This window comes from Hyalangium versicolor (genome assembly GCF_020103695.1).
GTDB lineage: Bacteria > Myxococcota > Myxococcia > Myxococcales > Myxococcaceae > Hyalangium > Hyalangium versicolor.
In genome coordinates this window covers 1-57,671 of sequence record NZ_JAHXBF010000005.1, presented here as the reverse complement: position 1 = coordinate 57,671, position 57,671 = coordinate 1, and the positions used below count along the sequence as shown (strand labels likewise).

43 protein-coding genes (1 of these 43 running past the window's edge) are annotated in these 57,671 nt (G+C 66.4%); 25 read left to right on the top strand and 18 right to left on the bottom strand.

Features of this window, described 5'->3' with window-relative positions:
* Positions 1-168, bottom strand: the 5' portion of a protein-coding gene (locus tag KY501_RS11860) for a M2 family metallopeptidase (RefSeq protein ID WP_224362987.1). It extends 1,692 nt beyond the left edge of the window; the window shows 168 of its 1,860 coding nt (coding positions 1-168); it begins with the start codon at positions 166-168; the stop codon falls past the left edge of the window.
* A 119-nt stretch (positions 169-287) separates the two neighbouring features.
* Here KY501_RS11860 and KY501_RS11855 point away from each other — a divergent pair, with 119 nt between their 5' ends.
* The 5 genes from KY501_RS11855 (at position 288) to KY501_RS11835 (ending at position 7,802) form a co-directional block, all read left to right on the top strand.
* Positions 288-818: a thioredoxin-like domain-containing protein gene (locus KY501_RS11855; RefSeq protein WP_224362986.1), complete on the top strand. Its 531-nt coding sequence runs from the start codon at positions 288-290 to the stop codon at positions 816-818.
* A gap of 169 nt (positions 819-987) precedes the next feature.
* The gene (locus KY501_RS11850) at positions 988-4,314 is read left to right on the top strand and encodes a hypothetical protein (RefSeq protein WP_224362985.1); all 3,327 of its coding nucleotides are present in this window, start codon (positions 988-990) and stop codon (positions 4,312-4,314) included.
* Between the two features lie 77 nt (positions 4,315-4,391).
* Positions 4,392-6,200: a vWA domain-containing protein gene (locus tag KY501_RS11845; protein WP_224362984.1), complete on the top strand. Its 1,809-nt coding sequence runs from the start codon at positions 4,392-4,394 to the stop codon at positions 6,198-6,200.
* A gap of 162 nt (positions 6,201-6,362) precedes the next feature.
* A complete protein-coding gene (locus KY501_RS11840) occupies positions 6,363-6,752 on the top strand; it encodes a hypothetical protein (protein ID WP_224362983.1) in 390 nt (129 codons plus the stop codon).
* Between the two features lie 21 nt (positions 6,753-6,773).
* The gene (locus tag KY501_RS11835; RefSeq protein ID WP_224362982.1) at positions 6,774-7,802 is read left to right on the top strand and encodes a methyltransferase; all 1,029 of its coding nucleotides are present in this window, start codon (positions 6,774-6,776) and stop codon (positions 7,800-7,802) included.
* 32 nt (positions 7,803-7,834) lie between these two features.
* Here the strand turns inward: KY501_RS11835 and KY501_RS11830 are convergent, their stop codons facing one another.
* On the bottom strand, positions 7,835-8,878 hold the full coding sequence (locus KY501_RS11830) for a hypothetical protein (RefSeq protein ID WP_224362981.1): 1,044 nt from the start codon (positions 8,876-8,878) through the stop codon (positions 7,835-7,837).
* Between the two features lie 97 nt (positions 8,879-8,975).
* Positions 8,976-9,743 (bottom strand): alpha/beta hydrolase, encoded by a 768-nt coding sequence (locus KY501_RS11825; protein ID WP_224362980.1) that lies wholly within the window; start codon positions 9,741-9,743, stop codon positions 8,976-8,978.
* Between the two features lie 202 nt (positions 9,744-9,945).
* Here KY501_RS11825 and KY501_RS11820 point away from each other — a divergent pair, with 202 nt between their 5' ends.
* Together KY501_RS11820 and KY501_RS11815 are read left to right on the top strand one after the other, a co-directional pair.
* Complete coding sequence (locus KY501_RS11820; RefSeq protein ID WP_224362979.1) at positions 9,946-10,959, top strand: serine/threonine protein kinase; 1,014 nt, start codon at positions 9,946-9,948, stop codon at positions 10,957-10,959.
* Between the two features lie 76 nt (positions 10,960-11,035).
* Positions 11,036-12,418 (top strand): hypothetical protein, encoded by a 1,383-nt coding sequence (locus tag KY501_RS11815; protein ID WP_224362978.1) that lies wholly within the window; start codon positions 11,036-11,038, stop codon positions 12,416-12,418.
* Positions 12,419-12,455: 37 nt separating this feature from the next.
* Here the strand turns inward: KY501_RS11815 and KY501_RS11810 are convergent, their stop codons facing one another.
* Both KY501_RS11810 and KY501_RS11805 read right to left on the bottom strand, forming a co-directional pair.
* A complete protein-coding gene (locus tag KY501_RS11810; protein ID WP_224362977.1) occupies positions 12,456-12,746 on the bottom strand; it encodes a PilZ domain-containing protein in 291 nt (96 codons plus the stop codon).
* 79 nt (positions 12,747-12,825) lie between these two features.
* A complete protein-coding gene (locus KY501_RS11805) occupies positions 12,826-13,866 on the bottom strand; it encodes a hypothetical protein (RefSeq protein ID WP_224362976.1) in 1,041 nt (346 codons plus the stop codon).
* A gap of 204 nt (positions 13,867-14,070) precedes the next feature.
* Here KY501_RS11805 and KY501_RS11800 point away from each other — a divergent pair, with 204 nt between their 5' ends.
* Entirely contained in the window at positions 14,071-14,301 is a 231-nt protein-coding gene (locus tag KY501_RS11800) for a hypothetical protein (RefSeq protein WP_071901230.1), read from the top strand.
* A 112-nt stretch (positions 14,302-14,413) separates the two neighbouring features.
* Here the strand turns inward: KY501_RS11800 and KY501_RS11795 are convergent, their stop codons facing one another.
* Positions 14,414-14,617, bottom strand: a complete 204-nt coding sequence (locus KY501_RS11795; protein ID WP_224362975.1) for a cold-shock protein — start codon at positions 14,615-14,617, stop codon at positions 14,414-14,416.
* Positions 14,618-14,827: 210 nt separating this feature from the next.
* Here KY501_RS11795 and KY501_RS11790 point away from each other — a divergent pair, with 210 nt between their 5' ends.
* On the top strand, positions 14,828-15,793 hold the full coding sequence (locus tag KY501_RS11790; RefSeq protein WP_224362974.1) for a fatty acid desaturase: 966 nt from the start codon (positions 14,828-14,830) through the stop codon (positions 15,791-15,793).
* Positions 15,794-15,941: 148 nt separating this feature from the next.
* On the top strand, positions 15,942-16,295 hold the full coding sequence (locus KY501_RS11785; protein ID WP_224362973.1) for a hypothetical protein: 354 nt from the start codon (positions 15,942-15,944) through the stop codon (positions 16,293-16,295).
* A 21-nt stretch (positions 16,296-16,316) separates the two neighbouring features.
* Here the strand turns inward: KY501_RS11785 and KY501_RS11780 are convergent, their stop codons facing one another.
* Together KY501_RS11780 and KY501_RS11775 are read right to left on the bottom strand one after the other, a co-directional pair.
* Positions 16,317-16,973 carry a hypothetical protein gene (locus KY501_RS11780; protein WP_224362972.1) on the bottom strand — a complete coding sequence of 219 codons (657 nt, stop codon included), beginning with the start codon at positions 16,971-16,973 and terminating at the stop codon, positions 16,317-16,319.
* Positions 16,974-17,005: 32 nt separating this feature from the next.
* The gene (locus KY501_RS11775; protein WP_224362971.1) at positions 17,006-20,134 is read right to left on the bottom strand and encodes a TonB-dependent receptor domain-containing protein; all 3,129 of its coding nucleotides are present in this window, start codon (positions 20,132-20,134) and stop codon (positions 17,006-17,008) included.
* A 118-nt stretch (positions 20,135-20,252) separates the two neighbouring features.
* Between KY501_RS11775 and KY501_RS11770 the strand changes: the two genes are divergently transcribed.
* From KY501_RS11770 to KY501_RS11710, 13 genes are all read left to right on the top strand, one after another.
* Positions 20,253-20,936: a hypothetical protein gene (locus tag KY501_RS11770; RefSeq protein ID WP_224362970.1), complete on the top strand. Its 684-nt coding sequence runs from the start codon at positions 20,253-20,255 to the stop codon at positions 20,934-20,936.
* 21 nt (positions 20,937-20,957) lie between these two features.
* The gene (gene pxpB, locus KY501_RS11765) at positions 20,958-21,623 is read left to right on the top strand and encodes a 5-oxoprolinase subunit PxpB (RefSeq protein WP_224362969.1); all 666 of its coding nucleotides are present in this window, start codon (positions 20,958-20,960) and stop codon (positions 21,621-21,623) included.
* Complete coding sequence (locus tag KY501_RS11760) at positions 21,620-22,555, top strand: 5-oxoprolinase subunit C family protein (protein WP_224362968.1); 936 nt, start codon at positions 21,620-21,622, stop codon at positions 22,553-22,555. The genes pxpB and KY501_RS11760 overlap by 4 nt, the downstream gene beginning before the upstream one ends.
* On the top strand, positions 22,552-23,244 hold the full coding sequence (locus KY501_RS11755) for a 5-oxoprolinase subunit PxpA (protein ID WP_224362967.1): 693 nt from the start codon (positions 22,552-22,554) through the stop codon (positions 23,242-23,244). The genes KY501_RS11760 and KY501_RS11755 overlap by 4 nt, the downstream gene beginning before the upstream one ends.
* Before the next feature lie 32 nt (positions 23,245-23,276).
* Positions 23,277-24,401, top strand: coding sequence for an NIF family HAD-type phosphatase (locus KY501_RS11750; RefSeq protein ID WP_224362966.1), 1,125 nt, complete (start codon positions 23,277-23,279; stop codon positions 24,399-24,401).
* 171 nt (positions 24,402-24,572) lie between these two features.
* Positions 24,573-25,169 (top strand): hypothetical protein, encoded by a 597-nt coding sequence (locus KY501_RS11745; RefSeq protein WP_224362965.1) that lies wholly within the window; start codon positions 24,573-24,575, stop codon positions 25,167-25,169.
* A 150-nt stretch (positions 25,170-25,319) separates the two neighbouring features.
* Complete coding sequence (locus tag KY501_RS11740; RefSeq protein WP_224362964.1) at positions 25,320-26,987, top strand: DUF1592 domain-containing protein; 1,668 nt, start codon at positions 25,320-25,322, stop codon at positions 26,985-26,987.
* Positions 26,984-28,336 (top strand): DUF1552 domain-containing protein, encoded by a 1,353-nt coding sequence (locus KY501_RS11735; protein ID WP_224362963.1) that lies wholly within the window; start codon positions 26,984-26,986, stop codon positions 28,334-28,336. Before KY501_RS11740 ends, KY501_RS11735 begins: the two co-directional genes overlap by 4 nt.
* A 115-nt stretch (positions 28,337-28,451) precedes the next feature.
* A complete protein-coding gene (locus KY501_RS11730; protein WP_224362962.1) occupies positions 28,452-29,978 on the top strand; it encodes a Ca2+-dependent phosphoinositide-specific phospholipase C in 1,527 nt (508 codons plus the stop codon).
* 67 nt (positions 29,979-30,045) lie between these two features.
* Positions 30,046-30,702, top strand: a complete 657-nt coding sequence (locus tag KY501_RS11725; RefSeq protein ID WP_224362961.1) for a hypothetical protein — start codon at positions 30,046-30,048, stop codon at positions 30,700-30,702.
* Positions 30,703-30,954: 252 nt separating this feature from the next.
* A complete protein-coding gene (locus KY501_RS11720) occupies positions 30,955-32,835 on the top strand; it encodes a CBM96 family carbohydrate-binding protein (RefSeq protein ID WP_224362960.1) in 1,881 nt (626 codons plus the stop codon).
* A gap of 98 nt (positions 32,836-32,933) precedes the next feature.
* Positions 32,934-34,436: a GH12 family glycosyl hydrolase domain-containing protein gene (locus KY501_RS11715; protein WP_224362959.1), complete on the top strand. Its 1,503-nt coding sequence runs from the start codon at positions 32,934-32,936 to the stop codon at positions 34,434-34,436.
* Between the two features lie 139 nt (positions 34,437-34,575).
* Entirely contained in the window at positions 34,576-35,019 is a 444-nt protein-coding gene (locus KY501_RS11710; RefSeq protein ID WP_255636385.1) for a tellurite resistance TerB family protein, read from the top strand.
* Positions 35,020-35,021: 2 nt separating this feature from the next.
* On the opposite strand, the gene KY501_RS11705 is transcribed toward KY501_RS11710, so the two are convergent.
* Positions 35,022-39,830 (bottom strand): glucosaminidase domain-containing protein, encoded by a 4,809-nt coding sequence (locus KY501_RS11705; RefSeq protein WP_224362957.1) that lies wholly within the window; start codon positions 39,828-39,830, stop codon positions 35,022-35,024.
* Between the two features lie 168 nt (positions 39,831-39,998).
* Entirely contained in the window at positions 39,999-40,640 is a 642-nt protein-coding gene (locus tag KY501_RS11700; protein ID WP_224362956.1) for a response regulator, read from the bottom strand.
* Positions 40,641-40,723: 83 nt separating this feature from the next.
* Between KY501_RS11700 and KY501_RS53895 the strand changes: the two genes are divergently transcribed.
* On the top strand, positions 40,724-41,863 hold the full coding sequence (locus KY501_RS53895; RefSeq protein ID WP_224362955.1) for a sensor histidine kinase: 1,140 nt from the start codon (positions 40,724-40,726) through the stop codon (positions 41,861-41,863).
* Between the two features lie 28 nt (positions 41,864-41,891).
* Here the strand turns inward: KY501_RS53895 and KY501_RS11690 are convergent, their stop codons facing one another.
* Both KY501_RS11690 and KY501_RS11685 read right to left on the bottom strand, forming a co-directional pair.
* A complete protein-coding gene (locus tag KY501_RS11690; RefSeq protein WP_224362954.1) occupies positions 41,892-42,713 on the bottom strand; it encodes a hypothetical protein in 822 nt (273 codons plus the stop codon).
* 557 nt (positions 42,714-43,270) lie between these two features.
* The gene (locus KY501_RS11685) at positions 43,271-44,092 is read right to left on the bottom strand and encodes a cupin-like domain-containing protein (RefSeq protein ID WP_224362953.1); all 822 of its coding nucleotides are present in this window, start codon (positions 44,090-44,092) and stop codon (positions 43,271-43,273) included.
* A gap of 275 nt (positions 44,093-44,367) precedes the next feature.
* Between KY501_RS11685 and KY501_RS11680 the strand changes: the two genes are divergently transcribed.
* On the top strand, positions 44,368-46,065 hold the full coding sequence (locus tag KY501_RS11680; RefSeq protein ID WP_224362952.1) for a WD40 repeat domain-containing protein: 1,698 nt from the start codon (positions 44,368-44,370) through the stop codon (positions 46,063-46,065).
* Between the two features lie 3 nt (positions 46,066-46,068).
* Here KY501_RS11680 and KY501_RS11675 read toward each other — a convergent pair whose 3' ends face one another.
* The 6 genes from KY501_RS11675 to KY501_RS11650 all read right to left on the bottom strand — a co-directional run bounded on the left by KY501_RS11675 (position 46,069) and on the right by KY501_RS11650 (position 57,549).
* The gene (locus KY501_RS11675) at positions 46,069-46,737 is read right to left on the bottom strand and encodes a DUF488 domain-containing protein (RefSeq protein ID WP_224362951.1); all 669 of its coding nucleotides are present in this window, start codon (positions 46,735-46,737) and stop codon (positions 46,069-46,071) included.
* A gap of 19 nt (positions 46,738-46,756) precedes the next feature.
* Positions 46,757-47,638, bottom strand: a complete 882-nt coding sequence (locus tag KY501_RS11670) for an NAD(P)-dependent oxidoreductase (RefSeq protein WP_224362950.1) — start codon at positions 47,636-47,638, stop codon at positions 46,757-46,759.
* Positions 47,639-47,673: 35 nt separating this feature from the next.
* Positions 47,674-48,666: a CHAT domain-containing protein gene (locus KY501_RS11665; RefSeq protein WP_224362949.1), complete on the bottom strand. Its 993-nt coding sequence runs from the start codon at positions 48,664-48,666 to the stop codon at positions 47,674-47,676.
* Positions 48,632-48,871 (bottom strand): hypothetical protein, encoded by a 240-nt coding sequence (locus KY501_RS11660; protein WP_224362948.1) that lies wholly within the window; start codon positions 48,869-48,871, stop codon positions 48,632-48,634. Before KY501_RS11660 ends, KY501_RS11665 begins: the two co-directional genes overlap by 35 nt.
* Positions 48,872-49,439: 568 nt before the next feature.
* On the bottom strand, positions 49,440-53,882 hold the full coding sequence (locus tag KY501_RS11655) for a M23 family metallopeptidase (RefSeq protein WP_224362947.1): 4,443 nt from the start codon (positions 53,880-53,882) through the stop codon (positions 49,440-49,442).
* A gap of 205 nt (positions 53,883-54,087) precedes the next feature.
* Positions 54,088-57,549, bottom strand: coding sequence for a hypothetical protein (locus KY501_RS11650; RefSeq protein ID WP_224362946.1), 3,462 nt, complete (start codon positions 57,547-57,549; stop codon positions 54,088-54,090).
* Positions 57,550-57,671 lie beyond the last annotated feature (122 nt).

The window sequence follows — 57,671 nt, the reverse complement described above, 5'->3', positions numbered from 1 at the left end:
GTCCGCGTTGACGCGATCCGCGAACTGCTTCGCATCCGCGGCAGTGGGCTTGCCCTTGCCCGCAGGGGTCGCGGCACCTGGAGCCTGAGCCGCCACAGGCAGGGCGGACAACAGCACGACCACGCAGGCCGCACGCAGGGGGGACAAGAGAGAAAGGGGTCGGATCATGGCGCGCGACCCTAGAGGAACCGCTTCTTGAAGGCACCCTGAAACGTTGTTCGGGAATGCTCATGGGGCATTGCCAAGCGATGGTTGACGACGCCTGAAGCCCGGCTATGAGGACGAAGATGCTTCGGCCCCTCTTCGCTCTCCTCCTCCCGCTCTTCCCACTCCTGGCGTGCTCCACCGAACCCGATGTTCCCAAGGAGTGTGAGCGCTTCACCTTCTCCGTGGCTCCCGAGGTCTCGGCCCCGCATGTCCTGTGCGAGAGCTCCGCCTGCGGCAACGGGTTGAACCCTCCGACCGCCGGACCTCACTGCGGCTACACCCTTGCCTGCCGGACCTATGACGCCGAGCAGCCCCCCTGCGTCTGGCTCCACAACCTCGAGCATGGCCATGCCGTCTTCCTCTATGACTGCCCCGAAGGCTGCCCCGAGGAGATCGCCAAACTCGAACAGGCCCGGGACGCGGCCCTCGTCGGTTCCAATGGCGTCCGCCGCGCCCTCGTCACCCCCGCCTCCGGCCTGCCGCAGCGCGTCGCCGCCATCCTCTGGCGCCGCGTGTATTTGACCGACAGCGCCGATCCCGACGCACTCCGCTGCCTGCTCCAATTCCAGGATCAGGACGCACCCGAACCCAGGCTCGACTGCGCTCCTTGAGCCAAGGTCCTGAAATCCCGGAATCTTTTGAACTTCTCTGGGCCCCCTGCTCTCTCAAATCCTGAGGTGTGGGGAACACACCTCACTGCAACCCTCAGTAAAGACGAAACATTTGGAGGCCTCCTTCCGATGATTCGTGGAATTCCCTTTTCCTGAGAGCGTGAAACGCATGGTGGCTCCGGTCCAAGGTGGCAGCACGAGTGGCAGTACATCGGGGGGCAGTGCGGCAGCGGACGCGGCAGCGGCGGCGGCGGAAGCAGCTCGGCGTGCGGAGGCAGCCCGGAAGGCAGCAGAGGCGGCTCGGAAGGCGGCGGAAGCAGCGGCGAAGGCAGCAGAGGCAGCGGCGAAGGCGGCCGCGGCTCAGAAGAAGGCAGCGGCGGAGGCCTCCAAGGCGGCCGCGAAGCCCGGTCAGTCTCCCGAGGAGTCCAAGAAGTCCTCCGAGGATTCCAAGACGGCCGAGAAGGCCGCGCAGCAGAGCGCCGCGCAGGCCTCCAAGGCGAAGGAGGCCTCCGAGGCCGCCACGAAGAAGCTCCAGTCTTCCGAGGAGAAGGTCGCTGTCACCGCCAAGCGCGCCGAGGAGGCCATGGTCCGGGCGAACAAGCTCTCCGGGCCGGACAAGGGCAAGCCCGCGCCGTTCTCCGAGAAGCAGATCAACGAGGTGAAGGCCAAGCCGGCCGAGATCGCCTCGGCCTTCGACGGCACCTCGCGCAAGAACGAGCTCCAGAAGCTCCTCGGCACCGAGGCTCCCACCACCCAGGCGGACACCCAGAAGAAGATCAACGCCGACAAGCAGTACGATCTGCTCTCCAGCAAGCCAGAGAACCGCGAGACGCTCGACAAGCTCGGCATCAAGAACGGCAATGATCTGTCGGCCCTGGGCGATCGGCTCGAGAACCAGGCGAAGACGGGCGACGCCCCCGACGCGAAGCTGGGCGAGGTGAAGGACAAGGAGGCGCTCGCGCGCGTCATCCAGTCCGCCGGAGAGACCCGCACCGACGAGGCCGCGAAGAAGACGCTCACCGATCCCGTCTTCGCCAAGGGCGTGGCCGAGGGTGTGAAGCCCCAGGAGGCCCAGGAGCTCTCCGAGGGCGCCAAGAAGCTGCAGCTCACCGAGCGCGAGGCCACCAACCTCGTCCGCTACCAGAACGGCCGCAACGCCCTGCGCACCCTGGCCAAGGAGCCGCCCGCCTCGGATGCGGAGAAGGCCTCGGCGGTGCTCTCCATCGCCCAGCAGGCCAGCAACATCTTCCCCCCCGAGACGCTCCAGCGCCGGCTCGGCGAAGTGGGCAACCGCGTCTTCAACCGCGAGCTGCCCGCCGCCAAGGCCCTCATCGACTCGTACGTGGCACTCGCCGATCCGAACGCCAGCGGCGAGAAGAAGGCCAAGGCCGCCCTCGGCCTCGCCAAGGCCGCCAAGGACTATCTGGGCGCCGGAGCCCTCAGCAAGCTTGGCCCCGAGCTGCGCAAGGCAGACGGTGCATTCCGCGCCGCGGGCGCCGGGCTCACCCTGTTCGATCCCAACACCAAGCCCGAGGACAAGGCCATCGCCGCCCTGCAGCTCGCCGGAGAGCTCCCGGGCGTCGGCCGCGATCTCAAGCAGCTCAAGGATCTGCTCACCGCCTCCAACGTCCCCAACCCCGACGCCATCATCCAGGGTGGCGCGGACCTCCAGGATCAGACGCTGCGCAACCTCCCGCCCGAGGTGCAGTCCCGCCTCAACCCGGGTCAGGTCGCGGACATCGCCGAGGCGGCGGACAAGGTCGATGCGAGCGAGCTCGGCAAGGCCATCCAGAACGTCTCCGATCCGGATGCGCTCGACCAGGTCCTCAAGCAGGTGAAGGACTCTCCGGACGGCAAGGCCGCCACCAAGTTCCTCCGGACAGCCGCCGCGCTCGATCCGAAGCTGGCCAACGAGGCCCTCAAGAACCCTGACATGGCCGAGAAGCTGTCCAAGCTGGGCCAGTCCGCCATCGGCGACCTCGAGGATCCCGTCAACCAACTGAGCGACGTGCTCAAGCAGGTGAAGACGCCCGAGGCGCTCGGCAACCTCACCGACAAGCTCGCCTCCCTGGATCCGCCGGGCGACGCCAACAAGCTCGGCAAGGTCCTCAAGGGCCTGGACAAGGACGAGCTCGACAAGGTCCTCAAGAACTCGGACACGCTCGACAACGTGGCCAAGATGGTCAAGGGCCTGGACGGAGATGACGCCGTCGATGCCCTGGCCAAGACCATGAAGAACATGGACGCCGACGCCGTGGGCTCGCTGTCCAAGCTCGGCTCCAAGGTTTCTCCGGACCTGCTCAACAAGACCATCAAGCTGCTCAAGCCCGTGCTCGAGAAGGTCGACAGCCGCCTCGTTGGAGAGGGCTTCAAGCTGCTCGACAAGCTCGTCGGCAAGATGGGCGTGGACCTCACCGCCGACGTCGCCGGCAAGGTCTTCAAGAACGTCGCGAAGATCATCCCCGCCGTGGGCGCCGTCCCCGGCCTCGTGGACGCCGTCAGCCTCGGCAAGGAGGCGGTGGAGCTGCGCGACAAGAACAAGGACCTCGGCTACCTGGCCATGGTCGGCTCCAAGCTCAACGCCGTGGACTCGGTGGCGGGGCTCGTGCTCGACGCCACCGGCGTGGGCGCGGCGGTGGACCTTGGCGTGGGCGCGGCCTTCGGCATCGCCGAGCTGGCACTCGACATCGGCCTGTCCTCCGAGAAGGCCAAGATGGAGCAGGCCCAGAAGGAGGGCAAGGAGTACGAGGCTCCGGACTGGGTGAAGGCCGTCAACCTCGTCGGCGCGGCCGCGCAGGGCCCGGCGGGCGCGGTGGACCTGGTGGCCTACTACGGCCCGAAGGAAGCCTTCGACCTGGCCAAGTGGGGCCTCGGGAAGGGCGGCGAGCTCGCCAAGAAGGGCCTCGAGCTCATCGAGAAGGCCGGCGGGCCGGTGGTGAAGTACGCCGGTGAGGCCGTCGAGGCGCTCAAGAACGCGGGCGAGGCCGGAGTCGAAGCGCTCGAGACGCTGGCCAAGGGCGGCTCCGAGTTCGCCAAGGAGGCCGCCGAGGCCGCGGGCAAGGCACTCGTGGACATGGCCAAGCTGCCGGGCGAGGCGGCGAAGAAGGCCGCCGAGGCCATTGGCCGCGCGGTGGACTCGGGCGCCCAGTGGGCCAAGGACGCCGCCACCCAGCTGCTCAAGGACGGCGTCGGCGTGATGAAGGACGTCGCCAAGGCCTGGGCCAACAACCTCACCGACGGCGCCAAGGCCGTGATCGACGGGCTGCACGGGCTCGGCGACGCGGGCGTGGCGGCGCTGAAGGAGCTCTCATCCGCGGGCGGCGCGGTGGCTGAGTACACCGTCGGCAGGCTGAAGGACCTGGCCCATGCCGGCGTGGACGCCGCCGAGGACGCGCTCAACGGCCTCAAGGACCTGGGAGGCAAGGTCGGCGACCTGGCGGGTGACGCGCTCGGTGGGCTGGGCGACCTCGCCAAGAAGGCCCTGCCCTTCATCTGACAGAAAATCTCGCGCGGCGTAGACCCAACGAAAGGCTCGCGCGTTCGAGTCGCATCTCTTCGAACGCGGAGCCTCCCATGTCCCGGTCCTCGCTGCGCCGTCTGTCCCGTTGGGGAAGTGCCTTCCTCGCCATGAGCTTCGTCCCCGGGTGCGCTTTTCAGAGCGCCCCGGCGGACGCTCCCATCCAGACTCAATCCACCCCGACCCGCTCCAAGTCTGAGTCCAAGCCCGAGGCCCTCGCGCAGAAGATGGCACCACCGGCCACCCCTGCCGCGGCAGCTGCACCCGCCCCAGCAGCCGAACCCGCCCAAGAAGTCACGATGAAAATGCCCGGGCCCACGACGGGCCAGCAGCCCATGGCTCCGCCTCCCCCATCCTCGGCGGTCGCCCTCGGCGCTGTCTCACCCGGGAAAGTCGCTCGGCGGACCGACAACCGGTACTCCGCGCCGAAGCCCGCGGATGCGTTGACTGGAGACCTCGAGGAACGGGACGACGATGCCAGTGAGCTGAACCATTCCGCAGGCGGAAACACGTTCGAGGCCCACGCGCCCAACCCCTTCACCACCACCCAAGAGGACGCGCTCTCCACCTTCGCCGTGGACGTGGACACCGCCTCGTACTCGCTGGCGCGACGCTACCTCACGCAGGGCAGCCTGCCTCCCTCCCAGTCCGTGCGCGTGGAGGAGTTCGTCAACTACTTCAAGTACCGCTACGCCCCGCCGGACAAGGGAGCCTTCACCGTGCACCTGGAGGGCGCGCCCTCCCCGTTCGGCGCCGGCCGCCACTTCCTGCGAGTGGGCGTGCAGGGCAAGGTCGTCTCTCGCTCGCAGCGCAAGCCCGCGCACCTGGTCTTCCTGGTGGACACCAGCGGCTCCATGCAGTCGCAGGACAAGCTGCCCCTGGCCAAGGAGGCCATGAAGATCGCCGTGAAGAACCTGAACGAGAACGACACGGTGGCCATCGTCACCTACGCGGGCTCCACCCAGGATGTGCTGGCGCCCACTCCCGCCACCGATCAGCAGCGCATCTTCTCGGCCATCGACTCGCTGCAGTCCGGAGGCGGCACGGCCATGGGATCGGGCATGGAGATGGCCTATCGCCACGCGGTGAAGAAGGCCTCGGGCAGCGTCGTCTCGCGCGTCATCGTCCTCACGGATGGAGACGCCAACATCGGCCCCCACCTCTCCGCGGACTCCATGCTGGAGGGCATCCGCAACCACGTGGCCGAGGGCGTCACGCTGTCCACCATCGGCTTCGGCATGGGCAACTACCGGGACGACTTGATGGAGAAGCTGGCCGACAAGGGCAACGGCAACTGCTTCTACGTGGACAGCTTCCAGGAGGCCCGGAAGGTCTTCGAGACGCAACTGACGGGCACGCTCGAGGTGATCGCCAAGGACGTGAAGATCCAGGTGGAGTTCAACCCGGCGGCCGTGAAGCGCTACCGGCTGGTGGGCTACGAGAACCGCGACGTGGCGGACCGGGACTTCCGCAATGACAAGGTGGACGCGGGAGAGATCGGCGCGGGCCACAACGTCACCGCGATCTATGAAGTCGAGCTGACCGGCGAGCAGCAGCCCCTGGCCACGGTTCGCATCCGCGCCAAGGCCCCCAACGGCACCGAGGCCTCCGAGCAGAGCTTCCCCTTTGAGCGGAGCATGCTGCGCTCCTCGACGGAGGCTGCCTCCTCGGACTTCCGCTTCGCACTGGCGGTGGCCTCCACGGCCGACATCCTGCGCCACAGCCCTTCGGCGCAGAACTGGAGCCTCGCCACGGCGCGCAAGCTCGCCGAGGGCGCCATCGAGGGCCAGACGGAGCGCACCGAGTTCGTGAAGCTCGTCACCCAGGCCCAGGCGCTGATGGGCGCCTCCGCCACCCGCCGGTAACCCTCCTCACGGACGGTGCGCGAGGACTTGCTCCTCGCGCCTGTCCTGGAAGCCCTGGGAACTGGGGATAGCCCTGGGGTGTCGTGGGGGACTCTTCCCGGAGCAGGCTCGGGCCTCGTATCTTGCGGGCCCGGCGGCGCTGAGCGCCGGAGAAGGCCCACCATGAAGATGCCACTGCATTACGAAAAGGCCCACGACATCTACGTGCTGACGTGCATCGACGTTCGCATCGACAGCGTCTCGGCACTCCAGGAGTGGGCCTCACTGCTCCGGGAAGCACTCAGCTCCGTGCCCCACAAGTTCTACCTCGCCATCGACATCCGGGACTTCCACCTCTCGGCCCACATGGCGCCCGCGTATGGCCCCATCGCCAAGGAAGTGACGGCTCGCTACACCCTGGCCACCGTCCGCTACGGCTCCACGGAGAACACGACGCGCGCCGCCATCCGCCTGCAGGCCAGCCTCAACCAGTACGCCTCCAACATCATGCCGGACAAGGAGACCGCGTTCACGGTGCTCAAGGAGCTCCGCGCGCTCGCCGGCAAGAGCTGAATCCCCCCTCAGGAGTAATTCATGGCCGACTCCCCCACCGGCGCTCCACCCGCGGATCCCGCTGTCCTCCGGAACATGATCTTCGGATTCTGGTCCCTGCGCGCCATCTATGTCGCCGCCGAACTCGGCGTCGCGGACCACCTCGCCTCCGGGCCCCGGGACAGCGAGGAGCTCGCCAAGGCCTGCCAGACCGACGCCTCCGCGCTGTACCGGGTGCTGCGTGCCCTGGCGAGCGTGGGGCTGCTCTCGGAGCCGGAGCCCCGTCACTTCGCGCTGACTCCGCTGGGACAGTTCCTGCGCAGCGATACTCCGGGCTCCATGCGCGCCCTGGCTCGGATGCTGGGCTCCCACTGGCACTGGCGCACCTTCGAGGGAATCCTCGAGAGCGTCCGCACTGGAGAGCCGGCCATGGCGAAGATGGTCGGTCAGCCGCTCTACACGTACCTCGGCCAGAACCCCGAGCAGGAGAAGATCTTCGATCACTCGATGACGAGCTTCTCCTCCGTGGAGAACGACGCCATCCGTGATGCCTGGGCCTTCCTCACCTCGGGGACGCTGGTGGACGTGGGCGGCGGGCGCGGGCACCTGTTGGCGACGCTCCTGAACGCCCACCCGGGCCTGCGCGGCATCCTCTTCGACCGGCCCTCCGTGGTGGCGAATGAGCAGGATGCCGTGAATGCTCATGGGCTCGATGCGCGCTGCGAACGCGTGGGGGGAGACTTCTTCGAGTCCGTTCCCTCGGGCGCCGATGCCTATCTGCTCAAGTACATCCTCCACAACTGGAACGATGAGCGCACCGGCGCCATCCTCCGAAACTGTCGCCGTGCCATGAAGCCTTCGGCCCGGCTACTGCTGGTGGAGCAGGTCGTGCAGCCCGGCAACTCGCCGGACCCGGCGAAGCTGTTGGACCTGGAGATGCTCGTGCTCGTGGGTGGCCGCGAACGCACCGAGGAGGAGTTCCGCGGGCTGCTGGCCGACAGCGGCTTCTCACTGGTGCGAGTGGTGCCCACCCGGCGGGCTCTCTCCATCGTGGAAGCCTCGCCGGTCTGAGCCCTGGCCGGAGCGTCCCTCCAAGGGGGGCGCTACGACGCCCCACCCTCGGGAGCTGCGGGAGCAGTGGGAGCCGCTTCCTTCTTGCCCTCGGGTACCTTGAAGCCCAGATACGTCCCGGAGCTGATCCCCATCAGCCCCAGCAGAGTGGCGCTGAACTCCGGCATCGAGAGGCTCCTGTAGACCGAGCTACAGAAGATGACACCGAGCACCAGCGTCCAGATGAAGAGCTGGAAACGGTGGAGGCTGAGGTTGCCAGTCTCATCCGTGAGCACATCGTTCAAGAAGCCCCTGGACTCCAGGGGCTTGCCGGCCTCAGGGGGCACAGCGCTGCTCCCCTGGACCGTCAATGGCTGCTTGTTCTTGTCGATCAGCGTCGACACCAGCGCTGTCCCCGTCCCGATGCCCAGCAGTCCCAACACCGAGTCCGTGATCGTGTCGAGCTCCCCGTTGATCAGCCAGATGAAGAGGTAGGCCGCGACCACGAGGAAGAGCCAGAAGGCCATCTGGAACAGCGCGAGGTTGTAGGGACGCTTATCGATGGTCACCGTCGGCGAGCCGCTGCGGATCAGCCCACCCTTCCGGCACAGCCGCAGGAACGCCAGCGCCCCGCCCACCAGCAGACCGATGAACAGGAACAGCATCGCACGAGGAACAATCTCGAGTTGGAAATCCATGACGCTCGTAGGCAGGGGGAACTGGTCCGTGGCCCCCACGCTGATGCTGACCGGGCGCACGTAGCGCGTCGGCCCCCCGAGCAGCCCGTGCCAGATATCGTCCGACTTCGGGGTGCGCTGCAACCGGTACCGCACGTGCCCGTTCACCGCATCACACGACAGCGGCTGCAACCCCTGGATGGCTATTCCGTCGATGAAGAGGATGATCCCGTTGCAGGTGTTGCTCGTCTCCTTCATCAGGGCATCGAAGTTCTGCACGTGCACCGAGAGCAGGTCACCCAGGCCGGCGATGCTCCAAGCGCCATCGAGATAGGAGTGTGCATAGTAGACGCGCGCTGGGCCTCCATCATCCGGGACCTTCGGCGCATCCGGTGGCTCGACTTGCGCCAGAGCCGACATGGAGACCAACCACCCTGCGAGCACACACCATGTTTTGCGCATTGCCCCCTCCGGCCGTCAGTGTAGACGACCGGAGAAGGGATGCGCAGGTTCCTCCTCAGCGCGCGGCGCGGCGGATCGCCTTCACCGTGTCCGAGACCTCCGTCACCATCGCATCGTGGCCCGAGTCGATCTCGTCATAGTCCCAGTGCCACGCCCGCGCCTTGGCCGCGAACGCCTTGAACGTCTCCCGAGAGAACCACTCCCCCGTGCAGCGGATATAGGCCTTGGGGATCTTCGACAGCGTGCTCCAGCTGAACACCAGCGGCTCCTCGAAGGTGGCCGTCGGCTGCGGACGCAGACGCGCGCCGACATAGGCAATGTCATCGTCCTCCGTCAGCCCGAAGTCCTCAGGCGGGAACGACGGCAGCATCGTCACTTCCGGGGGAGGCGCCGGGAAACCGATCATCCCGAAGAAGGACTGCCCCGGCTCAGGGATCACCGCGTCCAGGTACACCAACTTCTTGATGCGCGAGGGAATCGCCGCGGCCACTCCGGTGATCACCATTCCGGCGTAGCTGTGTCCCACCAGGATGACGTCGTGCAGATCCTCCATCTGGATCAGCGAGACGATGTCCTGCACATGGGTGGAGAGCCCCACGTCCGGCCGCGCCAGGTGCGCGCGCTCGCCCAACCCTGTCAGGGTCGGCGTGTACACCTGCGCATCACCTGCACGCAGCTTCTCCGCCACCTTCTGCCAGGACCAGCCCCCATGGAACGCACCATGGACCAGTACGTAGGTGGGTGTGTGATCGTTTCCAGCCTCGGCCCTACCCGAGGAAACCAGGACACACAGGGCCGCGATTACCGCCAAGCTGAAACGCATTTTCTCTCCTTTGCGAACTTTACTGATTTCCAGAATAATAATGGCAAGTGACGACGCAATTTTCCACCGCAGCGACAATTATTTGTAGGAACGCGCCACGGGGGGCGAGGTGGCAGAACAGGCGCAACGCTTCCGCCGGGACTCCATTCCGAGGTGCCGTCTCTCCACGGAACCTCATGACGCGCCCTAAGGAGCTAACACCTTGACGACGCATTCACCCAAGCGACAGCCCCTTCCCTTTGGGGATTACCTTTTGCTGGATCGCTTCGGCATTGGCGGGATGGCCGAGATCTGGCGCGCGAAGATGTTCGGAGCCGAGGGGCTCGGCCGGCTGGTGGCCTTGAAGCGGATCCTCCCCCACTTCGCGGATGACGAGGAGTTCATCTCGATGTTCCTCGACGAGGGGAGGATCGGGTTGCAGTTGCTCCACGCGAACGTGGCGCAGGCCTTCGAGCTGGGACAGATCGGCCCCTACCCCTTCCTGTCGCAGGAGTACGTGCCGGGCAAGTCGCTGGGAGAGCTGTTCGATCACTTCCGGCGGGCGGCCACGCCGATGCCGCTGCCCATGGCGTGCTACTGCATCTCGCGCATGTGCGCGGGGCTGGACTACGCGCATCGCAAGACGGACGGCCGGGGACGCGAGCTGAACATCGTCCACCGCGGGCTGTCGCTCGATGACGTGCTGATCTCGTTCGAGGGCGACGTGAAGGTGATCGACTTCGGCATCGCCAAGGCGGCCGGGCGGGTGACGCAGACGCAGCCCGGCATCCTCAAGGGGAAGATCGGGTACATGAGCCCGGAGCAGATTGACGGCTCGGTGCTGGATCGGCGCTCGGACGTGTTCGCCATCGGGGTGTGTCTCTACGAGCTGCTCACGGGCCAGCGCCCCTTCATGGGAGACAGCGATCTGGCGACCATGGAGCTGACGCGCAAGGCACAGGCGACGCCGCCGTCCTCGCACAACCCGTTCGTCCCCCGGCCGTTGGATCGGATCGTCCTGCAGGCGCTCGCGAAGGACGTGCGGGAGCGCTACGCGTACGCCAGCGAGCTGGAGGATCAACTCCAGGACTTCCTCATCCACCGGGACGCGAACTTCGATCGGGAAGATCTGAGGCAGTACATGCGGACCACCTTCTCGGAGGACATCCAGCGAGAGACCCAGCGGCAACGGGAGTACGCCCGGATCGAACCGCCCAAGGATTTCGACATCCACTGAACCGCTGGAGCAGGGGGGCTTCCGGGCACCGACGCGTTTTTGCGAGACTCCGCGCGTCCCTGCCCGGAGGGTTCCCATGCGCCAGCCTGCCCTGCTCTTCACGCTGCTCTGTCTGTCAGCAGCCGCCCACGCCGCCGATGACAAGGCGCTGTGGAAGGCCGTCTTCCAGCTTGAGGATCCGGAGCAGCAGAAGAGCGCGGCCACCCTCCTGCGCTCGAACGGGGCGGCGGGCTATGACGTGCTGGCGAAGGTGGCTCGCGCCGGAGGTGAACACCTGGCCCTGTCCGTCTCGGCGGTGCAGGTGGGGTGTCACATGTTCGGCGGGCGGATCTCCATGGCCGGCCGATTGGAAGGGTCGCAACTGCCGCTGAGCGCGGTGAAGCTGGCCACCGAGATGCTCCAGGAGGATCGAGCGCTGCGGGAATCGCTGCTCGGCTCGGAGGAGCCCTTCGATCGAGCGCTCGCGCTCATGGTGTCGTCCAGCGTGCCTGGAGCGCTGCCCGGGGCGCTGAAGCGGCTGGAAAACGAGAAGGAAGCGCGGGTCCTCTCCGTGGTGGAGCCCGCCTCACGCTGCGCGGCGTACCGAACGGGCGAGCGGGTGAACGAGGATGCGCAGCGGCTCGTCCGGCGCATGGAGGGGGCGACTCCGAATCCCCGGTGCGATCAGGCCGGATTCCAGGCGGATGCGCTCGTCGAGGGCCTGGCCAAGGGCACGTACCAGATCTCCGGCTGGGGGCGGAGCGGCGACGACTTCACAGTGACGATGAAGAGAGGCCCCGAGCAGAGCACGCACCTGGCGCCGGCGTGCGCGATCGCGCTGTATGACGCGTTGGCCAAGAAGGGGAAGTACGAGCCCGGGCTGGTGGTGCCCCTCACCCAGCAGCACCTGCTGCCCATGAGCACGCGGGATGCGGCGGCCCGGCGCGCGGTGAGGGATCTGCCGAAGTTCCCGGAGGCGAACCGGAACCGGCTGGCGGCGGATCTGGTCAATGCCGGCTACGCCGTGCCGGTCAAGGTGACCTACCAAGGCGGTGACATGTTCGCACAGGAGAACGAGTTGGAGGCCGCCGCGCGGCAAGGCAGTCCGCAGGCACTGGCCGACATCGATCGCTTCGTCTTCTGCCGGGGTACGTTCGGCGCTCACGGACTGGCGATGCTGGGGTACGTCAAGACGCCGGATGCGGCAGAGACGGCGTATCAGCTGGCGCAGCAGTGTCCCCGCGCGCTGGCGGCTGGAACTGCGGCGCTGCTGCGGCTGAAGGATCCCCGAGGGCTCCAGCTGTTGAACAAGGCGCTGGAGGACACGGCCTTCGCCGAGGACGATCTGTATCGCGCGGCCATCGAGGCCTATACGCCCGCCCTGGGGCGTGAGCTCCACAAGCTGGCGGACAGCAAGGACGGCTTCCGGGTGAAGGAGATGATCCAGGTCCTGAAGACCGCGGGAGTCATGAGGGACTGAGCGCCCCGAGAGCGCCCACCGCGAGCGGAAGGGTTGTCTACCCTTCGAGGAAGCCGCAGGCCTCGGGAGGAACCTGGGTGAAGCGCACGCCCATGCGGCTGGGAGCCTCGGGCTGGCTGGCCGGGAGCGCCCACACCACCTCTCCGCGGAAGGGCAGCTCGTTGCCGGACACCTCGACGGTGCCGTGGAGCTGCGAGCCGGGCATGAAGACGAAGGGCGCCTCGACGCTGAATCCACCCGGAGAGACATCCATGGTGTGCGCCGAGAGGCGATTTCCGAGCATCAGCGAGAGGCGGCGAGCGTTGCGGACGGAGCGGTTATCGAACATGCACACATGGTGATACAGGCCCGTAGCCGCGCAAGTTTCCCGCCCGAGCCCGCTCCGAGAATCACGCTGGCACCGTGAATCACGAGGCCCGGCGAATCGAGGGACGCGAGGAGTTCGTCAGCTCCAGCTGCTTGGCGCGGTAGAGCTTCTCCAGATCACTGCGCTCCTGCTCGGAGATGCGCCCCCCGGCCCGAGCCTCCTTGATGCTCATGCCCACCTTGCGCAGCGACCGGGCATCCCGAGCCCCGGCAATCCCGCGCGCCAGCGTGCTGGCCTCGCCCCAAGTCAGAGGCACCGGAGCTCCCTCGGCCTTGCTCGCCCCCACTTCGTACGAGAGGGCCTTCTCGCCCGCCATCAAGGGAGGAAGAGGCTCATGCCCCCCCGCCGCCTCCCCGCTGGGAGTCGAGACCGGAGCCGGCGCCCCGGACGTGCTCCCCAGGTCCTGCAGCATGAAGTCCTCGACGTCCTGGGTGAACATGTCCGAGCAGCGAGCCAGCGCGATCGCCCCGTCCACCTGGGCCCGCTTCTTCGCCATCTTCAGGATCGTGTTGTCCAGATCCGCGATGTCCTCGTTCTCCACCCGCCCCACCGACTGGCTGGTGATGCGCTCGTCTGTCGAGGCGTACTTCTCTCCGCAGCCGCCCTTCTTCTTGAAGCACACCCAGCCACCGCCGTACTCGCTCTTGCCCTGGATGATCGCGTCCTTGTTGCAGACGGGGCACTTGCGGTTCGCCACGCGCCACCGGAACCGGCTCTCGCGGCTGTTCGCCGAACCGTAGCCCTCCGCCAGCACCTTGCCCTGCTCCCGACTGATGATGCGGCAACGGAACGTGTACTTGAAGAAGCCGCTCTCGAAGTCCTCGTGGCAGAACTCCGGAACCAGGGTGAACTCGGGCGTGCAGCCGAACAGATCGATCAGCTTCTCGGCGCCCGGCTTGAGCAGCGTCGGCTTCTCCGATCCGGCGATGCGGCCATAGTCCGTGCCCTCGATCATGCACTGCTTCACGTACTGGGCCAGAACCTGATGCTGCTCGCGCTCCTCCTTCAGGAGCCCGGCAGTGAGCTGTGCGCGGCGGGGGGTAGGCACCGGCGTCTCGCTGCGAATCATCTCACCCTGCATGGCGACCTCCATCTCGATCGTCCTCAGGTCTAAATCAGGGGTCTGACGTTCCCCCCTCCGAGCGCCTCGTCGCCTACCCCAGGCAGGCAACCTGGCAGGCAGGGCCACCCCTCTCCCGAGGTAGGGGCTTCCCCTTGATTCCACTCGGTTTTTTCCCCCTTCCAGTGGTCCGGCTCCATGCCCCGGTGCTAGGGTGCCCGCGCCATGGCCAAGTCCCCCTGCCCCGTGTCGCTGTCGCAGTTCCTCGAGAAGGCCGAGCCCCTCAAGGTCATCATCAACGGCCAGGAGATGCTGGCCGAGGTCAAGTCGTTCTCCACCGGTTCCTTCGGCTGGTACATCAACGGAAAGACGACCGTCACCGTCGACGGCAAGCCCGTCTCCGTGCAGATCGGCATGAACATGACGGTCGTCGGCTCCAAGGAAGCCGCGCGCTAAGCCCCTCCGCCTGCCCCCGCAACACGAAGGGCCCACCCCTCACCCGTGGCGAGGAGCAGGCCCCCGTGTGTCCGAGCCGCATCGCGTGGCGAAGCGGCTCAGTTCCAGCAGCTCAGATCGCGCGGACGTTCTGCGCCTGCAGGCCCTTGGGGCCCCGGGCGACCTCGAACTCCACCCGCTGACCCTCGGAGAGGCTGCGGAAGCCGTCAGCCTGGATGGCAGTGTGGTGGCAGAACACATCCTCCCCGCCGCCGTCCTGCGTGATGAACCCGAAGCCCTTCGCATCGTTGAACCACTTCACAACACCAGTTGCCATTTTCGATTCCTTGCTCATCCGGGCACGGTGAGTGCGCCGGCATTCCAAGCTCGCGGTGCGAGCTACCCGCCCCCCTGACAGCTTCTGAGGAAAAAAGAAAGGGGGGGTGCCGGTTTGCACGCCAAACCTCACAGTGGCGCGCAGGGGGGGCGAGCATTCCCTGGGAAGATGCTGGCCACTCAACACTCGGGTGCGGTACACGGCCAGTCCATGCTCCGATACTCCGCTGACCTCCGGACGCTGCTGTGGTGCGCCGCCATGCCCGTGGTGGCCCTATCGATGTACGCCCGCCCCGAACTCATCCCCTGGTTGAGTCCGCTGGCTTGCTACCTCGCGCTGTCGGCGGGAGTCATCGCTCACAACCACAACCACTGCCCTACGTTCCGCAACCGGCAGATGAACAACGTGTTCGGCATGTGGCTGTCCATCTTCTACGGCTACCCGACGTTCGCGTGGATCCCCACGCACAACCTGAACCACCACAAGTACGTGAACAAGGCGGGGGACGCGACCATCACCTGGCGCCACACCAACAAGCACAACGCGCTGGTGGCCTTCACGTACTTCTTCGTCTCCTCGTATTACCAGAGCGATCCGATCAAGGCCTTCATCCGCAAGGCGCGCACCAACAACCCGGCGCTCTTCCGGCAGATCATCACCCAGTACATGGTGTGGGCCGGTACACACGTGCTGCTGCTGGCGCTGGCCATGGTGCTGCACGGGGCGCACGAGGGCGCGCGGGTGTGGATCTTCGCCTTCTTGATCCCGGCCGTGTTCGCGCTGTGGACGATCATGTTCTTCAACTACATCCAGCACGTGCACACCGATCCGTGGAGCGAGCACAACCACAGCCGCAGCTGGGTGGGCGCGGCCATCAACTTCTTCCTCTTCAACAACGCGCTGCACGCCGCGCACCATGAGATGCCGGGCGCGCACTGGAGCACCCTGCGCGAGGCCCACGCGAAGATCGAGGCCGAGATCCACCCGGACCTCAAGCCGCGCTACTTCTTCCCCTGGTGCTTCTCCAATTACGTGCTGGCGCCCTTCTTCCCCCGCTTCGGCACCCAGCAGATCGGCCGCGCCCCGTTCTCCCTTCCCACCGGTGAGACCGCGAACGTGCAGTTCGGCGACGAGCTGGAAGCAGTGGAGTCCGGCAATAACGCAGCGCGCGTGTGAGCCGCGCGCGCTGGAAGCACAACAATCCGGATCCACGGTACGCGACGTGATGGGTGAGGTTTCACCCATCGTGCGCCCGAAATGACGTCTCTGGGAGGATGCGGGGCGAGGGGAAACCTCTGCCCCTCTTCAGCCCAGGAGACTGCACATGATGGGAATGCTGCTCATCGGCGTGGCGTCATTCGGTCTGGCTACCGCGGAACCCAACCCCACTTCCGTCACGTGCACAGCCACGGCTCCGGGCGTCACGTTCACCATCGGCTCGGGGTTGATGTGCTTCCACTACGACACGACGTGTGACGGCACCGTGTCGAGCATCACCATCGACGCGACCTACAGCGGGCCGGCGCAGGGCTCCGGAAGCAAGACGTGCCTCGACGCCAGCTCGTGCTCCTACGTGCTCTGCACGCCCTACCGCCGGGGCACGTGGTCCTTCACCAACGCGACCACGTACTCCGGCGGGACGAGCTCGGCGACAAACACCGTCACCTACAACCCGTAACCCCGGGCCCGGTGCGGCCGCTCACTTGAGCGAGGGCGGCCGCCGGGCAGGGACGCAGCGCAACTGGCTGGGATCGCAGACCGTGGCGAAGTCCGGGTTGATGGTCCCCGCCGCCGCGCAGAGGGCGTTGCTCGGAGCGCCATCCTCGTCCGCGCAGTCGATGTCTCCGGGCCACATGCCCCAGACCTCATACTTCGCGGTGCACCCGTCCTCGGTGTACTCGAGCTCCGCCACCATCTGCGTGCCGGGGGCCTGAGGCGTCGCGAGGATCCGGACGCCGCTCCAGCGGTAGACGATGTCCTTCGAGGGCAGCCCCTGCTCAGCCACCGCGGGAGCGTGCTTCTCGGCGACGTCCAGGTCCGAGGCGGAGCAGAAGCCCTCCGAGTCGGACTCCTTGGCCAGCGCCCCGAGCGAGTACGCCACGCGCGCTGGATCGCGCTCGTCGAGCGCCACGAGCGTTTCGGGCTTGATGGACAGCTGCTCATCGCCCGAAGGCGTGGAGAACTTCAGGATGCCGAGCTGCTCGCCCGCCTTCAGGGGACAGCTGCTCGCCTCCAGGGGCCGGTAGGTGGCGGACCACACGAGGCTCTGCACGGGACAGCCGATGGCGGGCTGCTCCGTCTCACATGCGGAGAACATGGCGGTGGCCAGCACCAGGCCGAGGATTCGTCGAGTCATGGGGAGAGAGACCTTTCCTGGGAGCTGCGCGCCTAGAACGTCACCCGAGCACCGAAACGGAAGGAGCGCGGCGCCTGGTAGGCGGTGGGTTTGCCGAAGTTCTTGTTGATGGCCTCGCCGGAGATGGGATCGCCTGTCTCCGCGTCGATGACCTTGCCGGGCAGATCGGCCTTGGTGCCGCCGACGATGGGCAGCACCGGCGAGTACGTGTAGTTCTGATCGTACGCCGTGGCCGTCTGGAAGTTGAAGACGTTGAAGACGTCCATGCTGATCGAGGCGACGAGGTCCTTGGCCAGGGTGTAGTTGACGGCCAGGCGGCTGTCGAAGCGGTTCACCCAGGGCAGGCGGCCCGCGGAGCCACGCGGCAGGATGTAGGCCTGCCCGGCGCCGTAGTCCACGTGCGCGCCCAGGTAGCTGTACGGAGCGCCCGAGCTGCCCCGGTACGACAGGCCCAGGTTGAGGCTCAGGCCGGGCCGCAGGACGAACTCGCGGGCACCGAAGGCCTTGATCTGATGCGTGTGGTCCGCCGGCAACAGGCCGCTGCGGTTGGGCAGCAGCGAGACGAGATCGAAGTCCGAGTTGATGTTCGGATCGAGCTGGCCGGTGTCGCTGCGGAACAGGCCCTCGTAGTTGCCGTAGAGGCGGGACCACGTGTAGCTGACCTGCGCCAGCCAGAGATCCGCGAAGGTCCTCTGGAAGAAGAGCGTGACGCCGTCGTAGGTGCGCTGGGGCTTCACGAAGTCCTTGGCGAAGCCATAGCCCGGGTTGCCAACGAAGTACGTCTGCCCGTCATCGCGGCTCATGTCCTCGATGGCGACGTTGAGTGAGCGCCGGGTATAGGACAGGCCCACGCGCGAGTTGGAGAACACCTCGTATTCGCCGCCCACGACGAACTCGTCCGTGGACTGGGGACGGATGTCCGGGTCGACGATCGTGGTGCCCGCGCCCACGGTGCTCCAGAGGCGGTTGGGGTCCAGCGGATCCTGCGCGGGCTGGCGCGCGGTGTCGCTCTGGCAGATGCCCTGCTGCTGCGCCGGATCGCGCGGATCGCAGAGCGTGGAATCCTTCTGCGAGCGCACACCGGGCTCACCGGGGAACGAGCGGTCCACCATGTCCAGCGGCACGCTCTCGTAGTAGCGGGCGTAGCTGCCGTAGAGCTTCATCCGGCCAGCGCGCGAGGGATCGACGATGAGGCCCAGGCGCGGAGACCACTGGTTGGGCAGCACGAGCGCCGTCTTGCCACCGCCCACGAGCTGCTGGGTGTCGTAGCGCAGGCCCAGGTTGAGGGTGGCGGACTCGACGACGCTCCAGCTGTCCTGGATGAAGCCGCCGAACGCGTTGGACTTGGACTTGGGGCTCTGCGAGTCCTGGATGATCACCTGATCCGGGCCCACCAGGTAACCGTACTGGCGGTAGTCGTAGAAGTAGTCTCCCTCGTCGGACTCGATGAGCACGCTGCGGCCCGTCACCGCGCGGGTGTGGTTGTAGACCATCTGCTCCAGGTCGATGCCCGCCTTCAAGACGTGCTGGCCGGCCGCGTTCGCCAGGAAGGTGCCCACGGCCTTGGCCTGGTAGCGCTCCAGCGTGGACTCATCCAGCCGGCCCGGCCCGCCCGTCAGGTACGAGAGCACGGGGCACAGCGTGGGTGTCACCCCCGGATTCGGAGAGGTGCATACGGAGGGATCCGGCAGCGTCTCGAACTCGGCGATGGAGTGCTGGGACGGAGCGGTCCGCTGCCAGGTGACGTTGGAGATGCCCGCCAGTCCCTCCATGGAACCGCCCACCGTGCCGTCCGCGGCGCGGATCGACAGGTTCTGGTGGTGCCAGCCGAGGGTGGCGTTGAAGAGCAGGCGCTTGTCGAGGAAGGACGAGGACCACTTGACGCTGGTGTCCAGGCTGTTGGTGGAGCGCTCGGTGGCGATAGCGCCGTACTCACCATTGATACGCTCCACCTCGGGGGCGCCGGTGCGCTCGCTGATGGCGAAGCGGCCCGAGCCTCCCGATGAGGAGGGCGTGCCCGTCACCGTCACCGCGACGTTGTGGTCCTGGTTGAGCAGGTAGGTCAGCTTGGCGATGTACTGGAAGCTCTTCTGATCGGCGAAGTAGAGCTGCTGGGTGCCATCGATGCGCTGCGTCTGCGCGAAGCCGCGCTCGTCCGTCAGGGGCTTGCCGTCCGCGCCCAGCACCAGCGAGTTGAGGTTGCGCTCGAGCTGGTAGCGGGTGAACGACGGGGCGACGCCCACGTAGAACCAGAGCCTGTCCTGGAGGATGGGGCCGCCCAGCTCGGCGCCGATGTCTCCCAGGTTCCACAGCGAGGCCTGGCCGGAGACGGTGCCCGCCTCCTGGCGGATCTCGGTGGTGTTACCACTCAGCCCGCCCGGGGTGAGGTTGCCGAACACGGAGCCGTGGAACTCGTTGGAGCCGGACTTTGTCACCGCGTTGACGACGCCGCCGGTGGAGCGGCCGTACTCGGGCAGGTAGCCGCCGCTGATGACGTTGACCTCGCCGATGAACTCCACGCTCAGCGGGGTGCCGTTGATGCCGAAGCCCGGATCATTCACCGACACACCGTCGACGATGTACTGGTTCTCCGGAGACGTGGCGCCGCTCACGGAGACGCCATAGGTGTCCGCGCTGGCGCCGGGGGCCAGCTCCGCCAGGGACTCGAAGGAACGGGACGCTGCCCCCTTTCCCGTGGGCGCCACGACGGCGATGTTCTTCACGAAGGCCGAGCCCACGTTGACGCCCGTGGACGTGGAGCCGATGTCCACCGTGGGCGCCTGGCCGACGATCACCATCTCCTCGGACAGCGCGGCCTCGGGGATCAGCTCCACGTTGACGCGGACCGAGTAGTCCAACCGGACGGTGACGCCGTCGCGAGCGTAGGGCCGGAAGGCCTCCTTCTCGAAGCGCAGCGAGTAGACGCCTGCTGGGAGTTGGGGAATGCGATAGGCACCGGAGGCATCGGTGACGACGACCTGCTCACCCTGAAGGTTGGGTGAAGTGGCCGTTACCACCACATCCGCCACGGGCTTCTTCGTGGTGGTGTCGACCACGTTGCCAAGCAACACCGAGCTGCCCTGAGCAAGCGCCGGGGCACTCGTCAGGCACAGCGCCAGCACCAAAAGTCCAAGGTGCCGGAGGTTCCGTCTCTCTGTCATGGGGCATCTGGCCCGGGGGCTGCGCATTGCTGCGCCGGGCGCTCCTCGCGGGCCCCAAAGAGATGTCCACACGCGAACAGAAGCAAGCGTTCGTTTCGATCTGGGCTACTCTGGGGGTATGCAACCTCGCCCGCCGGGGCCCCCACGCATCCCGTCCCTGCCCTACCGCAAGCCTCAACTTGGACGGGATTACTGGATCCAGGAGCAGATGCTCCCCAATGCGATGGAGGTGAGGGAGCGGTGCCTGGCCAAGAAGCACTGGGATTTCGGCCTGCCCTACCGGAAGGAGACCTGGCCGGGGATGCGCGCCGCGGACGCGCTGCTGCCGGAGGAGCTGGAGCGCGTGGAGGCGTGGGTGAAGGAGAAGACCGGGGCCACGCGGCTCTGGGCCGAGCGCACCGCCGAGGGCACCATGCTCAACCACAACTGCGTGCAGCTCGTCGGTGAGAAGGACTCGGGCCCGAGGCCGCACACGGATTCGCTGCGCCTGTGCCGGTACGCGGCGGTGCTGTACCTGACGCCGGATGCGCCCCCGGAAGCGGGAACCTCCTTCTACCGGCTGCGGCTGCCCGGCGGAGGACTCAGCGGCAACCTCTGTCCTCCCCCGCACGCCAACCTGCGCGAGGCCCTGGGCATCACTGGCCTGCCGCTGCAGGCGTGGAGCGAGGATCTTTCCATTCCCAACGTGTTCAATCAGTTCCTGCTGTACCGAGCGGATCTGGTGCACTCGGCCACGCGCTACTTCGGTACCGAGCCCCAGACCCGGCGGATGACCGCGGTGTTCTTCTGGATGGCGGCCTGAGCATTGGAGTGGCTCCAGCCGATGGGCGACTCGGCCTTCGTGGTTCGCTTCGGGGAGAGCATCTCTCCGGAGTTGCATGCCCGTGTCGTCGGCGCGCTACGAGCCCTGGACGCGGCTCGGGAGAAGTGGGTGATGGACCTGGTGCCCGGCTACGCGAGCGTCATGGTCCTCTATGATGCGCTGCAGGTTGCTCCCGAGGAGGTCCGCAGGTGGCTGGAGGCCACGCTCCCGAGAGCACAGCCCGAACCTCCGAACCAGCGTCAGGTCGAGGTCCCCGTCTGGTATCACCCCTCGGTTGGACCTGACCTCGAGCCGCTGGCCCGAGAGAAAAAGCTTTCCGTGGAGGAGCTGATCGCGCTCCACACCGCGCCCGAGTACCTCGTTTATATGTTGGGCTTCCGACCTGGATTTCCGTTCCTCGGAGGACTGGACTCGAGGCTGTTCTCTCCACGACTGGCGACTCCACGGACCGCGGTTCCTGCGGGCTCGGTGGGCATCGGTGGCCAGCAGACAGGCATCTATCCCCAGCGAAGCCCCGGTGGCTGGAGGCTCCTCGGAAGAACTCCGCTGAAGCTCTTCTCACCCCAGGCAGATCCCCCCTTCGCCCTGGGCGTGGGAGACAGGCTGCGCTTCGTCCCCATCAACGAGGAGCGCTACCGAGCGTTGGGAGGCGAGGTTCCCGCGTGAGTCTCCGCGTCCGGAAGCCGGGGCTGTTCACCACGATCCAGGACCTCGGCCGGCCAGGGCTAGGACGATGGGGAGTGTCGCCCTGTGGCGCAATGGATCCGCTCGCGCTGACGCTGGCCAACCTCCTCGTCGGCAACCCCGCGGGCGCTCCAGCACTCGAGGTGACCGCGATGGGCCCGGAGCTGGTGTTCGAGAAAGACACGACCCTGGCCCTTACGGGAGCGCAGTTGGGCGCCACGCTGGATGGAGAACCCCTGGCCACGGATCAGGCGCACAGGGCCCAAGCCGGACAACAGCTTCGCTTTGGAGCCAGAGCCCGAGGAGCCAGAGCGTATCTGGCCGTGGCCGGTGGCTTCGGCCTGAGTGCCCAGTCCTTCCGCGACAGTGTAGCAACGGATGTCGAGGCAGGCCTCGGGGGACTCGGCGGCCGGCCCCTCAAAGCGGGCGATGTGCTCGAGTTGGAGCCGCAGCCCCCCTTCCAGGCCCGAGCCATCCACGATGTCTGGGAGCACGGATACCAGCCGCTGGACGTAGTGCGCTTCATCCCCGAGCAGGGCTCCCGTCTCCCCCCGGAGGCGCTGGAGCAATTCGTGGCGGCGCGGTTCCGGATCTCTCCGCGCTCGAACCGCGTGGGTTACCGGCTCGAAGGGCCTGCCCTGCCCACGGAAACGGGAGGGCTCCAGCTCTCGGAGCCAGTGGCGCCCGGCACCATCCAGGTCCCGCCGGACGGCCAGCCCATCGTGCTCATGGCGGATCGACAGACCACGGGAGGTTATCCCCGAGTCGGACACGTCATCCGCGCTGATGTGCCCAGGCTCGCGCAGCTCTGGCTCGGAGACAGCGTGAGCTTTCGTGCTGTCACGCTCGACGAAGCGAGACAGGCCTCGAGGGAGCTGCAAACGTGGCTCGAGAAGGAGGCTCGGCAGCCATGAAGTGTCTGCTCAACATCGATCTCGGAGAGCTCCCCGATGAGGACGAGCAGCTCTACGCGCTCGCCCATGTGGCCAACATCGCTTGCGGAGGCCATGCCGGGGATGACGCATCCATTCGCCAGGCGCTGGAGCGGTGCGCACGCCATGGCACTCGGGCCGGGGCCCACCCCTCCTATGTCGATCGCGAGGGCTTTGGCCGGCGAGCCCTGGATGTGACGCCCGAGGTGCTGCGTGCCCAGATCGTCGAGCAGTGCGCCCGGCTCGCGACCCAAGCCCAGGCCCTCGGTGTATCGCTGGAGTTCGCCAAGCCTCATGGAGCGCTCTACCACTCGGCGAACCGGGACGCAGCGCTGGCGCGAGCAGTGGTCTCTGCGGTGCGGGAGGTGCTCGGTCCTCAGGTCACCTTCGTGGGCCCAGGCTCAGGAGCGTTGAGAGACGCGGCTCGAGAGGCGGGGCTCATCTATGCCCGAGAGGGCTTTGCCGATCGAGGAACGCTGCCGGATGGCTCGCTCGTGCCTCGCGGGCAACCCGGTGCCGTCATCACCGATCCCCAGGTCGCCCGGGACAACGCGGTGCGGCTGGCCCGAGGCGGCACCATTGATACCCTCTGTGTTCACGGCGACACACCAGGAGCGTTGACCGTCGCTCGCGAGGTCCGCGCCGCACTCGACTCCCTGGACCGTTCCTGAACGGCCCTCTCTCATCCATCGGAGCTTCCTCTATGTTCCGCTTCTCCCTCCCCCTTCTGCTCGCCACATCGCTCCTCGGCTGCGCGGCAGCTCCCGCCACCCGGCCCTCCGAGCCCCCAGCCGTCACGGGTGCCGGCATCGCCTCTATGGCCGACCTCGATGCGCTGACGATCCCTCCCCTGCCGGCCTGGGTCGACAAGTACGCAGACACGAACCAGGGGGATCAGCGCTTCTTCAACATGAGCCGCGTGATGGAGCGCTTCAAGCTCGTCCGCGCCCAGGCCGTCGAGCTGCAGAACCACTACCGGGATCTGACCCGCGCCACCCCCGGCATCGATCCCGTCCAGGCCTTCAACACCGCCCTCGACCGCGTGCTCCACAACCAGTTCCAGAGCCGCCTCGATCTGGAGCGGATCGGCAAGGCGCGCTTCATCGTCGTCTTCGATCTCGATGAGACGCTCTGGGACCAGTACTACGCGCCCGAGACAGGCGCCACCTGCCACGATCTCGTCATCCGCGAGGGCAAACCTCCCGCCGGGCGCTACGTGAAGCTCACCCCGGGCTGGCAGCAGGCCTTCGAGCGCATCCAGGCGCTCGGCGGAGCCGTGGTCCTCTTCTCCGCCAACCTCGAAGAGCCCACCCTCGAGAACCTGGCACAGTGGAAGCTCGACGGCGTCCCGCTCACCGAGTCCCCGGCCATCGCGGGCATCCTGACCAACGAGCACCTCATCCTCCAGGACAAGTCCGAGGGCGTCACGGATCCACGCAAGGGCTCTCCCATCCGCGAACCCTCGAAGGATCTGCGCATCTTCGACGAGGAGCTGCGCCGCGTGATCATCGTCGACGACAACCCGACGCGCCTCTTCCAGATGCGCAACGCGCGCATCTTCAAGAAGTTCGAAGCGGACACCTACTGCGGCCTCGATCGCCTCATGCACGTCACCTTCGACAACGCCCTGCCCCAGGTCGTCCGCGAGATCGAAGACTCCGTCCAATACATGAATCGGTCCGAGACCGACTTCGCCACGGCGTTCCTGCCCTTCACCTCGCTGGGGCAGGTCACCCTGCGCTTCCTCATGGAGAGCGGGCGGCTCGATCGCGATCAGGCCATCGACTACGTGCGCCACAACCCCAAGAGCGTCGATCCCAGGTACTGAAGACGGAGCCCAACGTCGTCCACAATTCAAGCTCGTCGTAAACGTTGACCCTCCCGGTTGGAGATCCGACGCAACGCGCCCCTGGCCAGCGACGCAGGGCCCCTTCTGGGTGATACTGGCCGCGCCGCTGGAGACAAGTTTCACGGAGGATGCATGAAAGCGGAGGGTCGCATGAAGGCTTTCGTCCCGGTGCTCCTCGGGCTGTGCCTGCTGGGCGGCGCGGCTCGAGCTGCATCCGTCAAGCAGCGCAAGCCCTCGAGCAAAGAGCTGGCCGCCTTGAAGACGACCTTCGAGGGCAAGGAGCTCGTCGCCAAGAAGGCGCTGTATGTGTCGACCAAGAGCCTCGGCGCCTTCCTCTTCGCGCCGGTGCTGGACTTCACGTCGAGCCCCCCGCTCCAGCTCCACCTGGTCCAGGATCAGAAGATCTTCACCACGCTGCCTCCCTCGCCAGCGGACAAGAGCTGGCCGATCCTCCGGTTCGAGGGTGTCGTCTTCAAGGATCTGAACGACGACGGCTACGAGGACGTGGTGACGCTGACCCGATACATGCCCGTGTCGGGCCCCAAGGCGAACCAGGTCTTCACCCAGGCCGCGCTGTACATGGGCCGGGGCGGCAAGTCCTTCGAGCTCGCCAGCAGCGACGTGCTCTCCAAGCTCAACGACACCCCACCGCCCTCCATGGGCGAGGTGATGAAGCGCCTGAAGAAGGTCGACATGCAGAAGCTGGCGCCTCCGGCCAAGGTCAGCACCGGCCCGAAAAAACCCTGAGCCCCAAGGCTCACATTCCAGCCAGCTCCAAAGTCTCCAATCTCATTGCCTGAATTCATGTCTGGATTGAGGCTCTGAGAAAACTCCCTTCTCACTCCCCGTGCGACTCGTGCCAAGATTCTTGGAAACTGAGTCTCGGGAGGTGAGAACTTGCGTCGGACTCGCGCTGTCTCTCTTGGAAGGTGGAGCACCTGGGGCCTCCTGGCGGTGGTGCTCGCGGGATGCCAGGGGACGAACTCCCAACCCCCTGCAGAGGAGGACGACGGTGGGCGGGATGGCTCGGGCTCCCTGCCGGCGCATCTGCTCCGCCGGCTCAACCGGACGGAGTATGCGAACACGGTGAGAGAGCTGCTCGGCCCCGGAGCCACCACGGCCCAGGTGCTGCCAGCGGACGATCAGGTCGACGGCTACGACAACAATGCCCAGGTGTTGGGCATCAGTCCCCTGCTGCTCGAGAAGTACGCGCTGGCGGCGGAGGATCTGGTGACGTCGGCGCTGGCCCCTACCAACGCGGACGGGCGCGCTCGGCTGCTCACGTGTGACTTCTCGGGAGCCAACGAGACACCGTGCGCGAAGCAGATCCTCTCGCAGTTTGGACGCAAGGCCTGGCGGCGTCCGCTGTCCGCGGATGAGGTGTCTCGGCTGTTCACGCAGGTGCAGCAGAGCCGCTCGGCGGGCGACACCTTCGAGGTGGCGTTGGGCGTGGGGTTGCAGGCGATCCTCGCCTCGCCGCACTTCCTGTTCCGCGTGGAGGTGGATCCGGCGCTCTCTCTGCGGAAGACACATCCGCTCAACAGCTTCGAGCTGGCGACACGCATGTCCTATCTGTTGTGGAGCGGCCCGCCAGACGAGGCACTCCTCGCGGTGGCGGAGAACGACTCGCTGCAGGACGACGCGGAGTTGGAACGGCAGACGCGGCGGATGTTGGCGGATGCTCGCGCGAAGGCGCTGGTGGACAACTTCGCCAGCCAGTGGCTGCGCACGCGGCAGCTTGCCCAGGCCCAGCCCTCCTCCGCGCTGTTCCCCACCTATGAGAGTCGCCAGCTCGGACCGGCCATGGCCACGGAGACGGCGCTCGTGTTCTCCGAATTGCTGCAAGGGGATCGAAGCATCCTGGATCTGGTGGATGCGGACTTCACGTACGTGAACGCGGCGCTGGCCTCGCACTACGGCCTGACGGGCACCTTCGATGCGAGCCAGTTCACGCGCGTGACGCTGTCTCCCGAGAGCCACCGGCGCGGCATCCTCACCCACGGCAGCATCCTGGCGATGAACGCGACGCCCACGCGCAACTCGACGGTGAAGCGCGGCAAGTGGGTGCTGGGACGGCTGCTGTGCCAGGAGCCCCCTCCCCCGCCGGCGAACATTCCGCAGCTGCCCACTGGGCCCACAGCAACGGGCTCCCTGCGCTCGCGCATGGAGCAGCATGTGAGCGATCCCATGTGCTCCGGCTGCCACGGGAGCATGGATCCCATCGGCTTCGCGCTCGAGCATTACGACGCCATCGGCGCCTGGCGGGCGACGGACGGCTCATACGCCATCGACGCGCGCGGGACGCTGCCGGATGGCCGCTCGTTCGACGGAGCGCTCGAGCTGGCGAGCACGGTGAAGCAGGACCCGGCGCTGCCCGCGTGCGTGGTGCGCCAGGTCTTCACCTACGCGCTGGGCCGACAACCCGAGTACGCGGATGAGTCCACCCTGAAGGATCTCACCCAGTCCTTCCAGGAGCGGGGGTATCGAATGAGGGAGTTGCTGGTGAAGCTCGTGCTCAGTCCCCAGTTCCGGATGCGAACCGCGCAGCAGGAGGCCCAGCCATGAAGAAGTCCTGGGAGCTGTCTCGGCGAACCTTGTTGCGAGGAGCCGGCACGTTGATGGCGCTGCCGGTGCTGGAGGCGATGGCGCCATCGCTGGCACGGGCCCAGGCGGCGGGGATGGCCTCGCCCCGGCGGATGGCCTGCTTCTTCGTCCCCAACGGCATGTACCCCGGGGACTGGTACCCGACCACGAGCGGTGAGAACTACACCTTGAGCCCGCTGCTGTCCCCGCTGGCGGCCCTCAAGAACGACTTCCTGGTGCTCTCGGGCCTGGGGAACAAACCGAGCCATGCATCCCCGGTGGATGTCGGGCACGTGGCGTCCACGTCCACGTTCCTCACGGGTACCTCAGTGGCGGAGACGCCACTGCGCAACGGCATCTCGGTGGATCAAGTCGCGGCGAGCCAGCTCAAGCAGTACACGCGCTTCCCCTCGCTGGAGCTGGGAACGAAGAGCGGCACCTCGTATGTGCTGCACAACAACATCTCCTGGAGCGCGAACAACACGCCGATGCCCAAGGAGATCCGCCCGGATCTCCTCTTCGATCGGCTCTTCGAGGGGATGAACTCGAACCAGAGCGCCCAGGAGTTGGAATCCCGGCGGAGGAGGCGGCTGAGCGTCCTCGACGCCGTGAAGGACGACGCGAGCCGGCTGCAGTCGAAGCTCGGCAAGCAGGATCAGCTCCGGGTGGACGAGTACCTGACCGGCGTGCGCGAACTGGAGACGCGGATCGAGCAGACGCGGCCGGTGCAGTGCACCCCGGGCACGAAGCCGGCCCAACCGGCGGACGTGCGCCAGCAAGTGCGGTTGATGCTGGACATGATGGTGCTGGCGTTCCAGTGCGATCTGACGCGCGTAGCGACCTTCATGTACGGCGAGGCGGTGGACGACGCCAGCTACCCCTTCCTCTCGGTGCAGGACACCAACGGCAGCACGGTGGCGGTGAGCCAAGGCCACCACACGCTGAGCCATGACATCGCCGCGGGCAGCCTGAGCCAGCGGATGTACAGCGCCATCTGCAAGTGGGAGGTGGAGCAGTTCGCCTACCTGCTCTCGAAGATGAAGGCGGTGCAGGAGCCGGATGGCACGCTGCTGGACAACTCGGTGGTGCTGTTCGGCAGCGGGATCGGCGAGTCAAACCTGCATGACACCCTGAACCTGCCGGTGCTGCTGGCGGGCCGAGGCGGAGGAACGATCCGGCCGGGACGCCACGTCGTCTACAAGGACTACATGAGCTACTTCACTGCTGGAGTGCCGATCACAAAACTCTTCGTGTCCATGCTCGGCGCGGTGGGGGTGAACGTGACGAAGTTCGGCGAGGACGGAGACGGGCCGCTGCCGAACCTGAGCTGAGCCGCGCTGCGTCGAGGGGGGCTTTCTTTGAAAAAGGAACTTCCCGAAAGGGAAGCAATTCCTCAAAAGCGCTGATTCCTGCGAGAATCGAGAGCTTCTTCGCAGGAAGGCCCCCATGCAGCTTCGCGTCTCGATCCTGGTGGCGCAGTGCGCGCTGTTCGTGTCCGCCGTGGCGCAGGCCCAGCCTGTGTACAACGAGCTGCGGCAGAAGTCGTCCCACAACTCGTATCAGCGCGCGGAGGCCCTGCTGGATCAGCTGGTGTACCACCGCATCCGCTCGATCGAGCTGGACATCCACAACGGGAAGACAGGCTGGTCCAAGGTGGCGGGCGACTGGTTCGTGTACCACGAGGATGGGGACACGGAGACCACGTGCCATCGGCTGTCGGACTGCCTGGATGAGCTGCGCGCCTTCCACCTGGCCAACCCGCGCCACGAGGTGGTCACGGTCTGGGTCGATCTCAAGGATGCGTTCGAGACGGGCCGGCTGCCGCAGGACCTGGATGCGCTGATCACCGCCAAGCTGCCGGCCGCGTGGATCTTCAAGCCGTCGGAGGTGATGGCGCGGTGCGCGGGAGTCAGCAGCCTCCAGGCGGCGGTGACGGGTGCTTGCACCTGGCCTTCCTCCACGGAGCTGCAGGGCCGCTTCATCTTCGCCCTCACGGGTGGAGACGTTTCCTCCTCCACCAGCAAGCTCAATACATATGTCTCGAATGGCACCACGGCGACCAGCCGCATGGGCTTCGTCGCTCCGGATCTGACGAGCACCTCGGGCATTGGAACCCGGCAGTACGCCATCTTCTTCAACATGGAGAGCCCGTACGCCTCGCTCGCCACGAGCGTGCACCTGGCCAACTTCGTGGGGCGAGTGTGGGGAGTGAACGACTCGACGACGTGGAGCAACGTGGCGAAGCTGGACGTCAACCACATCGCCACGGACAAGGTGAGCTACCACGCGGATACCTGGGCGGTGACTCACAACAGCCTGGGGTGGCCCTTCCAGTGCCTGGATGGCTGGAACTGCGCGAGCAACCAGGAGCAGATGGATGTCATCGGCGCGGAGGTGAACTCGGGCGACCTGTGGAACAGCAGCGACAGCTTCCTCTTCGCCCACGAAACGAACAGCGCGGTGACAGCGACGTGGACGGCCTCGGTGTCCACGCCGAACAGCCACGTGGATGAGTGGGGCAAGGCCTGCCTCATGGCGCGCGCCGACACGGCGGCCAACGCGCGTTACTTCGCCATCTGCCGGGCGGCGGACAACCACAAGCTCCGCATCCAGTACCGCACGGCCACGGGCGGAGCCTCCTCGGCGGCCGAGGTGGACATCGTCCCGGCGGACACGGTGGACCAGGAGAGCCTCAGCTTCCTCCAGCTCACCGTGACGTACGACGGGACACAGACGTGTGCGTCCGGGTACGGCTCGCAGAACGGCACGACGTGGAAGCTCGCGGGCAGCAAGTGCATCTCCGGGCTGCTGGCCAGCCAGGGGCTGGCGGCCAGCTCTCACGGGAGCGGCAAGATGAAGCTGCTGTTCACCAACGTGAAGCGCGGCTCCACGCTCTACCGAGCCACCTCCTTCCCGAACAAGAACCTCATCGGCGGAGCGGCCTCCGGGCGTGTCTTCGACGGCTTCTTCTGAGCGGATTGAATAAACCGGGTGCTCCCTTCGTCGCGGGCCTGGAACTTCTCTGAAGTCAGGGCCGCTCATGCTCCTCACACTCCTTGGTGTCACCCTTCTCGCGTCCACCCCCAACATCCCGCCCTCCACCTGCCTGAATGCCAATAACAGGTCGGCGTGTGGGTACTCCTGCCGCTCCACCTTCGCCGACGTTCGCTGCGCGATGACCCCCTACGGGACGTGCAGTACCTTCGAGGGGCGGGTCGTCTGCTTCGATCCCCCGACGGCTGCCATCCACCATCCCCCGGATGAAGGCCTGCGCCCCGAGTGCAAGGGAGTGGCGGGCAGCACGGCCTGCGGCTTCAACTGCTTGATCGCGAAGGGAAAGGTCGCCTGCGCGCAGACACCTTACGGCGTGTGCCGGGAGCACTACGGCGAGCTGCGGTGCTGGGATCCTCCGGAGGGCATCATCCACGAGTACGGCGCGAACACCCCGAGGCCTCAATGCCTCACCTCAGGCACGGGGATCGCGTGTGGCTATGACTGCAAGTCGGACCGCTCGGAGGTGAAGTGCGCGACGACGCCGCGTGGCCGGTGCGAGATGCATGACAACGTGCTCGAGTGCTTCGATCCGCCCGCTCTCGCGCAGTGCGTGCACGGCCATACTCCGGATCCCGAGGAGATCCGCAAGCCGAAGAGCCAGCGAAAGAGCGAGCGCGACGAGTCCAGGAGGAGGACGGACTGACGCGCGGGAAAGACCGTGGACCGGGAACGGGAGCCAGCTTCCCAGCAAGTGCTCCTCCCCGGCCTGGCGCGCTCCAGGCCTTCTCAGGGCATGGAAGCGGATTTCCTCCCCTCCTCCGTGCCCAGCCTGCGGATATCCACCCGTGAACCGGCACCACGCCTGCAGGTAGCACGGATCACGGACGCCCCTCCCCGAGGGAGGGCGCGCCGATGACCGGATGGAGGTAGGGGCGTGTTCAGGTGGAAGCGGGGAATGAAGTGGGCGGTGTGCGCCGCGACGGTGGGCGTGCTGGCGGGCTGCGGCGGGGATTTCAGCGAGGGAGAGCGGGCGAGCAGCCTCCAAGAGGACGAACAAGGGCTCACGGAGACGCGAGTCTTCACTCCCATCGCTGACGCGCGAGTGGAAGGAGCGACTCCGGATGAAAACTACGGGAGCTCCAGCGTGCTCAAGGTGGACAGTTCGCCGCAGTACGCGACCTATCTGCGCTTCGAGCTGAGCGGGCTGAGCGGCACGGTGACGAGCGCGAAGCTGCGCCTCTACGCGACGGATGCGACCGTCAACGGACCTGCGGTCTCGACCACGAGTTCCTCGTGGCAGGAGAGCACCCTCACCTACTCGAACAAGCCCGCGCCGCAGACGCTCCTGTCGACGGCGGGCTCGGTGGCGGCGAACGCCTGGGTCGAGTGGGACGTGACGGCGGCCGTGCAGGGGAACGGCACGGTGAACCTCGCGGTGACACCCACGGGGACGGACGGCACGGTGTTCTACTCGCGCAACACCTCGGACACGACGATGCGGCCACAGCTCGTGGTGACGCTGAACACGAGCACACCGCCGCCCACGGGCAGTGAGTGGACGTTCTACGGCACGGCGCAGGGCGGTCCCCAGACGGTCTACGGCGTGAGCGCCGATGCAGGAGGCAACATCTGGGTAGCGGGCGGAGAGGAAGGGCTATTCGTCCTCCAGAAGGGCCAGAGCACGTTCCGCCGCTTCACGATGGCGGACGGCCTGAGGCCCTACGGCTACATGCTGGATGGGAGCGCACCCTCGGGAGTGAAGTACCTGAAGGTGATCTCGGTCGCGGGAGGCCCCGCGGGAGTCGCCTTCGTCGGCTACGAGGGCAAGAAGCCAGCGGCGGGCATGCCGACGTGCGAGGACGAGTGGGACCAGGCGTATGCGGCGGGACGCACTCCGGACGCGAGCATCTACAAGAGCGGCGACGCGGATCGGGTGACGCTGTCGGGCAGCGGCATCCAGGTGGTGCACTACGATCTGTCCACGGGCCCGAACAAGGTGGCGGCGGAGCCTCGAGGGCGCGAGAAGGTCTGCAACATCCTGCGCATCGCCTACGATCCGAAAACGAAGAGTGTCTGGTTTGGCGGCAACCACGGGTTCGCATGGGGCCGAGCGGACTTCGCGGGCTACAGCTGCGCGCCGGGGACCTGGGACTACGGCTGCGCGGGAGTGATGGAGCACGTGCACCCTGCGATCAACGGGTGGAACTCGGACGGGACGAAGATGGTGCTGCTTACGGACGCGTACTACGGCGTGTCGGTGGCCTCGAACGGGGACGTGTGGATTGGCGGAGCCATCCGCTCAACGCGGTTCCGGTACGGCACGAATGGAAACAACTACTGGCAGGCCCAGGTGGAGACGGAGGGCAGTTCGTACGTGTGGAACCGCCTGGACATCTGGCCAGACGCGGTGTCCGAGCCCACACCCCCTACCCGCGCGCAGCGGGTGGACGACAACGTGTCGGGGATGTCGGTGATAAGTGACGAGACGGTGTGGGTGGGCAGCTTCACGAAGGGGCTGGCTCAGCTCAACTCCACGGGCCAGGTGCTGCGCACGCTGTCCACCGAACTCATCGATGGCCATGGGTATGTCTCATCCGTGACGGGAGATCCGCTCGACAGCAGCGTCTGGGCAGGCACAGCTTGGGGTGGAGGCCTGAGCCGGGTGCGAGGCAGCACGGTGACGAAGTACGGCAGCGGCGTGTTGCCCAATGCCCTGCTCTATATGCGCGTCACGGACATCCAGGTGGATCGCTCGAGCACTCCCCGCCGCATCCTCATCGGGTTCCAGGGCACGGATACGACGCCCGGCTCGATTGGCATCTACACAGGTCAGTAGATGCCACGCTCCCTCTCGCATCAGGCTGATCAGGTCGGCAGGGAGACAGATGCGGGGCACACGGCTTGCCTGATCTCGCCGGCAGGAGGGCTCCACTGATGCCCAAGCAACTCATTGCCTGTGCCCTGACGCTCGTCTTCATCGCCTGTAGCAACGCCCCGGCTTCCAAGTCTTCCGCGTTGGAAGGACTGGACCCGGCCCCTGCCACCACGGAAGCCTCCGTGTCCGTCGTGAGCTCTTCCGTTTCCAAAGATTTACTCATCGCGGGGCAACTGCAATCCGCCTCGGTGACCTTGACGTCGACGGCCACTCTGCAAAATCTGATCGTCGACATCCGCATCTACGACTCGACCAGCAACATGCGGTATGCGAGACAGGAATTCAGCCCCGTGAACCTGCCGGCGGGCGCGCAACAGCTGCTGACCTTCGACTTCCAATCGCCCCCAGACATGCCACCGGGCCTCTACGACATCCGGGTGGGAGTCTGGGACACTTCGTGGAACACGCTCCTCTACGAGACCCGAAATCAGTTCAGGGTCCGGCAGGTCTCGGTCGTGAGCTCTTCCATTTCCAGCAACCCGCTCACCCCGGGACAGGTCCAATCCGCCTCGGTTACCTTGATGTCGTCAATCACCTTGCAGAACCTGATCGTCGACATCCGGATCTACGACTCGGCCAGCAACACGCAGTACGCGCGGCAGGAGTTCAGCCCCGTGAACCTCCCTGCGGGCTCGCCACAACCGTTGACCTTCGACTTCCAATCCCCCTCCAACATGCCCTCGGGCACATACGACATCCGGGTGGGAGTCTGGGACACTTCGTGGAACACGCTCCTCTACGAGACGCGCGAGCAGTTCACGGTCAGCGGGACGCCCTTTGTCATGAACTGCGAGGACGAAGCCCTGCCGGTGGCCGGTTCCTACGCGGTGCATAACAACCAGTGGGGCCGGGCGGGAGTCTCCGGGCCCTACTCTCAATGTGTCGCCAACGGCGGGGTGACAGCGGATGGTTCCGTCTCTGCGCGCTGGACCTGGACCTGGCCGGAGGGTCCAAATGATATCAAAGCCTATCCCGCGATCGTGTTTGGTCAGAAGCCTGGGTACCCCCCGACTCCCAACACGAACCTGCCCATCCTGGTCGATGCCATCAGCCAGGTGACAAGCTCGTGGTCCACCCAAAGCTCCTACACGGGGACCGGTCAATTGACCTTTGATCTCTTTCTGACCCGCGACGCGGACCGCTACCCGACCTTCAACGATACGCCCATCACACACGAGATCATGATCGCCGTGGAGCCCTACAATGGCTACGGGTTGGACCGGAACCCCGCCTGGTTCGTCGAGGAGATCACGATCAACGGCGTCCTCTACAAGACCTACAAGGCGGAGGGCTTCGGTGTGCAGGGCTGGCGCTTCCTGGTCTTCCAGATGCAGACGCCCATGATGAGCGGCTCCCTGGATCTCCAGCCGCTCTTCGACTACTTGCGAGCGCGCGGGTTCATTCAGGGCAACGAATATCTGTCCTCGATCGAATTCGGGAGCGAGGTGCATCAAGGCACTGGTGATGTCACCGTGGACTCCTTCAAGGCCACGGTGCACTGAGCGGTCCGGAGAGGACCTCGGTGGACAAAAACCGTTTCCGGTCCTCGCGGGCGCCCACTATCCTTCGCCGCCGAGCAGCCCGGCTCCGCTTCTGTCCACGAGCTCCGGTCAGCAGCGCGCCGCTCGCTCAGGAGACGACATGACGCGCGAGTACCCCCGAGAGCAGTTACTGGCGTTCGCCCAGGCCATGGCCAACGTGGCGGCGAGCGATGGCCGTGTCACCGAAGACGAGCGCCAGCACCTCGATGACGTCGTGGTGGGCATCGGCCTGTCGCCCCGCGACGAGCAGGTCGCCGCGCTCATCGAGCGGGAGTTCCAGAAACCCAGCCGCCTCACCGACATCATCAGCAAGATCGAAATCCGCGAGCTGCGCGTCTCCCTGCTGCGCATGCTCGTCGAGGTGGCATGCGCAGACGGCGAGATCGCGAATGAAGAGCGTGCGTCAGTCAAGGAGGCCGCCAGCGCCTTTGGTCTCGACGTTTCGATCGTCGACGAGCTCATCGACTGGACGCTCGCCTCGATCAAACTCGAGCAACGCGAGCGCGAGATCATGGCGAAGCTGCAGCCCGGTTCTGGCGTCTGAACTCAAGGCAGTGACTTCAGGTAGTCGATGGAGGCCTTGAACGCGGCCTGCGCGATCTCATGGCGCTGGTCCGGCCGCGCCCTGAGCCGCTCCAGGCTCTGAATCCACTCGCTGCGCGTGCGCGGGGCGCTCCCCTCGGCCAACCCGTTCCGGACGAGCTCCCGCAGGAAGTAGGCAACGCCGTTCCGGTACCCGTCGTCGTTGCGCGGCGAAGTGTTGTCAATGGACACCAACATCTCCCCGAGCTGGTCTCCCGACAGCCCCAGATCGTTCTTCATCCGGGTGATGCCCTCCAGCGAACCCCCGAATGATGTGAGCAGAGCGCCGTTCTCGGTCAGCAGCTGCTGGAGTTTCTCCGCGGGGATGGCGAGTTCCTCGCCCAGCGTGTGCAGGCGCTCGGGATCGACCTTGGAGTCGAGGAGTGCCTGGATGGTGCGCTCTGGCACCTTGGCCGCATCGAGGAGGCCGCGCTGCGTCTTGCGGAACTCCGCGTCGTCGATCTGGCCCACCACGTACTTCGTACCGATGCCGATGGCGACCAGGACAGCCCCCGCGATGGTGCCCGCAACCGGGAATCCCTGCAGCAGCGCACCACCGGCCAGCAGCGCCCCGCCGATGGACTGGGTCCCATCCGCGATGCCCGCTCCGAACTTACCCTCGGAGAAGTTGCGGATGGAGGAGATGCCATCGGACACGGCGGTAACGAGCTGCCCCACCCCACCGATCCTGCCAGCCGCGGCCTCCAGGGCGGCCGAAGACAGCTTACCCCTGCTGACCTTGTCGATGACGTCGCCCACGTTCTCGAGCAGCATCGTGCCCGCGTCCGCGCCCGCCTGCATCGAGTCCCCCACGAACTTGAGGACATCCTTGGTGTCTCCCTGGAGGGCATCCCGGCCCGTGCCCACCAGCGCACCGAAGGAAAACGCGAGCGACAACCCTCGCAGCGCCTGGCCCCGCTTGGAGCTGGGATCTGCGCCCGGAGTCCCCGCGCCCGCGTCCACGAGGATCCGGTTCATCCGCTGACTCGCGGCCTTGATCTGCTCGGAGGTGGCGGGCGGCTTGAGCTGAACCAGCTCCTCGGTGAGATCGCTCATGGTCTCTCGGCTCATGCCGAAGAGGTGGGCGTTCTTCTCCAGCCCCTGGAGCATGGCGCTCGTGTCCCGGCCCTGGCGCGCTCCCGCCAGCGCCCGGCCGACCTGGATCGCGCTGATCGTCTTGGCGACGGACACCCCGAGCTTCTCGACAAAGTCGCCCTTGAGGTCCTTGCCGATGTTGCTCAAGTCCTCCAGGGCCGTCTTCTGTCCTCGGCCCGCCTTCTCCAGCTCGCTGGCGATCATCTCCCGGCCCGATTCCGTCTCGGACATCCGGGTGAAGTCGTCGGCGACGAAGCCGGCCAGCTGTTTCACCTCGGCATGGAGCGCACCCGGCAGCAGGCCCGGCGTGGCCTTCTCGTAGTCAGCCGAGACGGGCTTGAACTCATCGGTTGCCAGGCGCGGGAAGTCTCGAGCAGCCCGCGCGTACTTGCTGGAAGCCTCCTCGAATGCGTCGAAGGTCTTCTCGTTGTTCTTCTGCCCGCGATAGGACTTGAGCGCCGCGGAGAGCTGATCATTCGTCAGGCCCGGGGCGATGTTGCCCAGCAGCTTGGTCGCCTCTTTGTTGAACGTGTCGACATCCCCGGCGGCGGTGACGAAGGATTTCTGAAGCATCGCCACGGAGTTCTTGGTCGTCTCGACGAGGGCCTGCGCCATCTCCGCGTTGCCCCGGGTGTGGTAGGCCTTGGCCAGCGAGATGCCCAGCGCGGCGCCATTCCCCTGGGAGATGGCCGCGTCGAGCTGCGAGACCAGCTCCGAGCTGCGCGCCTGGGGGTTGCCCTGGACGATGGCCTGGGCGATGGCATCCGAGGCCTCCTGGCCAGCGTCACTAGCCGCCGCGGAGAGCTTCGTGAGGGCCGCCGCCGCGCGCGAGTCGATGGGCCCGGCCGTGAGTGTCTTGCCGAGCTCCTGCAGAGGCTCCTGGGACTGGGAGATGAGCTGCTGGATGCGCTGAGGGCTCCCGCCCGAGGCCACCTCCGCCTGCAGGCGGCTCGTCAGCTCCTCGGCGGCAGTGACGGGATCCTTTGTCTCCACCGTGCCCGGTCCCGTCGGAGCCCCCGCCCCGGACACAGAGCTGCGAGCGTTGCTGTTGCCGATGCGGGACGGAAGGCTGAGTTCACTCGCGGCGGCCCCGGCGCGGAGCTTCTTCACCAACTCCGCGCCCGCGGCGTTGATCTTGGGGATGTCGCGGATCCTGCCCGCGCCATCAGCCTGCGTGGCCGCCCTGTCGGTCAAGGCGTTGACCACCTTCACCAGGGCCTCGGTGGCCTCCGTGGGGCGTGTGCTGCCCGAGGGATAGACATCGAGCACGTCATTGTAGGCGCGTGAGAGGGACTCGCGTGTGGCGTTGGGGTTGTTCACCTCGTCGAGAGCCGCGGACACCTGCTGATCGGCGGGGGAGCCCGAAGCCACGTTGGACTTGAGGGCGCTGTGCGCTCGGGGAGCGTTGGACATGGAGCCGACGCCCGAGCCGGCATCAGGAGCCTTCGCGGCGGCCTGGGCATCCGCGGCGGTGGGATAGGCCCAGCCCAGGTAGCTGGGCGTCTTCACATCGCTGACGCGCGTGGGGGCACCGCTCGTGGCGGTGTTCACGTGCGTGCCATCTCCCAGGCTGATGCCAATGTGGCCAATGTTCTGTCCATCGCTCTTCCAGTCGTAGAAGACGATCGCGCCGCGCGGGGGCGGGAACTCGTGACGGATGAGGCCTTGCTGCTCGTAGGCCTGGTAGGACTGGTAGGCAGTGGGCTTGCTCAGGTTGGAGATGGGCCGATCCGCGCTCTGGTACGCCCGGTTGACGAGCCCCAGGCACCAGTAGTGCCAGCTGCCGTCCTGGCTCATGGGGTTGGGCGGCGGGTTCAGGGCGTACTGGATGGCCTGCTCCGCGCCCGGGATGACGTAGCTCGAGTTCACCCCGCCCGCCGCACCGGTGCTCGTCGCGCCGCCAGTTCCTACAGGCGTGCCCGCGGAGGTGATGTTCGTGGGCTGCGCGTTGGAGCCGATGGCCACGGTGTTGCGGCTGATGTCGATGCCATTGCGCGCCGCGAAGTCCGTGATGGATTGGATGTAGCGCTCCGGCCGGTTGTCGCCGTCTCCCGCCGGGTAGTACTTGTTGACGAGCTTCTCCAGCGGCAGGCCCTTGTAGGCGGTGGCCATCAGGTTGGCGTAGTCGCGAACGGACTCCTTGAAGTCCTTGTAGGCGCGGAAGGCTCCGCCGCGGCCCGTCTCGATATGAGCCCCCTGCCACTCGCTGCCGGGGCGGATGTTGAAGAGGTTGTACGCATTGCCCGAGCCCACAGGGCGATTGCGTGGATCATAGAGCTGCTGGCCGTCGCTCACGGTGACGTTGTTCACCTCGGCAGACGGCCGGTACCCGCCCCGCGCGCCACTGCCGAAGGACGTCTCATTCTGCGCCTGGGCGAGCAGCAGCCACGCCGGCACGCCCGTCTCCCGCGAGACGCTGACGATGTACTCGGGCATGTCACCATCGTTCAGAGGCGAGAAGTTGGCCCCTCGCGCCTTCTCCGCGTCGCCGATGATGCGGCGGATGTCGTCGGCGGACAGGTCCTTGCCCTGCACACGGTTGACGCCGCTGGGGCCCACCACGCCGCCCACCGCGCCGGACTCCTGGCCGGGCTGGGGCACCTTCACCGCGGTGTCGAGGTCTACGGGCTTGGGGTCCTTCCACGGTTGGCCCGCAGCCTTGCCCGAGAGGTCCAAGCGCTGGAGCACGCCGGGCTGCAGCTCCACCAGGGAGCCGTTCTGGAAGTTCTGGAAGGGTTTGCCGGCGTAGGGCCCGTCCTTCATCACCTCGCGACCGGAGGTGGGCAGGCCCAGCTCGCTGTTGGTGCCGGCGCGGCCGGGGAACATCTCGTTGTAGCCGTGGGCGAAGGTGCCAGTGACTTCGAAGGTGCGCCACTCCTCCTTCGCGCCCGGGTTCTGCTGCAGGTAGGTGTAGACCTGGGCATCCGGGCGGGCGGCGGATCCTCCAGGGGCGCTGAAGTTGCGGAAGAAGACGGGCAGGCCATCCACGGAGGCGCCCTTGAAGGTCTCCGAGCCGCGCATGGCGCCGAGCTGTGCCGCCAGCTTCGCATCCATGCGCTGGGTACCCACCGCCAGCTTGTCCTGGATCTGCGCGGAGGCCTCGGCCAGCGACGGCATGCGCTTGGGCGCCAGCGCCGAGAGCCCCGCCGCCAGGGCCGAGCTGGCGGCCGTGGCCAGCACCATGGGCGTCTCGCCCGTCACCTTGCGGCGAGACGCGGCCGAAGAGAATTCGAAGCCGGACTGTTCCAGGGTGTTGCGTACAGGGAACGGGGCCTTCTTGCCGGCTGCCTCGGCGGTGACGTTGGCCTGCTTCATGGCCACCTGGGCCTGCTGCTGCGTCTGACGGGCGCGAACCTCCGCCGTGCGGGCCTTGTCCGCGGCGTCATTAGCGGCCTGGCGAGCCTCCTTCGCGGCGCGCTGGCTCTCCGAGCCTGGCTGGCCCCGAGCCTTCTGTTCGGCGGACTCGGCTTGACGGCGGGCCTCCTCAGCCGCGCGCTGAGCCTCCTCCGCGGCGCGCTGGGCTGCCTCGGCCGCGCGACGGGCCTCCTCCGCGGCGCGGCGAGCCTCCTCGGCCGCGCGGTCCGCTGCCTCCTGTGCGGCGTTGTTGCTCTGCGGTGCTTCCTCGGCCTTCTGGGTGTCCCCCGTGGGGGCTGGCCGGCTGCCTTCGTCAATGCGCATGGAAATCTCCGAGTTCGCGTGTGCAGCGCTCACTCGGATTATTGAGAAGCGGCTGACGCGGTCCTCACGGGAAGCGGCTCTTCGGCCGGGTGACCTAGGCCGATCGTCATAGAGGCGGATGTCACACCCCAACGCGAGAGGTGCACCCGGCGCCTCCGGCCTCACGGCTTACAGATAACCAAGCTCGAGGGCTCTCAGCACCGCGCGCGTCCGGTCCCGGACCCCGAGCTTGAGGAGGATGGACGAGACCTGGTTCTTCACCGTGCCCTCCGCCGTCCCCAGCGCCCGAGCGATCTCCTTGTTGCTCATCCCTCCGGCCATCAGCCGCAGCACCTCCAGCTCTCGCGGGGAGAGGGCCTCGGGGCCGGACGTGCTTGGGAACGCGGTGGCCAGGCGCTCCTTGTCCTCCAGGATCCGCTGCGTGATGGCCGGCTGCAGAAGGGTGCCTCCCGCCGCGACCGTGCGGATGGACTCCGTGAGTTGCTCCAGCGTCACATCCTTGAGCAGGAAGCCCCGCGCCCCCAACCGGATGCCCTGCACGGCCACCGCGTCATCATCCCAGGTGGTCAGCAGGATCACCGGCGGCACTGGACCGCGCTGTCCAAGCGCCTCGAGCACCTCCAGCCCCGTACGCCGAGGCATGCGCACGTCCAGCAGCGTCACCTGGGCAGATGTTGCCGGGATCAGCGCGAGCGCCTCTTCCCCATCCCGTGCTTCGGCCACCACGCGGATGTCCGCCGTCAGATCCAGCAGACTCTTGATGCCCTGGCGAATCAGGGTCTGGTCGTCCACCAGCAACACGGAGATCATTTCGGCTCACCTCTCCCCGCCGCACAGTCTAACGGAGGACCGAGCTCGCGCCGACCTGAGTGGAACTGTGCCATGCTGAGGCGGTGATCTTCGCTCCCACCGCGCGCAGGCGAATGCTCGAAGTGGGTGGCTTCGCCGCCTGGCTGGGCTCGGGTGCGCAACACCTGGTCGAGTTCTGGCTGATGCCGGAGGTGCGCGCCCAACCGGCGCGCCAGGTCTGCACCGTCGCCTTCCTGCTCTTCGGGCTCGCCTACACCGCGGCGTGCCTGCTGCCACTGGGGCGACGCTGGAAGATAGGCCTGCTCACCGTGCAGACCGTGCTGGGATTGTGGCTCTCCTGGTACTCCTATGGGGCCTTCTCGGCCATCTTCACCGTCACCTCCGCCGCTGCCACCTTCCTGCTGTCCCAGCGTGGCGCCGCCGTGTGGGTGATCGCGCAGGCGTTGGGCACCACCCTCATCTTCCTGCTCCGCCCGGACATGTCCCTGGAAGTCGCTCTCAGCGCGGCGGCCATGTACGCGGCCTTCGAGCTCTTCACCCTCTTCGCCGCCCGCGCCATGCTCGAGGAGTCGTTGGCTCGCTCGGAGCTCACCCAGGTCAACACCCAGCTGCTCCAGGCACGGGAGACGCTCGCCGAACACGCGCGGACACAGGAGCGGCTGCAGATCTCCCGCGAGCTGCATGACTCGGTGGGCCACCACCTCACGGTGCTCGCGGTGAAGCTGGAGGTGGCCTGCCACAGCGGACCCGAGACCGGCGCCGTCCACGTGCGCGAGGCCCGCGCCATGGTGGGAGAGGTGCTCGCCGAGATGCGGGCCGTGGTGACCGAGATGCGCAACCCGGATCTGCGCCCGCTGCCCGACCGGTTGCGCTCGCTCACCGAGCACATCGCCTCGCCACGGATCCACCTGACGCTCCCCGAACACCTCGACGAGGCTGCCGGCCCGGTGAGCCATGTCCTCTATCGCTGTGTTCAGGAGATCATCACCAACACGACGCGGCATGCGCAGGCGCAGAATCTGTGGATTCGCATGCAGCGGGAGGGCGAGCACTTCGACCTGGAGGCCCGAGACGACGGCCAGGGTGCCACGGAGCTGATCCCCCACTCCGGGCTCCACGTCATGCGCGAACGGGTGGAGGGGATCGGTGGAGCGCTGCAAGTGGACTGCCAGCCGGGCTCGGGTTTCGCCGTGCGGGTGCGTATTCCCATGCGCTCCGCTTGACGCCCCTCGTAGGGATCTAGCGTGATCGTCAGTTGGGCTGACAGTTCGGGCACAGGGGTGGATCGGAGTGCGTCACCTGAATGCTCGTTGCGCCAACGGTGCGCCCCGCGATCGCGGGGGCGTTCACAAAGGCCACGAAGGCATCCACGGCGCCGGCATCCATCGGCTGTTGCGTGCAGAGGCTGCTGGCGGTCAGCGAGCGGCAGGATGCGCTGCCCTTCACGACGCCATCCTGCGTCACCGAGAAAGACATGTCGTACGCGTCGGCTGTGAGCGTGACATTGAAAGGCGCCGAAGTGACGTTGAGTGGCACCGATCTGAGGATGAGCCCCGGGCCATCCCAATTGTAGGTGTAGTTCTCGAACAGCGCGCACGGGCGCGTCTTGTCGGCGCAGAACTGGGCGCCTACAGCCCAGAAGGTAACGCCGCGGCCCGAGGTGAGTGCCCTGAGAGCCATCGGCGGCATGCCCGAGCTGCTCACCGTCTCACCGAAGAGGAACGTGCCTGTCTGGAGCGGCAACCCCAGGTACTGAAGCCCAGCATCCGCGGACATTCCTCGGACGGAGATGGCGATGTGGTCAAGCCCGCTGTTGGCTACGTTCAGCGCCCCGCCATGCGCGACGGTGGCGGTGAGGCGCGTGCTCTGCGGCCACAGTGCGTCGGACTGATTGACGATCCATACGGCGTCGTTGGCACCTGCTCCCAGCGTTACCGTGCTACCCGCGTAGAACGCGCTCGAGACGACGATGGCGTCGCGCTGTACGCCCAGTTCGTCCTCTCTGACCTCACCTTCCACCGGCCCCCCGCACGCCACCAGGCAACTCATCACGACGAACAATACCTTTCGCATATTTCTGCTCCCCATATGAATGGCTGAATGACAAACAATCGTGCGCTTGCTGCGCAGGGAGGCACGGTCCCAGGCTTGCAATAGAGTGTGGGGTTGATGGTTCTCTGCTGCCCTCCTGCATCCGAGACAATCTGGTGTGCTGATAGTTCTCCGGGATATAGGAGTTGTTCGCTCAGTAGGCGAGGAAGCGTGGCGGCGAGCCCGCGGAGGCAATGACCTTCATGCGGCGCACATCTAGAGTAGAGAATTCGTCATCGTCCCTGATCCATTGAGCAAGCGAGCAAGCGGATAACTCCCGTCCGCGAAAGCGAAAGCGGCGCCTCACCTCAAAGGAGGAAGTAAAAGGCTGGGCTATGCAGAGATTTCTGAAGCTCGCCACGCCCGGGGCGGCGCAGGTGGGGGCGCTCCCCTACCTCCACACTCCAGGCGTCTCACGATTACACCACACTTGCCGTGAATGGGCGTTCGAAAACCGTGACACCATGGCCCAAGCGCGTCGGGAATACGCGAATGCCGCTTCCACAAAATCGGGGCAGGCTCACACTCGCTCGTGAGAGTCACACCTGAGCAGCGCTGGAGGACAAGGGCTGGAACGGCGACAGCCCCGGCAGGTCCTGGAACATCGTCACGGCGATGCTCGCCGACACTGCCTTCACGGCGTGCCACCAGCGCGCCGGAAGCAGTAACAGGTCACCTTCCATGAGTGTGAACTCAATCCCCTGTACCTCACCGAAGCGCGGGTGCAGCAACGCGTCCCACCGCTTGTAGGGATTCACCTCGGCATACCAGAAGTCCTCGGAGTGGCAACGCACGTACAGCCTCTCCCAGGCCTGCGGTGGTGCGATCCACCAGCGCTTCTGGCCGACAAGCTGGGCAACCGCACCGACATAGCGATCGTTGTGCAAGGTAGAAATCTGCCCAGCTCCTCCTATCCAGATCCGCATCATGGCGCGGGCCCCCGGAAGCCTCGGGAAGGGGAAGTCCTGGCGAAAACGGCTGTGCCACAGCTCGCGCCACTCGGGCGGCTGCTCCTGCGGGGCGTCAGGCCCTGCATCCATCGGGCAATCGCCAGTGGTGAAATAGCCCACGCGTTCATTGGCCTCCGCGCGCACGCTTGCGGCTTGCTCCAGCAACTCCCCCAGATGCGTGTACCTTCGAGGACGCCCCCGCCGGAGATCCTCGACGGCGTCGTCGATCTCCCTGATTCGGATGGGCACTTGCCCGTGCTGCCGCCGCAGGTTGTCGAATGTCCAGAAGGACCGGGCGGGCCAACTGAGCACCGCGCCCCGAACCAGCAGCGGCTCACCTTCGAGGGCATACGCGGCAGACAGGGACGAGAGGTGCTCCAGCGGTACCTCTCGCACGATAGGGGTGCTCACGGCTGCCTCCTCTGCTGCGCCAAACCGCGCTCTCCGGGACCATCCGACGCACGAGGACTGCACCGGAGATTGGAGAGCGGAACCAGGGCATGGAGCTTCACACTAATTCACACACCGTGAATGCAGAATGGCGCATTGTCGCTCCAGTCCAGGAGGCTCACGGTGAGCACCGATCCAATCGTCGTGCAACATCTCATGCTCATGGTGGGCGCCCTGCTGTTCACGTGGACCTGGACCGGCCCGAAGCACGTGTCTCAGCCTCCCGCGAGTTCCGGGTGAGCAGGATCTGGAAGCACGCGCGGAAGGCATTCGAGACCCTCTCTGAAGCGAGGACTCCAGGAGAGCAGCGGCTGGCCTGTGCCATCGCCGCAGCCGAGGCGGAGGATGAAGCGCTGGCCACGCTCATCCTCGCGAGCGCGCACCTGATCGAGCACACCGGCGCGCAAGCGCTCGCGCGCGAGATGCTGTGGCCTCCTTCGCCTTGGGCCGCCAGCGCTCGGGAGTGGCTCGCGGGCGATCCTCTCCACCTGCTTCCTCGCTGGCGCAGCCGCCAGAGACTGGCGCCCGGAGCGTTCCTCGGGCAACTGGCGGGGGGAGACGGCGGCATCGGCGGCATGGCCTTCTCCGCGGACGGGCAGCGCCTGCTGGCACACTTCAGTGGAGACCTCGATGCCACGCTCGCCCAGGAACTCGGCGCCACGGGAGAGCCCTGGGGAGCCTGGCTCGTGGAGTGGGACGCGAACTCGGGGGCGCCGCTGCGCGCCCGGCCCGCTGGCCAGTTCCGCGAGGGGGCGAGCGTGCTCGCCGTGTCGGCGGATGGCTCGCGGGTGCTGGTGCGAGACCATCGCTCCGTGCTCTTGCTGGACGCGCGCACACTGATGCCGGTGGAAACGCGGCGCGGCGCGGAGGGACCGTGGGCCGCCGCCTTCGCCGGCTCGCAGGAGGTGTGGCTCGACGGCTCGACGCTCGTCATCCAGGACGGCGAGGTGCGGCACGAGGAGCCCTCCGCGGGCATGTGGGCACTCGCCGTGGACACCTCCCGCGAGCGCGTGGCCGTGGCGGGCAACGGCCGCGCAGCGGGGCTGGCGGTGCACCGGCTCACAGACGCTCGCATCGAGCGCCTGCTGGCGCCTGGAGCGCTCAGCCAGGGACTGCCCGTCTTCTCCACGGTGGCCTTCCGACCGAAGCATGAAGAAGTCTTCCTGGGCGGCTGGGACAAGCAGGTGTGGCGCTGGCCTCTGGAACAGGCTCGTCCCACCGTGGTGGGCCCCCAGGAGGGCCCGCTCTCAGCGGGGCTCTTCTCCGCCGACGGAAGCCTGTATGCCAGCGCGGACGGCGCGGGCGTCATCTGCCTGTGGAACGCCGGTACGGGAGAACGGCGCGCGCGCTTCCAGGCCCACTCAGGAGAAGTGAGCGCGCTGGCAGTTGCGCCCCGTACGGGCGAGTTGCTGTCTGCGGGAGCAGAAGGAACGGTGCGCCGCTGGCCTCCCCTACCCGTGCTGGCCGCGGCAGGCTGGGACGTGCGTGCGCCCCATGGCATCGCACGCTCCCCTCTCTCAGCCCGCATTGGCAGGAGCCTCCTGGAGGACGCGGTGTGCACGGCCTTCGGCGAGGAGACGCGGCAGTGGGCTCCCGACGGCACGCCCCGAGGGCCCGCAGTGCGCGGAGTGGAGTGGCTGCCAGCGGCGGAGCAGTCCTGGAGCGGCGATGTCCTCCAAGTGTCCACGCGCTACCGCAAGGCCCACCTGTCCGGCTACGCGGGAGCCAGGATCCGTGCGGCGGACGTGTCACGGGAGGCTCCCCGGGCGGCCGTCGCCATGGGCTCCACGGTGGTGCTGCACGATACGCAGGACGGGGCTGTGCTGGAAACGTGGGCGATCGACGAACCGGTGGTCGCGCTCGCCTTCCTCGGACGCGACTTGGTGGCCGTGGACGCGCAGGGCCATGTCCTCGTGTGGGAACTCGGCTCGTGAAGACTACCGATGGATGTTCGATCCACCGAACTGGCTGCGAACAGGGGTTGCCGGGTAGAGCACCCGGGTGCCGTGCAGCTCCGCGAAGGGCGTAAGCTTGTGTGGCTCGGCGCGAATGCGGCTGGTGATGTGCCGCACCTCCACCCCTCGGGCGTACAGCGCATCCGCCACGAGCGAGCGGTGGCACCGCCAGCGCACCGCCTCCGCGCACATGAGCGCGAGCGGCCCATCCACCGTGAGCTCCCGCAGCTCCTTCAGCCCTCGCGCGAACTCCTCCGTCTGCATGTAATCCGCGTAGCCTCGGAAGCTGGTGTTTCGCCACCCGGTGTTGGGTGAATCCTTGCTCGTGCGCCGCAATCCTCCGAGCCTCGGCAGGTGCACGTACCGGATGTCCGCCCGAGCGAGCGTCCGAGGAAAGATGTCCTGGTTGAACTGGGGATTCGTGCGAGAGCGCGGCACCGTGCGGATGTCCACGAGCGTCTGGATGCCATGCGCGTGGAGCAGCTCCTCCAGCTCCTCCACCGGGCGAGTGGAATGGCCCACCGTGTAGATGCGTGCCTTCGCCCATCCCGAGGCTCGCCGTCTCGGTCGCTCCGTGTCCATATGGCCCGTCTTCTCTTCAGGGAAGATGGACACGGCGGAGAACGGAGGGAAGTCGGTGCTCGTCGGCACCGAGCCCCGCCGTCAGGCGTCACTCCTGCGTCAGGGTGCGGAACACCGCTGGAAGCTCCTGACTCCCCAGTCCCGCGCTGACGGCCCGCTTGTAGTTATCGAGCAACTCCTTGGGGAAACGCGCGCTGAGGCGGGCATCCTGGCTCAGCCGGACGATGTGCTCGATCGCCGCGACGTGAGTGTTCAGACTGCACTGGTCACCAGCGAAGTCGTTGCGCTCGATCATGCCCTGCGCGGCGTCAGCAGTGACGGAGATCAACCCGAGGAAGGAGTTCTTGTGGGCGAAGAAGGTCTTCGGGTCCAGGCCTTCCGCCTGGCACATCGCCGCAGCGTGGAGGAGTGCCAGGGAGCCCCCGTAGTAGGCCCCGAGGATCGCGCAGTCGATCGTCGCGGCAGCGCCGATCTTCTCATCGACGTAGATCGAGTTCTTGGCGAGCGCCTGGAGCGTGGCGACGTGCCGATCGAAAACCGAGCGCGACCCGGCGTAGAAGACCGTCGCGTAATCGGTGGCGACGAAGCTCGGGTAGGCGAGAATCGCGGCGTCCAGGTAGTCCACGCCGTGGGCCTGTGCCCACTCCAACCCCGCGCGAGCATCCGCGGGAGAACCACTGGTGAGCTGCACGAGCGTCTTGCCTGCCAGGGCCGACGCTACGCCCGGCGACGAGAACAGCTCGAAGCAGGCGGCATAGTTGGACAAGGAGACGACGATCAGCGTTCGCCCGGAGACGGCCTCGATCAGGTTCTCGAATGCGACGGTGCCGCCGCCGACCGCCTGAGCCTTGCTGAAAGTCCTGTTCCAGACCGCCACGTCATGGCCCGGAGCTGCGAAGGCTCGCGCCAGCGCGCTTCCCATGAGACCACTGCCAACCACTCCGATTTTCGTGGGACTGCCAAGGGCCATCTGTCATCTCCTTGGCGCTCCAAGCTAGCACGGCCCTATCCCACGCCATGAAGCACGAAGGCGGACCAGACGAGCGGATCCTCAAGGGCGGGTCCCAGCTCGCCTCGGATGCAGCGTCGAATCGTCAGCGCGAGCGCATCGGCTGGGCTCTGGCCCGCAAGCAGGTGCTCATACAGCGCGGCTTGGAAACAGGGCGAGGGTGCGTCGCGAATGCTCCACAGGGTGGCGATCACCGCACCGGCCCCCGCTCGGAAGAAGGCGGGCACGAGGCCATCTCGTACCCCCGCTCCCCCTTCCTTCTGCCGGGCGCTCTGGCAGGCGGAGAGGTTGACCAGCGCCCCTGGCTTCAAGCGCAGCTCTCCCACGATGCGCCAGTCCGTGAGTTGTCCACTGTCTTCCCCACGCTCCCGATCGACTTCCGGGGACAGCGCCAGCTGAGGCCTGATGGCCGCCTCCGGTGACCACAGGGAATGGCAGGCGAAGTGGACGACGTCATAGGTCGCGGCCGCGGATAGCACCGCACGGGCCGTGGCCTCTCGATCCAGCAGCGTGCGCACCTTGCGCGCCGAGCCTTCGAAAAGCCGTTCGAGCCGCTTCACCTCATCCCGCGCGAACGGAAGCGCGGGACGATAGTCATGCTGGTGCACGCCCACGAGGAGTGCTGACGAAATGGGCCCTGGCCTCCGATCGAAGCACGCCTCGAAGAGTCCGGCTCCCGTCACCAGGGAGAGGACGACCCGCTCCGCGAGCATCCCCGCCCGGGTACGGAAGCCCGCGAACGGTACATGCATGAGCGCCTGGGAGGGAGAGATGAGGAGGCGGTCCGACGGAGCCATGGCCTCCAGCCTCTCCTGCACGGGCACGAGAAGGTGCTGCGACAGGCGCTCCAGCACCTCCCACATGGCCCCCGATTCCCTCAGCGCGTCCGGATCTTCCAGGCGCTTCAGGTCCTCCCGCCAACCGGGCCAGGACACCAGGTCCAGGGTGCCCCCATCACTCCAGAAGGAATAGGTCCAGATTCCCTCCATGCCGACGCTGAACCCCAGACAGGCGCTCGTCCTCTGGTAGCTCCTGAGAGAGCAGCCGGACGACGTCTTGGTGAAACACCGGATCGTGCAGCACCGGGAGTTCATCGAGGAGCTTCGCCAACGCCTCGGGGCTCCGCGCCTCCCGAAGGGCGCGCATTCCCTCCTGCCGCTCCGCGAGTTCGAATCCACCTCGACGGTGGGACACCTGTCACCTCCTCTGCTCGAGCGCGTGTCTAGGGGGACGACACCGGCGGCCCCCCTGCTGCCGCAGGACGGATACACGCTGCACGGACCTTCTTGACCTCTCTCAGGACGGTGGGGGCCTCGCCTGAGGTGCCGCGCTGACTGCGATTCCTGGCCCTGCCACGAATGAGAACAACCTCGCAGCCCTTCTCGCTTGCTTCCTCTCGCAAGAGGCGCAGGAGTTTCTCCTCATCGACAGGGCCAAACGGGTTTTTGACCACGGCCGTGATCTCACCAAACATCTCGTACGCATCACTCGGAGCAGACTCGAGGATCTGCACCTGTTCCATTGGAACGGTCACCTCGGGCTGGGCCACCCGCGGCGACGCCTCATAGGAGACATGCGAGCATGCTCCGCAGAGCGCTCCAACGAACAAGAAGAAGAGCCGAAAAGTTCGCGACATGCGTTCAAGCTCTTTCGAGCAGAGAGGGGCGGGCGAGTATGGCACAGGTGAACTCGAAGCATGAGGCCACCCAGGCCCCCGCCCCCCCGCCAGCCAGCACGCCGCTGGCTGGCGCATGTCAGGCGATCAGGGAGTGAACGCCAGCCGCGTGAACCCAGGCCAGTCCCAGTTGCGGAAGCGCAACCGGACGGTCTGCCCCGTGTAGCCGCTCAGATCCACACTCCCCTGCTTCCAGCCCTCGATCAGCCGGCCAGAGATCTGGTCGTTGTCGACCCGCGTCCCCGAGATGGCATCCGGGTTCGTCACCACCTCCACGTAGATCCGACCGATCCAGGCACCGTCGCGAGAGTCACCCGTCTGGAAGGAGAAGCTCCGAACGGTGTTCCCAGCAGTGACCGTGAAAGCCTCCGAGGTGACGTACGAAGCCCCGTTGATCGTCACATACGTCTGGGTGGGGTTCACATCGCTCTCGCTCGGCAGTGTCCCCGTCGCGCTCCCCGTGAAGGAGATGTTGTCGACGAGCGCTCGCCCAGGCCAATCCCAGTTCTGGAAGCGCAGTTGGATCGTCCTGCCTCGGAAGCTCCGAAGATCGAGCTCCCGGAACTTCCAACCCTCGTTCAAGGTGCCTTGCGTCGAGCCATTGTCGATGCGCGTGATGACGGAGAACTCCGGTCCGCTGAGGACGTACACCTGAAGCGATCCGCCATAGCTCCCATCACGGTAGTCGCCGGCCATGTAATCGAAGCGCAGGTTCTCTGCCTCCGGGGCCACCTTGAAGGGCGCGCTCGTCACGGTATCGCCACCCGTCAGCAGCAGGTGCGTCCCGCTCCCGGTTGGCGCAGGGACAAAGGTCGCCCCGGTGTTCTCATCGTGCTCCAGGGCAACATTGTCGATGCGCGACAGGCCCGGCCAATCCCAGTTCTGGAAACGCACCTGGACCGTGCGTCCACGGAACGCCCGCAGATCCAGGACGCCCTTCCTCCAGCCCTGGCTGATCGTCCCCTGGATGAGCGAGCGATCGATGCGTGTCGCAATCGAGAACCCAGGCCCGCTGAGCACCTCGACGTAGAGGGTCCCTCCCCAGTCGGGGTCGCGGGAGTCACCGGTCATGAAGTCGAAGGCGAGGCTCTGCGCGCCCAGGGGCACCCGGAAGGGAGCGCTCGTCGCGCTCTGGGCGCCGGAGATCCGGAGGTAGCCCGCCCCATCCGGGAGGCTGCTGCTGTCTTCGCTCCGCTGCACTCCCGTCACGGAGGAGGGCTTCCACTCCGGGATCTCGACGGCGATCCTCAGGTTGTCGAGGCGGCTCCGGCCAGGCCAGTCCCAATTCCTGAACCGCAGCTGGATCGTCTGCCCTCGGAACTTCTGCAGATCGAGCTGGGCGCTCTTCCAACCTTGCTGGAGCGTGCCCTGCAGCAGCCCCTCGTCAATGCGCGTCGTCGTCGCGAAGTTCACGCCGCTCAGCACTTCGACGTAGAGCTGCCCGCCATAGCTCACGTCGCGGGAGTCGCCGATCTGGTAGTCGAAGCGCAGGCTCTGCGCATCCGCAGGGACGGCCAGCTCCAGGCTGGTAGCGGACTGGCTGCCGTCGATCTGCAGGTAGGGGCCGGACCCGGCGCGGCTGTTGGCATCGTCGAGGATCTGGACATTCGGAGCCAGGGATGACTCCCATCCCGGCGTGTCGAGGTGCAGTCTGGGATTCTGGACCTGGGCGATCCCCGGCCAATCCCAGTTGCGGAAGCTCAGCTTGACCGTCTGGCCGCGGAACGCCTGAAGGTCCAGAACAGCGCCTCTCCAGCCCTGGCTCCTGGTGCTGCGGAGCTGGACATTGTCGATGCGTGTGGAGATCGAGAAGTCGGGGCCGCTCAGGACGTAGACCTGGAGCTCGCCCTGGAACTGGTCATCCCGGAAATCGCCCGCCTGATAATCGAACCACACGCTCTGCGTCGCGTCGGGAACCACGAAGGCGCTGCTCTCGACGAACGCCGCCCCGGTGAACTCGCCGCTCGGGGGCGTAATGACGGTGCCAAGGGGCGTGCCCGGCTGGGAGAACTCGCAGTTGAAGATGCAGATGGAGGCCGGGCCCGGCTCGAAGGTGCCATTGGGCGGCGTGAGGACGTTCGCGGTCGGCGGCTCCGAAGCCGCATCCACGGTGGCCGCGGTGCTGTTGGAGGGCTTCCAGCCATCGATCTCGCTCAGGAAGGTGAGATTGTCGATACGCGTCTTTCCAGGCCAGTCCCAGTTGCTCAGCCGGAGCTTGACCGTCTGTCCCTGGAACGCCTGGACATCGACCACGGCCTTCTTCCAGCCCTCGGTAGTCGAGCCCCGCAGTTGAGCCCCGTCCAGCCGGGTGACCCTCGAGAAGTCCGCCTCGCTGAGGACCTCCACCTGGAGCAGACCATTGAAGTAGCCATCGCGGCTGTCACCACTCTGGAAGTCGAAACGCAGGCTCTGGGCGGAGGACGGAACCGTGAACGCCACGCTGGTAACACTCACGTTCCCGTTCAGCTCCAGGTAGGCCCCTGATCCGCTCAGGCCATCGCCGTCACTCTTGATCTTCACGCTGGCCGGGAAGGATGGGATCCACCGCGGAGTCTCTTCGTGGAGGAGGATGTTCCTCACCCGGCTCCGGCCCGGCCAGTCCCAGTTCCCGAAGCGCAGCTTGACGGTCTGGCCTTGGAACTGCTGCACGTTGAGGACCGCGTCCTTCCACCCCTGGGTGGTGCTCCCGCGAACCGCTCCATCGTCGATACGGGTGATCACCGAGAAGCCGTCGCCACTCACGACGGTGACGAAGACGGTGCCGACGTAGGCGCCGTCGCGGGAGTCTCCCGCCAGATACTCGAAGTGCACGGTCTCCGCGTTGGCGGGAACCTGGAAGGGAGCGCTGTCCTGGGTGGCCGAACCCTCCAGGGCATAGGTATCCGGGGTGATCTGCAAGACCAGGGCACTGCCACCGATATTGAAGTCACAGTTGATCGCACACTCATTGCGAGCCAGGGTGCTGGGCTCGAAGGTGGCGTTCTCCGGAGCCGTGACGCCAGGGTCCGTGGGCACAGACGCCGTGGAGAGCCGCACGACCTTGCTGTCACCGGGAACCCAGTCCGGCGTCTCGATGTTGAGGGTGATGTTGGCGATGCGCGTGAGGCCGGGCCAGTCCCAATTCCGGAACCTGAACTTGACGGTCATCCCACGGAACTTCTGCACATCGAGCACGGCCGTCCGCCAGCCCTGGTTGAGCTTGCCGAACGTGGTGTCCCCATCGATCCGTTCGATCGCCATGAACCCGCTCCCGCTCAGAACCTCGACGAAGAAGCGGCCCGTGTAGTTGCCGTCGCGAGAGTCGCCGGTCTGGAAGTCGAAGCGCACGCTCTGGGCCTCGGCGGGAATCGTGAAGGCTTCACTGGTCGCGTGGTTGGACCCGCGTATCTGCAGGTAGGAGCCGAGCCCGTTCGGAGCGCCGCTGCCATTGCGGATCTGCACATCCGCCGTGAACGAGGGAGTCCAACTGGGAGTCTCCGTGCGGAGGCTGGGGTTGCGCACCTGGCTCCTGCCGGGCCAATCCCAGTTGCGGAAGCGGAGCTTGATCGTCTGCCCCTGGAACTGCTGCAGGTCGAGGATGACCGTCTTCCAGTCCTGAGTGCCCGTGCCGGTGATCAGGCTGTTGTCGATCCGGGTCACCGTTGCGAAGCCCGGTCCGCTCAGCACCTCGACCTCGATGCGGCCGGTCCAGTTTCCGTCACGCAGGTCGCCGGCGATGTACTCGAAGCGCAGGCTCTGGGCGTTGACGGGGACGACGAAGGACTCACTCTCGGCGGCAACGGAGCCCTCCAACGTGTAGCCCTGGGGAGCGATGCTCGTACCGAGGGCGGAGCCTCCCGTGCCGAAATTCCAGTTCGGTGGGTAGCTGGACGGGGGGAGCGGCTCGAACACGGTGGTGGACCTGTTCCGGCCGATGAACTGACTGGGCGAGATGAAGCCGTCGGTGTGCGAGTCGCCACAGATGTCATTGATGGCCGTCATGCTGTACGGCTCGGGGCTGAGATCGACGGTGCTCCTGTCGTAGCCACACAGCTTTCCGCCAACCTGTTCCACGAAGTCGCACAACTCGCCGGAGATGATCGAGTAGTGCAGGTGGGAGATGATGTCGTCTGCGGGGTAGTAATCCTTCCAGCGCATGACGTTGGCGATCCGCGTGCCGCGCGTCACCGTCTCTCCCGTGTGGACGGGCGGCGGCGTGTTCTTCGAGCCACCGTCGATGTGCCCATAGAACGAGCACACGCTCTGTCCGTTGCCGATGTCGTGGCGGATCACCACGGTGTAGCGGTACAGGGAGTCATTGGGGCCCGCGTATTCGACGACACCATCCGCGACGGCGTAGATGGGCTGGTGCGCGGTGGCCTCGTCGCTGCCGTTCCAGATGTCCTGGGCCAGGTGCCGCCCACCAAAACTCGAGTTGTAGTTCCCCATGTACTGGGTGATCTCCCAGCCGCCCGCAGGCCCGGTGATCCGATCCCCCACGGGATAATCGAACGGGATGGCGCTCACGGTGGGCGCCAGTTTCTGCTTCACGTTCGAGGAGTCTTGCGCTCCTTCTGGAGTGCCCCCCTGCATGCCTTCCCCGCAGGCCATCAGCCCCAGGAGCATCGGAAGGATGCATTCACGGAGTCCGACCCCCTCCCACATCTTCGGCTTCGTCATCGCACGTCCCTGCCAGAGGGCGTGATCCATTCACGCCTCGACGGGGGTACGGAGTCCGCGCGAATCCTTACCTACCCTATTCGTCCGCCGCTTCCGTCACCTCGGCATCGGCAGGAGGCAGCTCGTCCAGAGCGACCTCGAACTCATTGAGGTTCTCCGGCTTCTTTCCACCTCCGCCACCGCCCTTGCAGGAGTCGAGATCCTCGCCCGGGGAATACCCGAGCCCGGAGATGCTGATGGATCGAGCAGCATCCAGCTCCGGCGGCTTCTCCGGGGCTGCGAGGACCTCGCGCGAATAGCCGATGTCCTCGAGCAGCCTTCCCCACTTTGTGCCGAAGTTGGCGACGGCGGCCTCGAAGTGCCACCACTCCAGGGCTCTTCCAACCCCCGGAGTGGGCATCTCCACGGAGTCCTTGTCGATGAAAGCCAGCGGCTCGGCGTCTGAAAGCACGAGATCGAAGATCGGTTGGATGAGGAGGGTCCATTGCACGGTGGACTTGGGCTTGCTCTTCACCGTCACCCCATCCGCCTTGGAGGCGTGCCGGCGGCCCTTCTTCTTGGGGGAGGTTGAGGCTTCCTCGTCCGCCCGCGCCCGGGCCTCCGCTTCCTCACGGGTCTTTTCCGTTGATTGCTTGTCGAACTCATTGATGGCGGTCTCGATGCGCGCCATCAGATCCGCCCCTGTCTCCGGCTGCGCGGAGAGCTTCAGGTCCAGCAGCGTGCCCGCGTGAATGAGTCGGAAGTACTTGGAGCTGAAGGTCCCCGTCAGCAGTGAGCGCAGCGCGGAATTACTCTCCGTAGGCACGGCGAGTGTAGCGGCAAGGTTACCGCCTCGAGCCGCGAGCGGGCCTCGGCCGAGGGAGTGCAACTGCCGGACCCAGGCCTTCATGAAGGGTACGTCAATCTGATCCAGCGTTCGGGTAAGCTCCCGATCCTTGTTGATGACCTTGACGGTGCTGCGCATGAACTGGCCGCCTGCCTCCTGCATGCGCTCCATCAACCCGACGATGGTGCCCAACCCCAACTGGGCATCGTTCGCGGCATCCACCGGGATGCGCTGGGTGGGCCCTGGAGGTTTGGCCAGGAAGATGTCCTGACTAGGCTCGCGCCAGCCCGCCCGCTGCGAGTGGATGCGCAGCAGGCCACAATGCCAGCCCAGCAGGCTCAAGTTGAGGAACGACTTCGCCTCCGCCACGCCCTTTGTCCCCTCCATGTTGGAGGTCTCGGCGATGTTGAGATAGTCGATAAACTGGGTGCGCTCCGCGGTGGGGGTGAGCACTGGGCCCAGCTTGCCGCCATCGGGCTCGAACGGGTTGTAGAGCCACTGGCGGAGATCCTTCCGGAATACCGTTCGCAGCACATCCTCGCCGCTCAGGCCAAGCAACTCTTCAGCCGCCTTCCGGCAGCGTGCTACCTGCTCGTTGATGAAGTGCTTGGCAAGGGCTGCATGGGGAAAGCAGGCTTCGAGGGTTTCGCGGAAACTCTCCTCGATCTGGAGCGTCCCCAGCATGCCATCCAGCCCCGGCGCCGGCGCGCCCAGCTGCCGCGCGATCAGCTTCTTCACCTCTGCAGGAGAGAGAGAGAAGACATCCAGGCTGGAGTGCCCATACAGGCGCCAGTTGATGACATAGTCCGCTTTGCTGGGCTTCACCGAGGCACGCAACGCCTCCAGACGCTCCTTCAGTAGGCGCTCCTCCTCTTCCTTCTCGGCGATAGCCATCCGCAGGGGGTGCTCGGGCGCCTCGATCGCCGCCAGTTCATCGACGGCTTGCTGGTAGCGCGTCTGCGCTGTGCTGATCACTCCCAACCAGCCATCCGCGGTCCTTCCCTTCACCCTGGCGGGCTTCACCTTGGCGGGGCTCTTGCCCGCATCGATGGCCTTCTGCTTCGCCTCGTCCGTGAGCCGCTGGGCCTCGGCTTGATGGTCGCGGGCATCCTGGAGTGCCTTCTCGCGCTCCTGGACGGCGGTGCCCTTCCTCCGGTGCGTGGAGTCCAGCTTCTCTTCGGCCGCCTCCCGCTGCCCCTTGGCCTTCTCGTGAGCCTTCTCCGCCTCTCTCACAGGCTTGGGCGGGGAAGGCTCCCAGTGCGCCTCATAGCGGATGGGCCAGTGGGGTACCGGGCGCGAGTAATCCATGTACTTGGTTCCCACCATGGACAAGTCCACGGCCAACCCCGTTTTATGGATGGAACACCGGGCCTTGCCCACACCTCCACCTGCCTCCACATCCCTGAAGGTGTGGCTCAGGGAGATGCCGTAAGCGCAGCCGAGCGAGTGCACCAGTTCCCGCCACAGTTCGAGCGAGAAGGTGACCTCCGGCCGAGCCCACTCAAAGCCGCCCCCCCCAGCGCCGCTGTCCTTGTTGTACAACTCGATGAGGATCTTCCCCGGCTTGCGCAGGCCCTTGGAGATCCATGCCTCGATGGCGCTGGCGGTCGCCTTGTCCACCACGCCGGGCTCGATTTGATCCGCAGCCAGCATGGGGGCATCCGAGATCTCCCGGCCGAGCAGATAGGCCCAGGAGTATTTCTTGCCCTTGGGGCCCACCACACTTCCGGGGCTGGCATTCATGGCTCGGCCATGAGCGTCCCCGCGCGCGGCCTCGGCAACCTGGAAGGCCTTGCGCTCGACGGCGTCAAGCTGGAAGGCATGGGTAGCAGCCATGGCCTTGAAATCGAAGTCGCCGACGTTGAGGCCATCTCCCTTTCGGATGGGCGTGTATGGCGTACCACCCGCGATGGGATAGCGCAGCACTCCCAGATCCACCTGGAGTCGCTCCACGGCAGCCCGCACGTCCGGGTGCTGAGCGTGAGGCATGCCGTGGTACAGCAACCAACTCCCATACCGGGAGCTGCCGTGTGGATAGAAGTGACCTGGCTCCTCGGGCACGTCGAAACACACCTGCGTGCCGCCCTCATCGCGCGTCTTCAGGGTAACGGGCCTCAGCAACGAGTCAGGGCTGCCCCAGTCCTCGAAGCCGTAGCCATCCAGGTCATACTCGCCATTGAGGTAGCGGGTGAGGCCGCGAGCCAGCGCCGGACTGGGATGGCGCACATAGCAGACCTTTAGCTTCGTGTGGGGCGCCAGCTTCCAGCAGTGAGGACTCCGAGGGGGTGGCAACGGCTGCTCTCCCTTCTTCACCTTGGGAGCCTTGTCCTTGTTGGCCCGGTACACAGCCTGGACGTGGATCTCGAACCAGGGATTGGTGAAGGGGAGCACCGGCTGGAGGAAGCCCGCTTCGTCCACGAAACCCAGCACGAAACGCTGCTCGTGCTCAGGATGGGTCCCATCCAGCGGCCTCTGCCCTTCCACCAGCCTCGCAACGAAAGTGTACAGGTTGTGATTCTGCTCGCCCTCCTGGCCCGCAGGCAGGCTCTTGAAGATGACGAAGAGGCCCGTGGCCGGCTTGCCGTCCAACATCACCTGCACGGTCCCGAGCGGATCCACCACGGCCTGCGGCGCCTGGGGTTGCCCCTTCGAGGTCACGCCCTTCTTGCCTTTGGTGCTCAGAGGCGCGGCAGCCTGTGAAGAGCTACCCATGGCTAGCACCAAACGCGCTCCGTGCTCCCCGAGGGATCGGATGATGGTTCCCCGCTCTGGGAGGGCGGAACTTCGAGGGAGTAGAGGACGAGACGATCGTCCAGCCAGGGGAGGCGCAGTTT

What these genes read in the sequence shown, in the direction of transcription:
- KY501_RS11670 (WP_224362950.1), bottom strand. Translation starts at nt 47,638, where the DNA reads ATGGCCCTTGGCAGTCCCACGAAAATCGGAGTGGTTGGCAGTGGTCTC.
- KY501_RS11715 (WP_224362959.1), top strand. Translation starts at nt 32,934, where the DNA reads ATGCCCAAGCAACTCATTGCCTGTGCCCTGACGCTCGTCTTCATCGCC.
- pxpB (WP_224362969.1), top strand. Translation starts at nt 20,958, where the DNA reads ATGGGCGACTCGGCCTTCGTGGTTCGCTTCGGGGAGAGCATCTCTCCG.
- KY501_RS11800 (WP_071901230.1), top strand. Translation starts at nt 14,071, where the DNA reads ATGGCCAAGTCCCCCTGCCCCGTGTCGCTGTCGCAGTTCCTCGAGAAG.
- KY501_RS11850 (WP_224362985.1), top strand. Translation starts at nt 988, where the DNA reads ATGGTGGCTCCGGTCCAAGGTGGCAGCACGAGTGGCAGTACATCGGGG.
- KY501_RS11785 (WP_224362973.1), top strand. Translation starts at nt 15,942, where the DNA reads ATGATGGGAATGCTGCTCATCGGCGTGGCGTCATTCGGTCTGGCTACC.
- KY501_RS11840 (WP_224362983.1), top strand. Translation starts at nt 6,363, where the DNA reads ATGAAGATGCCACTGCATTACGAAAAGGCCCACGACATCTACGTGCTG.
- KY501_RS11775 (WP_224362971.1), bottom strand. Translation starts at nt 20,134, where the DNA reads ATGACAGAGAGACGGAACCTCCGGCACCTTGGACTTTTGGTGCTGGCG.
- KY501_RS11735 (WP_224362963.1), top strand. Translation starts at nt 26,984, where the DNA reads ATGAAGAAGTCCTGGGAGCTGTCTCGGCGAACCTTGTTGCGAGGAGCC.
- KY501_RS11730 (WP_224362962.1), top strand. Translation starts at nt 28,452, where the DNA reads ATGCAGCTTCGCGTCTCGATCCTGGTGGCGCAGTGCGCGCTGTTCGTG.
- KY501_RS11815 (WP_224362978.1), top strand. Translation starts at nt 11,036, where the DNA reads ATGCGCCAGCCTGCCCTGCTCTTCACGCTGCTCTGTCTGTCAGCAGCC.
- KY501_RS11790 (WP_224362974.1), top strand. Translation starts at nt 14,828, where the DNA reads ATGCTCCGATACTCCGCTGACCTCCGGACGCTGCTGTGGTGCGCCGCC.
- KY501_RS11700 (WP_224362956.1), bottom strand. Translation starts at nt 40,640, where the DNA reads ATGATCTCCGTGTTGCTGGTGGACGACCAGACCCTGATTCGCCAGGGC.
- KY501_RS11745 (WP_224362965.1), top strand. Translation starts at nt 24,573, where the DNA reads ATGAAGGCTTTCGTCCCGGTGCTCCTCGGGCTGTGCCTGCTGGGCGGC.
- KY501_RS11825 (WP_224362980.1), bottom strand. Translation starts at nt 9,743, where the DNA reads ATGCGTTTCAGCTTGGCGGTAATCGCGGCCCTGTGTGTCCTGGTTTCC.
- KY501_RS11665 (WP_224362949.1), bottom strand. Translation starts at nt 48,666, where the DNA reads ATGGAGGGAATCTGGACCTATTCCTTCTGGAGTGATGGGGGCACCCTG.
- KY501_RS11650 (WP_224362946.1), bottom strand. Translation starts at nt 57,549, where the DNA reads ATGGGTAGCTCTTCACAGGCTGCCGCGCCTCTGAGCACCAAAGGCAAG.
- KY501_RS11690 (WP_224362954.1), bottom strand. Translation starts at nt 42,713, where the DNA reads ATGCGAAAGGTATTGTTCGTCGTGATGAGTTGCCTGGTGGCGTGCGGG.
- KY501_RS11725 (WP_224362961.1), top strand. Translation starts at nt 30,046, where the DNA reads ATGCTCCTCACACTCCTTGGTGTCACCCTTCTCGCGTCCACCCCCAAC.
- KY501_RS11770 (WP_224362970.1), top strand. Translation starts at nt 20,253, where the DNA reads ATGCAACCTCGCCCGCCGGGGCCCCCACGCATCCCGTCCCTGCCCTAC.
- KY501_RS11835 (WP_224362982.1), top strand. Translation starts at nt 6,774, where the DNA reads ATGGCCGACTCCCCCACCGGCGCTCCACCCGCGGATCCCGCTGTCCTC.
- KY501_RS11710 (WP_255636385.1), top strand. Translation starts at nt 34,576, where the DNA reads ATGACGCGCGAGTACCCCCGAGAGCAGTTACTGGCGTTCGCCCAGGCC.
- KY501_RS11805 (WP_224362976.1), bottom strand. Translation starts at nt 13,866, where the DNA reads ATGCAGGGTGAGATGATTCGCAGCGAGACGCCGGTGCCTACCCCCCGC.
- KY501_RS11855 (WP_224362986.1), top strand. Translation starts at nt 288, where the DNA reads ATGCTTCGGCCCCTCTTCGCTCTCCTCCTCCCGCTCTTCCCACTCCTG.
- KY501_RS11810 (WP_224362977.1), bottom strand. Translation starts at nt 12,746, where the DNA reads ATGTTCGATAACCGCTCCGTCCGCAACGCTCGCCGCCTCTCGCTGATG.
- KY501_RS11795 (WP_224362975.1), bottom strand. Translation starts at nt 14,617, where the DNA reads ATGGCAACTGGTGTTGTGAAGTGGTTCAACGATGCGAAGGGCTTCGGG.
- KY501_RS11830 (WP_224362981.1), bottom strand. Translation starts at nt 8,878, where the DNA reads ATGTCGGCTCTGGCGCAAGTCGAGCCACCGGATGCGCCGAAGGTCCCG.
- KY501_RS11755 (WP_224362967.1), top strand. Translation starts at nt 22,552, where the DNA reads ATGAAGTGTCTGCTCAACATCGATCTCGGAGAGCTCCCCGATGAGGAC.
- KY501_RS11705 (WP_224362957.1), bottom strand. Translation starts at nt 39,830, where the DNA reads ATGCGCATTGACGAAGGCAGCCGGCCAGCCCCCACGGGGGACACCCAG.
- KY501_RS11720 (WP_224362960.1), top strand. Translation starts at nt 30,955, where the DNA reads ATGAAGTGGGCGGTGTGCGCCGCGACGGTGGGCGTGCTGGCGGGCTGC.
- KY501_RS11780 (WP_224362972.1), bottom strand. Translation starts at nt 16,973, where the DNA reads ATGACTCGACGAATCCTCGGCCTGGTGCTGGCCACCGCCATGTTCTCC.
- KY501_RS11750 (WP_224362966.1), top strand. Translation starts at nt 23,277, where the DNA reads ATGTTCCGCTTCTCCCTCCCCCTTCTGCTCGCCACATCGCTCCTCGGC.
- KY501_RS11845 (WP_224362984.1), top strand. Translation starts at nt 4,392, where the DNA reads ATGTCCCGGTCCTCGCTGCGCCGTCTGTCCCGTTGGGGAAGTGCCTTC.